Genomic DNA, 57,092 nt, shown 5'->3' with positions numbered 1-57,092 from the left:
TAAAGGGAGTTATGGTCATGTATTGGTGATTGGTGGTCATGCGGATATGGGCGGCGCTGTGATTATGGCAGCCGAGGCAGCTTTTGCAGTCGGAGCGGGAAAGGTGAGTGTGGTCTGCCATGAACGACATCATGCTGCAATACTGGCACGCTCGCCCAATGTCATGGTGCGAAATATTGAAACTTTTACGCCAGAGTTGATAGGTGAAACTTTGCAGGCAGTTGATGCCGTATGTTTTGGGATGGGGCTTGGACGGGATGATTGGTCAAAACAAGCATTTGATACATGGTTATCACCCATCTTGCAGCATTCACATTTAGAAGTTGTGCTCGATGCAGATGCTTTATGGTTTCTTGCAGAACAAGCTGTGCAATTTTCTGAAAATGTTTATTTGACTCCGCATTCGGGAGAAGCCGCTCGATTATTGGGATGCACCAGTCATGAGATTGAGCAAGATCGGGTTGCGGCAATTCATGCGCTTGCTGCCAAATTTTCAGGGCAATGGGTGCTCAAAGGCTCAGGCAGTCTGATTCTGGAAAATCAGCAACTTTGGGTATGTACCGCAGGTAATGCAGGTATGGGAACAGGTGGAATGGGCGATACTTTAGCAGGGATGGTTGCAGGATTAAAAGCACAACTGCATCAAGAGATCGCCTTGCATCAAGTTGTGACCTTACATGCTCAAGCGGGAGACCTCTTGGCTGAGCAGGGCATGCGAGGGATTCAAGCATCTCACATGCCACAGGCTGTTTATCAGATTGTGAATGCAAATTGATTTTAAATCTTTAGCGGCGGCGCGAGCTATAACGGCTACGTCCGCGCGCCATACCACCTAATGCGTTTAATACCGCAAGTTTACTCATACTGCCTGATGCGTGTGCATGACAGATTGCAGCAGCAAGGGCATCAGCTGCATCGGCTTGAGGTTGGATTTCCAGTTTTAATAGTTTCATGACCATCATTTGAACTTGTTCTTTGTCGGCAGCCCCATAACCGACCACAGACTGTTTGATTTGTCGCGCAGTATATTCAGCAACTTTCAGATCAAGATTCACTAGCGCAGCAATGGCTGCACCGCGTGCCTGTCCAAGTTTAAGTGCTGAATCAGGATTTTGTGCCATAAAAACTTGTTCAACCGCAGCTTCGGTTGGGCCATGAAATTTTACGATTCGTTCAATCCCTGCAAAAATCCGTTTAAGGCGCTCAGGCATTTCTTGGGTTTCTGTACGAATCGTCCCTGCATCGATAAATTTAAGCTGACTGCCTTGATGCTCAATAATGCCATAACCTGTCAGGCGAGAGCCGGGATCGATCCCAATAATTAATGCCATTGTCTTTACTGTGTTATATCAACATTTCTTATTATAGATGTTTTCATCTGCAACTTGTGTGGTCAGATCGGTTTGAAATAGTCTGAATCTGCTAAAGGTATAGAAAACTCACAAAATAATACGAATGATGATCAATAAATATTAGATTATATGTGGATAGAATATAAAAGGATATTTGTATGAAACGTATATTTTTAGCAGTTGGTGTTGTCTTGAGTATGTCATTGTCAGCGTGCGCCGTGTATACCCCAGCGGGAAGTGTGGTGCTTGATCCTGATCATTCACATCATGGTGACGAGGGTGGTTTTTGCCCGCCAGGACAAGCCAAGAAAGGTCGCTGCTAAATGATTTGAGATCAGTTGAGTGTTTGATCAAAGCAAAAAACTCGTATTAAGAAACGAATTTTTTATAAAAATGAACGATTATCAGTGTGTAGCACTTTAAAAATAAAAGAGTGCCCATATCTTTTAAAGTAGATTTAAATGCAAGAAACCTGATTGACTTTGAAAGGATGAATTAAAATTTCATGAACTTAATACTGGCTGTGCTAATAGGTGCAATACTTGAAGTTGCGGTATGGATTGGTGTGGCACATTTCATTAGCGGATGGTATGTGTTTTTTTGGTTTATTATCGCCTTTGTGATTGGTTTTAAGCTGTTACGTTCAAGTGCTGCAACAATTATGCCGCAATTACAGCAATTACAAATGACAGGTCAGTTGGGTCATGATCCTGTGGTGATGCGTAAAATTGCTTTATTGATTGCAGGTATTTTGTTGATGATTCCTGGTCTGATTAGCGATGTAATTGCTGTGCTTTTGGTCTTACCACCTATACAAAAACTGTTGGTGAATGCACTGATGTCTGCTATGGCAAAACGTCAGCAGGCGATGATGAATAAAATGATGGGTGGTATGATGGGCGCAGAGCAAGGCGGTGCTCAAAATCCATTTGCTGATTTGATGCGTCAAATGCAGGATATGCAGAATTATCAAGGTGGTTCACGAGATTCAAGTGTGATTGATGGTGAAGCACGCGAGGTGAATCCTGATCGTCAAAAGATTGAAATGAAAGATGTGAAAAAAAATTAAGTAGGTCGAGTACCTGATAACAAGAACCGAATCATAAGATTCAGTTTTTTATTGCTCAGATTTTTTATGCTCTGTAGGTATTTCTACTGAAGGTTGACTTGTGATCGTTGTACCTTGCGTGCTGTAACGATGTGGTTGCAGTGTAGTTTGTTGATTTTCGGAGTTTTGGTATTTGCGCTGGCGATTCGCACGTTCACGAAATCCACCCTTCATGATGAGTTTTTCCATATAAAAAAGCGACTTGGTATTTATTTGGGGAGGTTATTTTAAAACAGGCAATAGCTTAAACACTAGGGTTAATTCGATCTCTTGTATGTTGTTAGAGAAAAATACAGCGTGTAAATAATGCCAAATATTTTACTCGGAAAAGTCATTGAAATGTCTTGATGCAAGTTTATTCTGTGATTAAGATCAAAAAATAGTCTGTCATCGTGACTTCATGTAAGACAAAGGAGGTGGGTATGATGTACCAATATCGTTGTGCTTGTTGTAATCAGGTTGTGTTGGCTTCTGATATAACCTGCCCAAAGTGTGGCTCACATCATATTCGTAGCCCATTTGGCTTTTGGTTTTTTTGTTGCGTTGCATGCCTTGTGATTGCAATTGGGGTAACTTTTGGAAAGCTGTATTTAAAGCATCATCCAACAGATGAGGGGGCACCAAAACTATTACAGACTTACTCAGCTCAGGGAAAAGTCAGTCATTAAATTAAAAAAATAGCCCGCATGAAGCGAGCTATTTTGAGGAAATCTAAATGATTTGAGCTTATAAACCAGCAGCTTGACGAAGTGCTTCAGCTTTGTCCGTTTTTTCCCATGTAAATGCAGTGTCAGAACCTTGGCGACCAAAGTGACCATAAGCAGCTGTTTGCTTGTACATCGGTTGAATCAAGTTCAACATGTTGGTAATACCGTATGGACGTAAGTCAAAGTGCTCACGAACCAAAGCAATGATCAATTCATCATCTACTTTTGCGGTATTGAATGTATTGATTGAAATTGAAGTTGGTTCTGCAACACCAATGGCATAACTCACTTGAATTTCACATTTTTCAGCTAAGCCTGCCGCAACAATATTTTTTGCCACATAACGACCCGCATATGCCGCAGAACGGTCAACTTTAGATGGATCTTTACCAGAGAAGGCACCACCACCGTGACGTGCCATACCGCCGTAAGTATCGACAATAATTTTACGACCCGTCAAACCACAGTCACCGACAGGGCCACCGATCACAAACATGCCTGTTGGGTTGATATGGAATTTGGTGCCCGCATGGAACATTTCAGCAGGAATGATTTTTTTCACGATTTCTTCGATCACAGCTTCTTTTAAGTTGGCTTGTGAAATCTCAGGATCATGTTGAGTTGAAAGAACCACTGCATCTAGACGAACAGGTTTGCCATTTTCATAAGCAAAAGTCACTTGGCTTTTCGCATCTGGACGTAACCAAGGCAGTGTGCCGTCACGACGTAATTCTGCCTGACGTTCCATTAAACGGTGAGCATAAGAAATCGGTGCAGGCATAAGCACATCAGTTTCGCGGCTAGCATAACCGAACATTAAGCCTTGGTCACCTGCACCTTGATCTTCAGGTTTTTGGCGGTCAACACCTTGTGCAATTTCAGGAGACTGTTTACCAATCATGTTGATCACGGCACACGTTGAACCATCAAAACCAAGGTCTGAATGGTGATAACCGATACCGTTTACAGTTTTACGTACAATTGCTTCAACATCGACATTGGCAGTGGTTGTGATTTCACCCGCAAGAACAACTGCACCCGTTTTTACTAATGTTTCACAAGCAACCCGTGCGTATGGGTCTTCTCTTAAAATTGCATCCAAAATAGCATCACTGATTTGGTCAGCCATTTTATCTGGATGACCTTCGCTTACAGATTCCGAAGTAAAAACAGCGTACTCGCGCATGAAAGTCCTATCACAGTAAATTTAACGACGCGATATGTTACCTCGCCTAGCACGATACGACTAGAGAAACCTGATTAAATTGAATAAATTTCTTGCAAAATAGCTTTCTTTTTACTGATATTCAGCATTTAGAAAACTGATAAGTTATTTGAAAATATTTAGGAAATTATGATTTTAGAATAAATACAGCAATCTAGAGCTGCTGAATGAATAAACAGGGTTTTTAAGCGATTGTATGTAATCTGAGTGAATCACTAAAGAATTTTACAGGATTTGTTTAAATCATCGGCAATAGGCTTTACCCATCTTCATTTTTTTAAGACAATAGTCGAGTCTTGAATATAGTATTCACCTATTTTTCTTTAAACATTCGATTTTGAGATTTTGACCTATGACAACCCCTTTAAATGAACGTCGAATTGCAAATGCAATCCGTGTACTTGCAATGGATGCAGTGCAACAAGCCAATTCAGGGCATCCTGGTGCGCCAATGGGGATGGCAGATATCGCTGATGTCGTTTGGCGTGAATTTTTAAGTCACAATCCAACAAACCCACAATGGGCGAACCGCGACCGTTTTGTATTGTCAAATGGTCATGGTTCTATGTTGCATTATGCATTGCTACATTTAACAGGTTACGATCTTTCAATTGAAGATTTAAAACAATTTCGTCAGTTGCATTCACGCACACCGGGTCACCCTGAATTTGGTTATGCACCAGGTGTTGAAACGACAACAGGTCCTTTGGGTCAAGGGATTGCCAATGCGGTTGGTTTCGCGCTAGCAGAAAAAACTTTAGCTGCTCAATTCAACAAAGATGATTTAACCGTTGTTGATCACTTCACTTACTGTTTCTTGGGCGATGGCTGCTTAATGGAAGGTATTTCGCATGAAGTATGTTCTTTGGCAGGTACCTTGCAACTGGGTAAATTGATTGCATATTACGATGACAACGGCATTTCAATTGATGGTGAAGTTGAAGGCTGGTTCTCTGACGATACAGAACAACGTTTCAAAGCTTACGGTTGGCAAGTTCTACGTGTCGACGGTCACGACGCTGCTGCAATCCGTCAAGCAACTGTTGAGGCGAAAGCTGAAACCAATAAACCAACGCTGATTATCTGTAAAACCATTATTGGTTTAGGTTCACCAAACAAACAAGGTAAAGAAGATTGCCACGGTGCGCCACTCGGTAATGATGAAATTGCATTGACTCGTCAAGCTTTAGGCTGGACAGAAGCTGCATTTGAAATTCCTGCTGATGTCTATGCCGCTTGGGATGCAAAAGCCAAAGGTTCTGAAGCTGAAGCCGCTTGGAATACTGTATTTGCAGCGTATCAAGCAAAATATCCAACAGAAGCAGCAGAATTGCTTCGTCGTATTGAAGGTGATTTACCTGCTGAATTTATTGCACAAGCGGATGCATTCATTGCTCAAACCAATGAAAAAGCAGAAACGATTGCAACACGTAAAGCAAGCCAAAACACATTACAAGCTTTTGGTCCATTGCTGCCAGAACTTCTAGGTGGTTCTGCTGACTTGGCAGGTTCTAACTTGACACTTTGGAAAGGTTGCCAAGGCGTACAAGACAATCCAGCGGGTAACTACGTGCATTATGGTGTACGTGAGTTCGGTATGACTGCAATTGCCAACGGTGTTGCGTTGCATGGTGGTTTCATTCCTTACGTTGCAACATTCTTGATGTTTATGGAATATGCGCGTAATGCCGTGCGTATGTCTGCACTGATGAAACAACGTGTAATTCATGTTTATACGCATGACTCTATCGGTTTGGGTGAAGATGGTCCAACACATCAACCAATCGAACAAATCGCATCTTTACGTGGTACACCAAACCTCAATACATGGCGCCCTGCTGACACGGTTGAAACAGCAATTGCTTGGAAATCTGCATTGGTTCGTAAAGACGGCCCAACAGCATTGATTCTTTCACGTCAAAACTTGCCATTCCAAACACGTACTGCTGCACAAATTGCAAATGCAGAGAAAGGTGGTTATGTGCTTGCTGAAGAAAAAGGCGAGTTGAAAGCCATTATTATTGCAACAGGTTCAGAAGTTGCTTTAGCAATGGATGCATATGCACAACTTGAAGGCGTGCGCGTCGTGTCTATGCCATGTGCTGAAGAATTCATGAAGCAAGACGCTGCTTACCGTGAAGCGGTACTTCCTGCGGCAATTCGTGCACGTGTTGCGGTTGAAGCTGCACATGTTGACTACTGGTGGAAGTTTGTTGGCTTGGACGGCAAAGTGATCGGTATGACAACTTACGGTGAATCAGCGCCAGCAAAAGACTTGTTCAAACACTTTGGTATCACTACCGATGCAGTTGTTGCTGCGGTAAATGAATTAACAGCATAATTATTTGCGTGTTTTTAAAAAGCCCTGAGTCACTCAGGGCTTTTTTGTTTGGTGAAAAAGGTTAATTCAAATTTAATCCACTCATGTTAAAATAATCGCCCCATATTCCGCCCATCTTGGTAAATCGCTGTTTTACAGCATCTGACCACAATGAAAATTTTCCCTTCTTCTGAATATAAACAAATTATTCGATATTCACTGTATTGGTTGGTCGCATCGACTGTGATCGGGCTGATTTCGGGTTTGGCATCTACGCTCATTTTTACCTGTTTTGATTTGGCAACCCGTGTTCGGATAGCGTATCCCTGGTTGATTTTTTTCTTACCTTTTGTTGGTTTGGGAATTGGTTTTTTATTTTATCGCTATGGCACGCCCATTGAACGGGGTACGCATTTACTGATTGATGAAATTCATGAGCCTCGTTCATTTATTCCCAAACGTATGAGCCCACTGATTTTCTTCACTGCAATTTTAACCCAGTTTTTTGGTGGTTCAGCAGGGCGGGAAGCACCTGCGGTTCAGCTTTCAGGGGCATTGACTGATCATATTGCTCAGCTCTTAAAAGTTTCAAAAGATAACCGTAAAATTTTTCTGATTTCCAGTATCGGTTCAGGTTTCTCGGCGATTTTTGGTTTGCCATTGGCGGGCGCGATTTATGGTTTAGAAATTACTGCATTAGGAAGCTTGCGCTACTCAGCAGTATTTCCATGTTTTCTTTCTTCGATTGTTGCTGCAAGTGTGCCTGAATTTTTCGAGATTTTACATCCGCATCGTTTTTATAAGATTGTCAGTTTTCCCGAATTCAATTTCTCTGTCATTTTAAGTTTAATTGTTGCAGGTTTAATCTTCGGTTTGGTGGCACGTTTCTTTATTGTGGCGATTCATACCATAGGTAATCTGTTTGCCAAGTATGTCACTTTTGTGCCATTTCGCCCAATGCTTGGTGGAATTATGATTATGTTGCTCACTTTATTGGTTGGGCATCATCACTTTAATGGTCTAGGTGTTCCAACCATTATTGCCTCTTTTCAGGTTCCTTTACCCATTACAGATTTCTTGAATAAAACATTATTTACTGCAATTACACTTGGTTCAGGCTTTAAAGGTGGGGAAATTACCCCGCTATTTTTTGTAGGTACAACTTTAGGCAATGCATTGGGGCAATTCTTACCTTTGCCGCTGTCTTTATTGGCAGGCTTGGGGTTGGTGAGTTTGTTTTCGGGTGCAAGTAAAGCACCATTAACCTCGATTATTCTGGCAATTGAGCTGTTTGGAACTTCGGTGTCAGTTTATGCTGTGATTACCTGTTTATTGGCTTACTTATTTTCAGGAAATTGTGGGCTGTATCGTATTCAAAAGCCTGATTATTCTGCATATAAATAGCGCAGTTTATAAAATCATGGTTAAGTGACTCATGTAAAAATATGCTTGTAAAGTAATCTCGGTGCTTAAAGAAAGATATGATTAGAATTCATGTTATTGATTGATCATAAAAAACTACTCATGTTGAAGTTGGCTAAGTAACTTTATGTTATATTGAATTAAATTCAATAAAAGACTGCTGTATGTTAGAGATTAGACATTTAAAAACTTTAATTGCATTAAGAGAACATGGTTCACTGGTTGCTGCTGCCAATGATTTGTGCCTGACACCTTCTGCAATTTCGCATCAATTAAAAGAATTAGATTTGTGGTATGGTGTAGAAGTCGTCAATCGCCGTAGTCGCCCTGTGCAATTTTCCAATGTTGGTCAGCGTTTACTGAAACTTGCTGATGATATTTTGCCACAAATTCAGATTACTCAAAGTGATATTACCCGTATCGTGCATGGGCAAACGGGACGAATTATTTTCTCCTCAGAATGTCATAGCTGTTTTGACTGGTTAATGCCACTTCTTAATCAATATCGTCAGCAATATCCAGACGTAGATTTGGACTTCGCTTCAGCATTTGAGTCGAATCCACACGAGTTGCTACAAAGTGGAGAGTTTGATTTGTTGATTACCGCAGATCCAATTGCCTTAAAAGGCATTGAATATTTTCCAATTTTTGAATATGAATCACGTTTGGTGCTTTCCAACACTCATCCTTTAGTTCGAGCAGATCGGGTAACGGTACAGGAATTGGCAGAAGAAACTTTGATTACTTACCCTGTCGATAAGCACCGCCTAGATATTATGTCGCATTTGTTTATTCCAGCGAATATTCAGCCAAAAAACATTCGTACCACGGATTTAACCCAAATGTTAATTCAGTTGGTCGCAAGTGGGCGTGGTATTGCGGCATTGCCTGATTGGGTGGTCAATGAATACGAACAAAAAGGTTGGGTGACCAGTCGCCGTTTAGACTGCGTGTCATCACAAGGTTTACGCCGTACTTTGTATGCAGGTTTTCGTACGGAGGAGAAAGAGAAGAATTATTTTGAAGGCTTCTTAAAGCAGCTCGATAAATTCTCTCAAAAAAGAACGAGTTATTACACGAGTTAAATCAGGAGGTATTTCTTCTTTCTCAAGGAGAAATACCAAATTTTTAGAGTGTGGGTAGATACTGCTTTATAATGAATTTATGAATTTATGAATTTATGAATTTATGAATTTCCAATCAATAAAGACAGTAAACCTGCTGCAATCAATGGGCCAACAGGGACTCCACGGAGTACGGCAACACCCGCTACAGTTCCGATAAGTAAACCTGCGACAACATCAGGTTGATTGCTCATGAGTTTCACGCCACGTCCACCAAGCCAAGCGACCAATAAACCAATGACAATTGCTAAAATGGATTTATAGCTCATAAAAGATTTTAGAATCATTTCTCCTTGAATTTTACCACTGGCAATCGGTGTTAAAACGCCAATGGTTAAAATGGTAATCCCGATATTTAAAGCATGTGTTTGCAAAAATGGAAAATACTGATCGAGTGGGGAAATACGCACTACGATGAGCACAGCACTGGCAATGGTTACCGATGAGTTATGACTTAGAATACCGCAAGCAAGAAGCACAATTAACGCAATTAAATTTAAATCCAAAGATGAAGTCATGTGCGGTTCTCAGTCGGGTGAATTGTGCAGTATTCTAACTGAAATAGTCGGGATTTTGCATAAATTGAGATTATTCCCTGAAAACTGCGTAAAATATGCCAAATTTAAATATTGAGAAAATATAGTGCTGTTGGAAAAAATTTTGCAATCTCAGGGCTTTGGTTCAAGAAAGCAATGTCAGAGCTTGATTCAGCGTGGACTGGTCAAAGTTAATGGTGAGATTTGTGATCAACTTAAAACTCAGTTTCAACCACAAGATTTAGAATTTCAGGTTGGGGAGCATCGTTGTCGCTATCGTGAACACGTCTATATTGCCTTAAATAAACCGCAAGGTTACGAGTGTTCACACCAAGCACAATTTCATTTTAGTGTCTTTCAGCTTTTCCCTGAGTATTTGCGTGAGCGAGGACTTCAAACCGTTGGGCGACTGGATCAGGATACAACAGGTTTAATTCTGCTGAGTGATGATGGACGTTTTATCCAAGCTTCAACACATCCGAAAAAACATGTGGATAAAGAATATTGGTTAAAAACTGCTGATCCGATGACTGAATCGCAAATCCAACAGTTACAACAAGGTGTTGAACTTCGTAATGAAAAAGGGATTTTTCAGGCATCGAGTATTCAGCAAATGAATGACTATGAATTACGTATGACCATTCACCAAGGTGTTTATCATCAAGTCAAACGTATGTTGGCTGCGGTAGGGAATAAAGTGACAGAGTTGCATCGACATCGTGTTGGGGAATTAGAGTTGCCAACAGACTTGGCGCAAGGGGAGTGGATTTACCTGACCGCTGAGCAAGTTCAGTTGGCAATTTCTCGCCGTGAAAGCTAAATTATTTTAAAAAGCTGTGAAAGGTCTGAAATTCCTGATCTTTCACAAAGCCCATTTTTTCATAGAGTTTATGTGAGATCAGATTGGATTTTTGGGTTTCGAGGGTAATACGTAAAGCATTTTCATAACGTGCAAAATGAATAGCAGTATCAATCAGTTGCTGTGCTGAGCCTTGGCGACGATACATAGGTGTGACATAAACATCATCTAAAATATAATAAGTTGAGCAAGTTACAGAAGAAAAACCTAGATACAAGAGCACAAAGCCTGTAAAAGCGTCATCTTTAATATGAATAAAAATGACACTTTCTTTATTTTCAAATCGTTGTTTTAAAAAATCTAGGGATTGATCAATATTGGAAGAAGCACCATAAAACTGTCGATATTCATCAAATAGTACCGCAAGTTGTGGCAGATCTTCTGCTGTTGCTCGTCTCACAATCATTGCATACTCCATTGTTGTTTTTTGAGTTATTGTCATTTTGAGCATAACAAAAAAAACTTCAAAGGATTATGCAGATTGTATAAAAATGTAATGCTTAGCTTGGTGGATTTTCTTCAAACAGGGCACTGATTTCTTTGAGTAGCTCATCTGTCTCATGATCTAGTTCAGATGAAGCCAATTGATATTTTTTTAGTTTGAGTAATTGATCTAAATCAATATTCTGATTTTCTATACTAGGGTCTGTTGAGAATTACCGAGAGTTAATTAAACTCGCGCACAATTGAATCATGGCTTCAAAACTCGTATCTGTTTTACAACTACGCATCGCTATACGTTTAAATTCTTTTAACTTACAGAAATAGTTTTCAATGAGATGACGCCATTTATACATAATCGTATCAAAGGCTCTCATTACTTTTCGATTAGATTTGGGTGGGATCACCACTTTCACTTTACGTTCATTGAGTTCTTGGATGAGCCAATCTGCATCAAATGCTTTATCCGCTAGTAATGCTTGAAAATCAACATCTTCAATTAAAGGTTTGGTTTCTACTAAATCGTGATATTGACCAGGCATTAATCGAAACTTAATGAGGTTGCCTAGACTATCCACTAAGGCAAGAATTTTACAGGTCATTCCACCTCGAGATTTACCTATAGACTGTTTGAAAGTCCCCCTTTTGCACCTTGCCCATGTCGATGAACTTTAACAATCGTTCCATCAATCATGGCGTATTCCAAATCAACATCTTCATTTACAGATGCAAAAATAGTTTCAAATACACCAGCTTTCACCCAATCACGGTATCTTTTAAAGACGGTATTCCATTTACCAAAATGAGCAGGTAGATCACGCCATGGACTGCCTGTACGGGCAATCCATAGGACTGCTTCTAAAAATAATCGATTATCTTTTCCACTACGACCTCGATCGGTCACTTTACCTAGGCAAAAAGGTTCCATTTTTGCCCATTGGGCATCAGTAAGTATGTATCTATCCATAGTACTATTATAAATTAATCAGTAGCCTTTATTAATTCTCAACAAGCCCTAAAAGGAATAGATTTGGTCAGAACGACCTGTTTAAAAAAAAGTCGAACTGCTTGGGCTGGTGTTATTCCGAATTGTTTAAACACAGCAAAAGCCTGTTTTTTTCTTGAGAGTCTAAACGCACTTGATAGACTTCTGTTTTTCTCATGGCTGAACCAAAACAAAAATGAATATCTCAGCATTTTAACGGAACATTAATGAAATACAATCTAACTGTCATTTCATTGTCATTACAAAAGTAAATCTTTTTGTGAAATAAATCGCATTTTTTTCTTGGTGACAGGATCTTCAAAGCTTAATGCTTTGGCGAGTAATTGTAAGGGTTGGGAAAAATCATCATCTGCTTTATGCGCAACCGTTGGATAAAATGGATCATGGCGAATCGGCAGACCCAATGCATTGAGGTGTACGCGTAACTGATGCTGTTTTCCTGTTTTTGGATATAAACAATATTTTGCCCAAATATTATTGTGTTCTAAAAGCTCGATTCTCGTTTCACTATTCATTTGACCATCAATAATTTGCATGGTGTAAAAGGGTTCTCCTTTTTCCATACGGTATTGGGTGGTTGTTGGAAAGGTGAGTTTAGCATCGTATGGAGCAATTGCGTGATAGATCTTTTCAATTTGTCGTGTTGCAAATAACTGCTGATAGAGACCACGCGTTTCAGGGCGTTTGGAAAATAGTACGATGCCTGCTGTTTCGCGATCGAGTCGATGAATCGGGGTAAGTTCGGCATTTCCTGTTTGTTGTTTTAGACGAACTAGAAGTGTTTGTTGAACATATTGACCTGTAGGGGTCATGGTTAAAAAATGCGGTTTATCGACCACCAGTAAATCATCATTTTCAAAAATGATTTCATGTTCAAATGGCACAGTAATCTCATGAGCCAGAAAGCGATAATAATAAATATGCTGATTATTTTGATATGGGCTATATCGAGTTAGTTTCTCGCCAGATAAATCAAAAACCAAGCCATCATCAAAGCGTTGTTGCCATTCAATTGCTTGAATATGTGGAAAATGTGCACAGAGAAAACCATAGATAGTGTCATGTTCATTTTGCGCAGTCAAAAAGACTTTACTGGCAGTGACGCCATGAAGCATCGGTGGAGTGAAATCAGGTTTATTCATAACGCAACGAACGCAACAGATGGTAGGTTTTCATGGGGGGCAATGCTATCATAAGCCCAGCATTTTTGACTATTTTCAGTGTTATGAATCATACCTTGCAACTTTCTTTAGCCTCTGAACAAGATACGCAGCGCCTTGCACATGCCTTGGCTGCCCATTTTTCACAAGGTATCATCTATTTAATTGGTGATTTAGGTGCAGGAAAGACCACACTGACGCGTTACTTATTACAAAAAATTGGACATCAAGGGGCAGTAAAAAGCCCAACGTATACCTTGGTTGAACCCTATCAAATTGGCGAGCGCGCAGTTTTCCATTTTGATTTATATCGCTTAAATGACCCGTATGAATTGGAATTGATGGGCATCCGAGATTATCTGGAAACACCCAATGCGCTGTTTATTTTTGAATGGCCGAGCAAAGGTGGAAATGAAATTCCAGATGCGGATTTAACTATTGAAATTTTAAAAAGCGAAGATGATGAAGCTGAGCGTACGGTTGTATTGACCATGTCTGATCAGCAAACGCTAAATCAAATTCAGGGTACATTTAATGTCGGTTGATGCTGCAATTCGGCGTATTCATACGCTTAATCCTGCACTTGCCAACCAAATTGCTGCGGGTGAGGTCATTGAACGTCCTGCATCTGTGGTGAAAGAGCTGCTTGAAAATGCGATTGATGCTCAAGCCACTGAACTGATTATTCGTATTGCACAGGGCGGAAGTACCCTGATTGAAATCATTGATAATGGTTCAGGGATTCATCCTGAAGATTTACCATTGGCGGTGATGCGCCATGCGACCAGTAAAATTCAGACTTCTGAAGATTTGCAGGCGATTGTCAGTTTAGGCTTTCGTGGTGAAGCACTCGCCTCTATTGCTGCGGTATCGCGTTTAAGCCTGACCAGTAGCCAAGATCAGTCAGGGATTGGGTATCAAGTTGAAGTGAATGGTACGGCATTTGATTCTCAGGAGATCAAACCTGTTGCCAGCAATCAAGGTACGCAGATCCGAGTGCAGGATTTATTTTTTAATGTGCCTGCTCGCCGTAAATTCTTAAAAAAACCAAGTACTGAATTTGGTCATATCGAAGAAGTCGTGCGCCGTTTGGCGTTGACACATTTCGATATTCGTTTTGTGCTTGAACATAATGATCAGATTCGTCTCAACTTACCTGTTGCCGATAGTGGAGAACTCCGTTTTCAGCGTGTTCAGCAGCTTTTAGGTCGTTCATTTACTGAAAATGCCTACTGGATTGATGCTGAAAGTATTTCCATGCGTTTGAGTGGCTGGTTGGGGCATCCGTCAGATGCACGTGCTCAAGCAGATTTGCAATACGTTTATGTGAATGGACGTATTGTGAAGGATAAAACCATTTCGCATGCACTACGTATGGCTTACGATGGGATTTTGCATGGGCATCAACATGCGGGCTATTTACTATTTCTAGAAGTTGAGCCTGAAAATGTTGATGTGAATGTGCATCCGACCAAGCATGAGATTCGTTTTCTAAATCAGCGTGAAGTACATGAATTTGTACGTCATTATGCCAAAGACACCTTAGCTCAGTTTCAAACCACCAGTGCCGATTTAGCGCAAGCAATGAGTCCGTCTGTGGCGTTGGCGCAGCCGAAAGTTCAGGAACAGTTTGTCCTGCATCAATATGCTGAATATGCAGCGAATCAAGCACAAGCAGCAGAACCAACGCAGTCCTCTACTACGGAGCTAATGACTGAGTTTCATCAGGCTAAAGTTGAACCTGTGCAATATCAGCGTGCAACGACAGCGGGTTATCAGGCAACTCCGCAAGTCAATAATGCATTAAAAACGTATTTAACGCCATTACGCCAAGAAGCGTCTGAACAAAATGTAGCTGCTTCATCCAATCTTCAAGATGAATATCCTTTGGGAATTGCGATTGCGCAGTTACATGGGATTTATATCTTGGCGCAAAATACCCAAGGTCTGATTATTGTGGATATGCACGCAGCCCATGAACGGATTTTGTTGCAGCAAATGAAGCAAGCTTGGGATAAACCAGAATTCTGGACATCACAGCAGCTTTTGATTCCTAAAGTGATTTCGATTAGTCGCATGCAAGCCATGCGGATTGATGAGCTTAAACCGCAATTACAGCGTTTGGGTTTAGAATTGGATCAGTATGGCGATGAGCAAACGATTGTACGTGGTGTTCCCGCCATTTTACAGAAAGCTGATTTCACCCAATTGATTCCTGAATTACTCAATGATTTAGATCCAAATGACGAAGTGCAGGGACTACTGCAAAAACGTGATCAACTGCTTGCAGGTATGGCATGTCACGGTGCGGTACGTGCACATCGCCAACTCAGCCTGTCTGAAATGAATGCATTATTGCGTCAGATGGAACAAACCGAATTTGCCAGTCAATGTAATCATGGACGTCCAACATGGCGTGCATTTCCATTGGCTCAACTAGATAAATTATTTGCTCGAGGAGAGTAGCGTTACATGCCAAATACATTGCCCGTCATCAATTTAATGGGTCCAACTGCGAGTGGGAAAACTGCTTTGGCATGTGAGCTGTATGAGCAAGGGAATTTTGAGCTCATTTCTGTCGATTCCGCTTTGGTCTTTCAAGATATGGACATTGGTACTGCCAAGCCAAACAAGGAAGAACAGGCGAAATACCCACATCATCTTATTGATATTATTACGCCTTTACAGGTGTATTCGGCTGCTGAATTTGTTGAAGATGCAACACGCTTGATTGATGAAATTCATGCCAAAGGCAAGATTCCCATTTTGGTTGGTGGTACGATGCTATACTTCAAAGCATTACTTGAAGGATTATCTGATCAGCTTCCAAGTGCAGATCAGCAAGTACGTGACCAAATTGTTGCGCAAGCTGAGGCTTTAGGCTGGGAAAATGTCTATCAAGAATTGTGCCGTGTTGACCCTGAAGCAGGTGCTAAGTTCAAAGTCAGCGATAAACAGCGGATTATTCGTGCTTTAGAGGTTTTTCGTCTAACTGGAACAGCGATTACACAACTCCAAGCACAGCAGCCCAAGAATGTAGCATACCGTTACACATTTCATAATTACGCTTTATTCCCAGATCGGTTAGAATTACATCAAAGAATTGAGCAAAGACTCAATCAAATGTGGGAAATTGGATTTTTAAATGAGGTCGAATCATTAATTGATAAATACGATTTGACCGAAAATATTCCCTCAATGCGTTGTGTTGGATACAGACAGGCGCTCAATTTTTTATTAAATAGTGACAAAAATCACGATAATCAGCGTATAATGCGCGAGCAAGCTCTATTTGCTACAAGACAATTGGCTAAGCGTCAATATACTTGGTTACGTTCATTAAGAGAAAATCACAAATTCACCACTTTTTTGACGTTAAAGCAGGCTCAAGAAGACTTGCGTATCTGTTACAGATAAAGCAAAATTTGCAAACTATCTTTTTTATAAATTTAAAAAATTAAAGATAGTTTTTGTGCTGATTACATTTTTATTTTTTTGGAGTAACGACATGTCTAAAGGTCAAACTTTACAAGATCCTTTTTTGAATTCGCTTCGTAAAGAGCGTATTCCTGTTTCTATCTTTTTAGTAAACGGTATTAAATTGCAAGGTCATATCGAATCTTTTGACCAATATGTGGTTTTATTAAAAAATACAGTAAGCCAAATGGTTTACAAACATGCAATTTCAACAGTTGTTCCAGCACGTAACCCTCGTCCAGCAGGTGCACCTGTGAGCGGTGCTCAAGGTGGCTTTGGCGGTGGTGCTCAAGGTGGCTTTGGCGGTGGTGCTCAAGGTGGCTTCGGCGGTCAACAAGGTGGCTTTGGTGGTCAAGGCGGCTTCGGTGGTCAAGGTGGCTTTGGTGGTCAAGGTGGCTTCGGTGGTCAAGGTAGCTTCGGTGGTCAAGGCGGCTTCGGTGGTCAAGGTGGCTTCGGTGGTAACCAAGGTGGCTTTGGTGGTGGTCAAACATCAGGTTTTGAGAATGATGCAAAATTTGACGATTCACAAGATGATGAAAACAATCGTTAATTTTTGATTTAAAAAAACCCAGCAATTATCGCTGGGTTTTTTTATTTTCAGATAAAAATAACCCGAAATTATTCGGGTTATTTTTTACTTATTGACTATTTTTCTTCTTATCTAGGCTTGGGTCTTTAATATCGACATAAGCATTGGCACGTGTTTCACGTAACCAGCCATCAAGTTCGGTATTAAATTGTTGCTCGCCTAAATATTGGCGAGCCAGACGTTCCTGATATTCTTTCATCATATCTTGTTGACGAGTATCAAGGACTTGTAGGATATGCCAGCCATATTGTGTTTTAAAGGGTTCGCTGAGTTGTCCTACTGGCGTTGCCTTCATTTTTTCTTCAAATTCGGGAACCATCATTCCAAGGTTGACCCAACCCAAATCACCGCCATTCGCTGCTGATCCAGGATCGTTTGAGTAAACTGATGCAAGCGTTTTAAAGTCTTGACCTGCTTTTAAACGAGTATAAATACTGTCAATTTTTTGTTTGGCTTGTTCTTGACTTAACACTTCAGATGGTTGAATCAGAATGTGGCGCACGTGGTACTGCGTCACAATCGCTTTTTGATCACCCGCTTTACGATCAAGAAGTTTAAGAATATGAACACCATCTTGAGCAGGAATAAGTTCACTTGTCTGACCAATGTCAAGACTTGTTACACGTGCAGCAAGCTCTGCAGGAATATCAGACAGATTGCGATAACCCATATCTACACCAACCACTTTAATTTCGGCTGTAGAATCTTTTTGACTAATTGCTTTGATATCATTGCTTTGAGAAAGATCTTGTTTTACTTGATCTGCCGCGGCGCGTAAGCTTAGCATGTCATTTTGATTGTTAGTCGCTGAAACACGAAGATGCAAGATATGTGCTTGACTACCAATTGCAGCTTGTCCTTGAGGTGTTTTTAAGAAGTTTTCAACATCTTGATCACTGATTTTAATACGTGACATGACTTGTTGTTGGTGAAGCTGATTGATAGCAAGCTCTTGACCAATACGGCTACGAACCATCTCGTAAGTGCCAGGTGCTTGGGCATCTAGGCGCTTTTGAAAGTCAGCAAGATTATTCACACCATTTTGTTGTGCATATTTTAAAACAGCATCGTTGAGGGCTGCATCACTTGGTTTTACGCCATAACGTTTTACCAATTCAAGCTGTGCTTGACGTAAGATGATTTGTTCTAAAGCCTGTTGCTGTAAAATTTTTTGTGGTGGAAGAGCTTGTTTTTGTGTCTGTAATTGACGAGCAAGTTCACTTGTCATCTGGTCTAAGTCACTACGTAAAATCGCGCTATTATCAACAACAGCTACAACTTCATCGCTTGTTGAGGCAAACGCTGGAACTGAGCTAGAAATCAGAAGTGCAAGCGCTGTTGCTTTAAAGAAACGGGTCAGTTGTTGGTTCTTCATTCAGATTGTGTCCAAGATTGGTTAGATTTGTTAAAGCCGACAATACGCTGTTCAAGTAAGGAAGCCAGTCTGTTGTTGAAGGCTCCAAGTCCTTTTAATGTAAATTCTGCCATAATCGCATTTTTACGTTTTACATCAGGTTGGGTCACGTCATCAAGATCGTTGTAGTAAGAACGACCATACACAGAAACAGCCCAACAGCATGATTCATAATTGACCCCAAGGAGAATTTCACGAGCTAAGCTGTGATCAAGGTCATACTGAACGTGACCTATAATACGCCAGTTGTCTTTTACAGGTTGTATCAAAGATGCAACAACTTGATCATAAGTGAGCTGGGTGTTATTGACTTCTTTGCGTTTGTAATAGCCTAAGTTATAAATCGTACCTTGTTTGGATGTGTAGTAAGTCTGGAAATTGGCTTGTGAAATCGAGCTATCATCCCATGCCACATTTGAGGCAATGGTAAAGTTGTTGGTGATTTGGCTTGATAATGACAAGACAGGATCTGACTGTTTATTCGTTTGAATTGTGTCATCATCATCCAAAGTGACTTTTCGATCAGAGAAATAAAAACTTTTCCCGACAGCAGCTTTTAAGCGCTCTAAACCTTCTTGGTCAAATAAACTATAGCTTACTCCAAGTGACATAAAATTATTGTCATCTAGGCGGTCATGTCCATAAAAACGATATGGGCTAAACAATTGATCATAACTGACTGAAGCTGTAGTCGTATCAAAGTTTGGATAACCTGTCTGATTTTTATAAGGCGCGTAAGCATAGAATAAACGAGGTGTTAAGGTTTGTAGATATTTACCTTCTTTTTCAAAATTTAAGCCTGTATCCAATGTAAATTGTGGTACGACAACGGTTTTATTTTCAGAGCTACTTCCATTTGGATTGTAAAAATAATTCAGACTGCGCACTGATGCTTCAGGAATTACAAATGCCCAAGGTGTACGATAGTTATAGCGGACAGCAGCTGAGTTATATAGACGTGTTCCACTTTCTGCTAAAGCACTACCATCATTAATGTCTTTTTGGAAATAAGCACTATCATTATGATACTCAAATTGCCAGCCTTGAGGATTTTGTGTGGTGTAGTTCAATAAGAACTGTGGCAGACGGGCATATGGTCTCTTTGCATCAGAAAGAGTTTTATCAAGAGTCTGGTAAGTTTCGACTTTCAGGCTTGCATCTAAACCAGGAACTGCATTGGCAAAGTTAAGCTGAGCTAAGCGTCTTTGGTTCAAATCTGTCGAAATATTGGGATCGTTTTTAATGTCATCAATATAGTCAATATCAGATAAATAGTTATATTCAAAATTTGCAGTTAGATAGGGATTAATCGTCCAATCATGTTTAAATTGTAGTGACTTACGATCTTGATCACCATATTCTGGATCATTGGGTAAATAGCCACCAGAAATTGTTCCTTCACCAAAATTTGCAGTTTTGTAATTAAACTCACCTTCAAGCATTGCACCATGCGTACCTAAGTAACGAGGTGTTAGGGTCATGTCATAGTTTGGCGCAAGATTGAGATAGACAGGCAATGAAATTTGGAAGCCTTCACTACTTGACCAACCAAAGGTTGGTGTTAATAAGCCTGTGGTACGACGGTCATCAATTGGGAAGTTATAGTAGGGTAGATAAGCAACGGGAACATTTTTAACATATAGTGTTGCATCACGTGTTGTTCCACGACCTGACTCTTGATCTAGTTCAATTTTTTTGGCTTGAATATGCCAGTCGGGTGTTTTACCTGGAGCGCAGGCTGTATAGCTGGCATTTTCTAAAATGGTTTTAGAACTGGATGCTCGCTGAATGTTTTGGGCATGACCATGTGCATGAGTTTGTTCAGCAATAAAGAAACTATCACTTAAATTACCTGTTTGTTCTTTAAGGTTATAATCCACTTTTTGGCTTTGAGAGACCAAGCCATTTTGAGCGAGTTGCACATTACCTTGAGCATGTGCGATGGTTTGAGTTTTATCAATCGTGACATTTTCTGCACGAACTTGGCGACCTTCTTGATCAATGATCACATTGCCTTTTAGTTCAGAGTCACCATTTGGATCATAAAGTCCATAGTCAGCCGTGATGTTTGTTGTTGTGTTATTGGGATCGGGTGCTTTGGTGTTTGGCTGAATGGGTGTGACCCAAACGCCTTGGCAATAAGGTGAAAACTGAGCACTTGGCGCTCGTTCTTTTGCTTCAGGACTGTCTTTGCTGACATAGTATTGTTGGAAAAAATCCTGCCCAGGATAGCTTTCATTGAGCTGTTGCTTGAGCTGTTGATTGTCCACAGAAGATACGGCATCCGAAGATGCAGCATAGCTTGATTGTATCGAACTGCCACACAAGAGTGTCAAAATTGCAGTTGCTAAGGGATTAAATCTAAACTGTTGCTTCATGTGTCTCTTTAACCAAGTATGCTTTTTTGCAATTAATTATTGTCGCATCATAGAGAAAAAGTCTATAAGTGGCTACACTTAGGACTTCAAAAATTCAGCCTGTATTAGATTATTTTGCAAATGAATACACAACGTGAACAATTGATAGAAACATGGTTAACGACTGTCCTTCGTTCGGATCGATTTGAAATCAGCTATTTAGCAGGCGATGCAAGTTTCCGTCGTTATGCACGCGTTACCTTAGATCATAAATCATTTATGCTCATGGATGCACCACCTGAAAAAGAAGATTGTGCTCCATTTGTTCGTATTGATGAGTTTTTAGATCAGCATCAGGTACGTGTTCCACATATCGTTGCAAAAGATTTAGACACAGGCTTTTTGTTGCTTGAAGACTTTGGTGATGTGCTGTTATCAACTTTATTAAATGCAGATACGGTTGATCATTATTATTTACAAAGCTTTAAACAGTTGATTCAACTACAAGCGATAGATGGTACGCAGCAATTACCTGCATATTCTTACGATAAGTTAATGATGGAAATGCGCTTATTGACCGACTGGATGTTTCCAGCGCTCAATATTCACTTATCTGAAGCTGAACAGACATTGGTTGAACAGACATTTGATCTGTTGGCAAAAGCTGCATTAAACCAACCGCAAGTGATTGTGCATCGTGATTTTCATAGTCGTAACTTGATGCAATTAGACAATGAAACCGATCTTGGTGTGATTGATTTTCAGGATGCCGTGATTGGTGCGGATACTTACGATCTGATCTCAATCACCCGTGATGCCTATGTACAGTGGTCACCTGAGCGTGTTTATCAGTGGTTTGAACAATTCTATAATTTACTTCCTGAAGTCGCTAAACAAAATCGTAGCTTTGAACAGTTCAAACGCGATGCTGATTTTATGGCATTACAACGTCACATTAAAATTTTAGGTATCTTTGTGCGTTTGTTTGAGCGTGATGGTAAGTCAGGTTATTTGAAAGATTTGCCACGTGTGATGTGGTATGTACTCACTGAAAGCCAAGCCTATCCAGAATTGGCTGAGTTCATTGCATTTATGCAACAACGTGTAATGCCAAGTTTTACTGAGAAATATGGTCAGTATCAGGAAGTCTCTGCATGAAAGCTATGATTTTAGCGGCAGGTTTAGGGAATCGGATGCGTCCCTTGACTTTACACACGCCGAAGCCATTACTTGAAGTTGCCGACAAACCTTTAATCGTGTGGCACATTGAAAAATTGCAAAAAATTGGTGTGACTGAAATTGTCATCAATACCGCATGGTTGGCAGAGAAGCTGATTGCTGCGTTAGGCACAGGCGAACAGTTTGGGGTCACGATTCACTGGTCAAATGAAGGTGAGGGCTTGGAGACAGCGGGTGGCATTATTCGCGCTTTGCCATTGTTAGGTGACAAACCATTTATTTTGGTGAATGGTGATGTGTGGACGAATTATGATTTTGCACCGTTGCTCAATGTTGAGTTAGGACAAAATCTTGCACACTTAATGTTGGTCGATAATCCAATTCAGCATCCTCAGGGAGATTTTGTTCTATATGCGCAAAAGGCGTATACTTTTGAGCAAAATCAGCAGGGTGAAGCCTTAACTTATAGTGGTATTGCCGTGATTTCGCCTGAAATGTTCCAAAATTTACCTGATGGCAAACGTCCTTTAGCGCCTTTATTGAAGGATGCGATGTTACAAGGGCGTGTTGCAGCTGGAAAATTATCTGCTGCGTGGGTTGATGTCGGAACACCTGAACGTTTAGCCGATCTTGATCGACAAATTCGTCAAGGGTAATCTGCTTAAATGAGTATTCACTAAGCATTTTACCCTATGCTTTGGCAGATAAATCAGTATACTTCACCTAATTTTAATGGACGAGTTTTGACATGCATCTTTTTTTTCAGGAATTAAAACAAGGCAGTAAGGCATTAGGGCTTGACCTGAATGAAAATGCCTTGAATCTATTGTTGAAATATCAAGATGCACTGGTGTTATGGAATAAAGCCTACAACCTGACTGCAATTCGTGATCCAAAAGAGATGCTAGTGAAGCATCTGCTTGATAGTTTAAGTATTTTAACTTCTTTGCCAGAAGGTCGGTTATTGGATATTGGCACAGGTGGTGGCATGCCGGGCATGATCATTGCGTTATGTCAACCTGAGCGTGAGTGTGTATTACTCGATTCAAATGGCAAAAAAATTCGTTTCTTGAAGCAATTTATTGCCGATTTAAAACTGCCAAATGTCACTGCTGTGCAAACGCGTGTGGAAAATGAAGACAGCATTCGTGAACTTGGAACATTTGATGTGATTACCAGTCGTGCATTTGCCTCATTGACTGACTTTATTGAAGCATCAAAACCATATATGCATACAGGTAGTTATATTTGTGCCATGAAAGGCTTAATTCCAAATGAAGAAGTTACTGAATATTCAAAAGGATTTAAAACACAAATTATTGAGCTAAAAGTGCCGCGTTTAGACGAACAACGTCATTTGATTATTTTGCAGAAAAATTAATAGGATTGGGGTTTTAACATGGCTCAGATTATTGCGATTGCAAACCAAAAAGGTGGGGTCGGTAAAACAACAACCGCAGTCAATTTGGCAGCATCTTTGGCAGTCCTGAAAAAGCGCGTCTTGCTGGTGGATATGGACCCTCAGGGCAATGCCACCATGGGGTCTGGGGTACAAAAAAATGACTTACTTTACTCAGTCACTGATGTATTGCTTGGCGAAGTTCCAATTGAAACGGCGATCAGTAAAACAGAAGTCGGTTATAAACTGTTAGGCGCAAACCGAGATTTGTCAGGGGTTGAGCTGGCGATTGCAGAACAGAAGCAGCGTGAATTTATTTTACGTGATGCTTTGCAAAGTATTGAAGCTTCTTTTGACTTTATTATTGTGGATTGTGCGCCAAGTCTGAGCTTAATTACAGTCAATGCTTTGGCAGCGGTACAAGGTGTGATTATTCCAATGCAATGCGAATATTATGCACTGGAAGGTCTGGCTGATTTGACTCAAACGATTGATCGTATTCAGCAGGCGCTTAATCCGCAATTACAAATCATTGGCGTGTTGCGTACCATGTACGATGCCCGTAACGCATTAACTCGTGATGTTTCTTCAGAGCTTGAGCAGTATTTTGGTTCAAAACTCTATGAAACTGTGATTCCTCGTAATATCCGTTTAGCTGAAGCGCCAGCACATGGATTACCTGTGATTTTCTTTGAAAAGAATTCTAAAGGTGCAGTTGCTTACTTGAAAATGGCAACTGAATTAATGAAAAAGACCAAAGTCAAAAAAGGACAGTCAGCATGAGCGTAAGAAAACGCGGTTTAGCAAAAGGGCGCGGTTTAGACGCTTTGCTTGGTTCGATTCAAAAAGAAAAACTCAAAATCGAACAGCAATCTCATGATCATGGTCAATTTAAAAATATTGATGTCAATCTATTAAAACGTGGGGAATATCAGCCTCGCCGTTTTATGAATGAAGAAGCACTACAAGAGTTAGCCGCTTCAATTGAAAAACATGGTGTCATGCAGCCAATTGTGATTCGTCCTGTCGATGATGAACGCTATCCGTATGAAATTATTGCAGGTGAACGTCGTTGGCGTGCAGCACAACTTGCAGGATTGACCGAAATTCCTGCAATTGTACGTGACCTGAATGATCAGGTTGCGATTGCTTTGGCATTGATTGAAAATATTCAGCGCCAAGATTTAAATCCGATTGATCAAGCAATGGCATTGCAGCGTTTCCATGATGAGTTTGGTCTAAGTCATCAGGAAATTGCCGATACAGTGGGTAAAGCACGCACAACGATTAGTAATTTGTTGCGTTTGTTGACGTTGGCTGAGCCTGTCAAAGAATTAATGCAAAATGGTATTTTAGACATGGGGCATGCCCGTGCAATTTTGACATTAAAAGCAAAAGATCAAGAACGTATCGCTGATGTTGTGATTGAGAAAAGCTTGTCAGTTCGACAAACTGAACAGTTGGTGCGTGATTTTAATGCACCAAAAACCGAAAAATCCAAAGCTGAGCCATCTCCCGATTTAGAGCAATTAACGCAAAGACTTTCTGAGCGTTTCAATGCCAATGTACAGATTGATTATAATCAACAGGGTAAAGGTAAGTTAGTCATTCATTATCATTCACTTGATGAACTAGATGGCATTTTAAATATTTGTTTGGCAAATAATGAATAATATTTGGGGTTAGAATAATGTGGGAACTCTTTAAAGCAGGTGGTTGGCTTATGCTGCCACTTTTGCTGTGTTCGGTATTTACCGTTGCCATTAGCATTGAGCGTTTTGTTCGCTTGCGCCGTGCATCAGTTCTCCCAAAAGATTTGACAGTAACTGCACAAACTGAAGTACAACAGATTGCTCAACTCTTGCAGCAAGATTCAAAAATGACCCGGTCTGCTTTGGGTCAGGTCTTATTTGCAGGCTTAAGTGTTAAGCAAGAAAATGACCAGTTTGCTCGCGCACAAATGGAAGCAGCAGCATCACAAGAAATCCATTATTTAGAAAAAAATATTAATTTTCTTGGAACAATCAGTGCAATTTCTCCATTACTTGGCTTACTGGGTACAGTGATTGGGATTATCGAATCATTTCTAGTGATCGATGTTAGTTCAAATGTAAGCCCAACCCTGATGATTCCGGGAATCTCAAAAGCCTTAATTACCACAGCAATGGGGATGGTGGTTGCCATTCCCGCTTTAATTGCCTATCGCTATTTTCAGCGTGTGGTTCAAGAATATGTGGCTGAGTTGGAACAGCAGGCAACGCTTTTTCATGCCAAGCTTTTTTATCAACGTCAAAAAAAGCATGATGATGACCGAGCCAAGGATGTCGCATGAAATTCAGAAGAGCTTCGCGCGTTGAGGAAATTCACATCAATTTAACCCCAATGATTGACTGTTTGTTATTCATTTTGGTGTTTTTACTGTTGTCAACGACGTTTTATCAGCAAAGCCGTATTAATCTGACTTTACCCGACGCACAGGGCGTTCCACCAAAACAGTACGATCATAAAATTGAAGTCATGGTAGACTCAAGCGGCCATTATTCTGTGAATGGGCAGGCGCTTGCGAGTCAAGATACTGCTGACTTATCAATGGCAGTAAAACAGGCTGCCGATGGGCGACGTGATTTGATGTTTGTGATTGCTGCGGATGCCAAAGCAACCCATCAAGATGTTGTACGCGTGATGGATGTTGCAGGACAGCTTGGTTTTGTCAACATGAATATTAGTACCAAAGCACCAACTCGAGGTTATGAGTGAACCAAGACCTGAAAGTTTATCTTCGCCTACTGACTTATTTAAAACCCTATGGGGGATATGCATTACTGGTCTTGATTGGTTTTGCATTAAGTGCCAGTACGGAAGTTTCGATTGCTAAGCTTCTTGAGTTTGTGATTAATGCAATCCAAACTCAAAATACCCAGCAAACAGCACTATTTCCATTTTTGGTTGTTTTATTGATTTTTGTTCGTGGCGTAGGGTCTTTTCTTGGTGATTACTATTCAGCTGTGATTTCACGCCATTTGGTTTTTCGGATGCGTCAGCAGGTATTTGCAAAGTTATTGCGCTTACCCTCAAATTACTACCTGAAAAATTCAAGTGGTCATATTACCTCTAAAATTTTATATAACATTGAACAAGTGACTGCTGCTTCTTCTGAATCTGTACAGATTTTGTTGAAAGAAGGACTGACAGTGATTGGTCTATTGGGCTATCTGTTTTATCAAAACTGGAAGCTCTCGATTATTATTTTGGTATTTGCACCGATCATTGGTTTTGTTGTGCGTAAAGCTGCTAAGCGTATGCGTAAGTTGTCAACGCAAGTGCAAGACACCATGGGTGATGTCAACCACGTGGTTCAAGAGTCAATCTTGGGGCAGGCTGTTGTAAAAGGTTTTTGTGCACAAGAGTTAGAGCAGCAACGTTTATATGATCGCTCTAGTGATAACTTAAAACGTGGTTTAAAGCTACATATTGTAAATGTGCTAAACACCCCTATCGTGCAGTTAATCATGTCGATTGCGATGGCAATTATCATGTGGATTGCGCTACGTCCTGAAATTTTGGGGGATACATCTTCAGCTCAGTTTGTTGCATTTATTACAGCTGCGGGGATGCTCAGTAAGCCGATTAAAAATCTCACGACAGTCAATGAAAAATTGCAGCGTGGTTTGGCTGCGGCTCATTCGGTATTTGAATTGCTTGATATGCAGGAAGAAGAAAATACAGGCACTCAAAAACCACAGTTGAAAGGCAACATTTGCTTTGAGCATGTAAACTTAGTTTATCCAGATGGTTCACATGCAATTCATGATTTAAATTTGCAAGTGAAATCAGGTCAAACAGTCGCATTGGTTGGGCGTTCTGGTGCAGGAAAGACCTCATTGGTGAATCTATTGGTGCGTTTTCAATCTATCCAGTCAGGAAAAATCTTACTGGATGATCTTCCAATCGAACAGATCGAACTGGATTGTCTGCGCAGTCAGATTTCAATGGTGAATCAGCAAGTTGTATTGTTTGATCGAAGTGTGCGTGACAATATTGCCTATGGTCAGTTACAAGATGCCACAGATGAGCAGGTTATTGCGGCAGCAAAAGCTGCATATGCACATGACTTTATTATGCAATTGCCACAGGGTTATAACACGGTATTGGGTGCTCAGGGTTTAACTTTGTCAGGTGGTCAACGTCAACGTATCGCAATTGCCCGTGCAATTTTGAAAAATGCGCCGATTTTAATTTTAGATGAAGCCACCAGTGCACTTGATAACGAATCTGAGCATTTTATTCAAAAAGCCTTTGAAAAAGCCATGCAACAGCGAACAACTATTGTGATTGCGCATCGTTTATCCACCATTGAAAATGCAGATATGATTGTTGTCATGGATAAAGGTCGCATTTTAGAACAAGGCTCGCATACTGAGTTGTTAGCAAAACGAGGTGCATATTTCCAGTTGCATCAACGTAATTTTGAGGAATGATCAATGGGCGTGGCACAACAAATCCAAGAGGCTTGGAATAAGCAATCTCGCTGGTTGATGCTATTACGCCCATTGTCTTGTTTATATCGTTGTGGATTTCAACTCAACAAACAGCTATACCGCACGGGTCTCAAAAAGACCTATCATGCAACTGTTCCTGTGATGGTGATTGGAAATATTACAGTCGGCGGTAGTGGAAAAACGCCTTTACTCATTCAGTTGGTTAAATTTTTACAGCAACATAACATTCGTGTAGGTGTTATTAGTCGTGGTTATGGGGGAACAGGTCCTTTTCCTGCACTGGTTTTGCCTGACTCTTCGGCTAATTGTGTCGGCGATGAACCTTGTCTGATTGTACAAAATACACATGTACCTATGGCTGTAGGACCCAATCGTCAACAGGCGATTGAATTGCTGCTTCAACATCAGGCTTTAGATCTGATTATTAGTGATGATGGTTTACAGCACTGGGCATTGGCACGGCAACTGGAGTGGATTGTACTCGACAATAACCGTGGCTTAGGCAATCAGAAACTTCTGCCAGAAGGTTATTTGCGTGAACCTGTGAGTCGTTTACAGGGCGCAACGGTGATAGAGCACTCTGCAAAACCAACAGCGAAAACACATATGCATTTGCAGGTGGGGCAGCCGTATTTACTCAATCAGGCGACTGAACAGACCAAGCCTTTTGATTCAACGCTGCATTACCATGCTGTTGTAGGGATTGGTTATCCTCAGCGTTTTTATGACAGCCTAAAGAGTATTGGATTAGATCATTTCAGGAAGCATGAATTTGCTGATCATCATGCTTATGCGTGGTCAGATTTACAGTTTGATGATACTGCACCAATAATTACCACGGAAAAGGATGCAGTCAAAATCAAAATGCTACTGCAACAGCAGACCATCGCGATTGATCGTGATATTTGGGTGTTGCCTGTAGAAGCAGTTTTATCTGCTGTATGTTACAGTTTATTAGAAGATCAATTACGACAATTGAACATCAATATTACAAAGGTCTGATTATGAAGCATATTGTTATTCCTGCACGTTATGCAAGTTCACGTTTACCTGGTAAGCCTCTTTTGGAAATTCATGGTCGTGCTATGATTTTACGCGTGGTTGATCAGGCAAAAAAAGTACATGGTTTTGACGATTTATGTGTGGCAACAGATGATCAACGCATTGCTGAAATTTGTCGTGCAGAAGGGATTGATGTTGTGATTACTTCACCTGATCATCCATCGGGAACAGATCGTTTGAGTGAAGTTGCAAAAATCAAAGGCTGGGATGCTCAAGATATTATTGTTAATGTACAAGGAGATGAGCCACTATTACCAGCACAACTGGTGCAGCAAGTTGCTCAACTTTTAGAAGATCAGCCACAGTGTTCAATGTCAACTTTGTGCGAACCGATTCATGCACTAGAAGAGTTTCGCCGTGACAGTATTGTCAAGGTTGTCATGTCTAAATACAACGAAGCGTTGTATTTTAGCCGAGCAACGATTCCGTATGATCGTGATGCGGCTAAACATAAATCTGAGCATTTACATGATAGTGCATATCGTCATTTAGGGTTGTACGCCTACCGAGTTGCGTTACTACAAGAGTATGTTACATGGGATATGGGGCAACTTGAGCGTTTAGAAAGCTTGGAGCAACTTCGCGTTTTGGAAAATGGTCGCCGTATTGCGATGGCAGTTGCTGAGGCTAATCTTCCTCCTGGTGTCGATACTCAAGAAGATTTAGATCGTTTAAATGCATTAGATATTTCAGTATTTCAATGATGTCAGATACTTATTCACAACCTGAGCTTGCCAACAGTACAATTTATCCATGGCAGCAGCCAATTTGGAGCATGCTTACACAGCGTTTCCCTGATTTAGGTCATGGATTATTGTTTTATGGTAAGCAAGGTTGTGGTAAGCATGCTTTTGTTGAGCATTTCGTGGCATGGTTATTGTGTCTGAACAAACAGTCACAAGGTGCTTGTGGGCAGTGTGGGAGTTGTCAGTGGTTGAAGTCAGATACTCATCCCAATTATGTGCTGATTAGTACGGATGAGGACAATAAAAAAGCCAATGCACAGATCAAGATTGAAAAAATTCGTGAGCTATTGCCATTTGTACAGCAAACCGTAGATGGTTGGCGTGTTGTCGTCATTCAACCTGCTGAAGCATTGAATACAGCTTCAGCAAATGCTCTGCTTAAAACACTTGAAGAACCCGGTGAGCGAGTGATGATCATTTTGGTTGCGGAGCATTTTCTTAAATTGCCTGCCACTATTCGTAGCCGTTTACAGCGTTATGCTTTAGACCGAATTGAATTTGATCAGGCGGCTCAATATCTTCAGCAGCATGTAGCTGATTTGAATCCAACTCAAATTCAATTATATTTAAATTTAGCCAATGGTATGCCGTTGCAAGCACAGGCATTGATTGAGCAAGCATGGATTCAGCGGCGTCAAGAGTTTTTAAATGACTGGCTGAGTTTAGTACAACATAAAAATTCACCCATCCGTTATGCAACAAAATGGGCAAAAGAGCTTAATTTTATTGATTTACAGCAATTGTTTGAATATTTGTTGTCAGATCTAATTTGTGTCAAACTGAAACAACCTGTAAAAAATATAGATTTAGATTTCACTGTATTCAGTGATTTTTATGATCTAGAAACACTCTTTGATATTTATGCAGTACTACAACAGAGTAAAATAAAGATAGAACAGAATGTACAAACCAATTTGCTGGTTGATCAAATGTTTGTTCTATTAATGAATGTCGGTCACACTCAATAAAGGGGAAGAATAATGTTACAACCTCGTATGGGCGGGATTATCCAAGCCAATATTACTGATCGCAATATGTTACAGGCGAGTTATATGCCTTTTGTAAGTGGTGGCGGCTTATTTATCCCATCACAACAAGCCGTTAGATTAGGGCAAGAAGTCTTTGTCTTGGCAACCTTACCTGAGCAGAGTCAAAAGATTCCTTTGACAGGTAAAGTGATCTGGGTGAATTACAAACAATCTACAGCCAAACCACAAGGTTTTGCCATTCAGCTCACAGGTGAAAAAGGCGCTTATTATAAGTCTGAGGCTGAAAAGTTACTGGCGGGTAGTTTGTCGCTCAATCATCCAAGTTATACCATTTAATAGGAGTTCATGTGTTTACCGATACGCACTGCCACCTGACCATGTTGAATTTAGCACCATATGCAGGTGATTTGGATCAAGCATTACAAGAAGCACGTGATGCAGGGGTCACCAAATTTATGGGAATATCGGTGACACTTGATGATCATGTGGCTTTAGCAGAAATTGCTCATCGACATGCCGATGTTGGATATACTGTGGGCGTACATCCTTGTGAAGACAGGGAAATTATGCAACAAGCGACGGTTGAGCATCTTGTTGAACTGGCTCAAGATAGTAAAGTTTGGGCTTTTGGCGAAACAGGCTTGGATTATTATCACAGCGTGGACTATATTCCAGATCAAAAAGCATGTTTTGCAAGACATATTGAAGCATCTAAAATCGCGGGTAAACCTGTTGTTGTGCATACTCGTTCGGCGAAGCAAGATACGATTGATATCATTCGAGCTGAGCAATCAAGACATGGAATTTTGCATTGTTTTACTGAAGACCTTGCAACAGCAAAAGCGGTGCTTGATTGTGGTTATTACATTTCATTTTCTGGGATTGTTTCATTTAAAAATGCCCAAGATCTGCGGGATGTTGCCCGTTATGTACCATTAGACCGCTTATTGATTGAAACGGATAGCCCTTATCTTGCACCTGTGCCGTATCGAGGTAAAACCAATGAACCTAAATACGTCCCCTTTGTTGCACGTGCGTTGGCAGATATTTATGGTTTAACTGCGGAAGAAATTGGATTTATTACAAGTCATAATTTTGAAAATCTTCTCAATATCAGATATTAAGTGGAATAAAACAAGACAATGAAGATGGATCGACAAGCACAGTTTCGTGCACGAGAAGCATTGGTATTTCAAGTTGCTGAACAATTATTATTAGAAAATGGTGAGGCGGGTATGACTCTAGATGCATTAGCATCTGAATTAGATCTTGCCAAAGGGACACTATATAAGCATTTTCAAAGTAAAGATGAGCTTTACATGCTGTTATTGATGCGTAATGAACAGATGTTATTGGTCATGTTGCAAGACGCAAGTAAAAATTTTGCAGAGCTTGTCGCATTTTTTATGTTACATCATTTACATCATGCTGAACGGACAGTGCTATTTCATAGCATTGAAGAAAAACTTTCGATGACTGGTACGGGTGTACATGCTTTATTTAGCCAGTTGTATCAAATCCGTCGTCAGCGTTTACGTATTATTATTCAAATGACTGAAGATTATTTGACATCTATCCAAAGCAAAATGACAGTGCGTGATTATTTGGCAGGCATTTGGGCGCTGACCTATGGTGCAGCAGTATTACTCAATTCAAGCTTCTACCAACGTTATTTGGGATCACGCGATAGTTTAAAAGTTGCATATATTGAGCAAGCTTTGGCATTGCCTTTGCAGCACCCTCATACACAAAGCTGATCTGTGGGTAAAATGCAACTTGAGATGAAAATTATTCCGCAGTATTTAACTTTTGTTCTATAATCGACTGTCCTAGTCAAGATTCATTGTTATTTATAACTCCCATGATAATTCGTAAGTTATTTAAGTTTGAGAATGCTCATATTGTAAGAAATTGTACCTCGGATCGTTGCAAACGCTCCATTCATGGCCACAGTTACAAAGTTGAGTTATTGCTTAAAGCCTCGAAGCTAGATCATGGACAAATGGTCTATGATTTTGGCTTGCTCAAAGGTGTGATTAAAGAATTATTTGATAGTTTTGATCATGCTATTTGTTTTTGGAATCAAGATAGCGCTGAATACATTCAGGCATGTAAAACCTTCAGTGCGCGTTGGATTAGCTTGCCTGTATCACCATCGGCAGAGCAATTTTCCCGAATTTTCTTTTATTTAGCTCAAGAAGTCCTAAAATCAACCCAGACCCAAAATGGTGAGGGTGATGTCGAGGTTTATTCAGTGATTGTACATGAAACCGATACAGGTTATGCACAGAGCTTTTTAGATGATATCGAAAATACGCAAATGGGCATTTTGGCATTAGAGCAGATTGAGTTTTCAGAGCAAGTTCAGGCTGAATGGTCAGATCCGAAAATGTATGAAAACTTAAAGCAAGGGTTAAAATTTTTAAATCCAGCCGTTGAATTACAAGTAAAAATTTCTTAAGTCTGAATTGAGTCGTATTTTGATATGGAATTAACCGCAGAGCAACAGCAAAAATTAAGTAAAGTTCAGCTTGATCATTCGTGGAAGCAGTCATTACAGGATTTTTTGCTAGGCTCCAAAATGGATCATTTACGAACTTTTTTACGTGAACAGAAACTTGCAGAGAAAACGATTTACCCACCAAGCACATTGATTTTTAATGCTTTAAATACAACACCATTAGAGCAAGTGAAAGTTGTCATTTTAGGGCAAGACCCTTATCATGGCCCCAATCAGGCACATGGTTTAAGCTTTTCTGTACAAAAAGGGGTTGCATTACCTCCATCTTTACGTAATATTTTCCATGAGTTGCACACAGATCTCGGTTTAAATATGCCTAAACATGGCGATTTGACACAATGGGCAGAACAGGGGGTACTGTTGCTCAATAGTGTATTAACTGTAGAAGCTGGTCAGCCTACATCACATCAGAAACAAGGTTGGGAAGATTTTACCGACCATGTTATTGATGTGTTAAATGAACAACGTGAACATATTGTCTTTATTCTGTGGGGTGCGTATGCACAGCGTAAAGGGCAACGAATTAATCGAGAGAAACATTTGGTATTAACAGCCGCTCATCCATCACCACTTGCCGCAAATCGTGGTGGATTTTTTGGCTGTAAAGTGTTCTCTAAGACCAATAATTATCTGAAACTACATGGCATTGAGCCAATAAACTGGCAGCTGGACGCATGACACAACCTCTAAATACTCAGCAGTATCATTCGGACCTTATTGTTGAACACGCAGAAAATGGTTGGCGTATTGTACGCTTAAATCGACCAAAATCTTTACATGCGCTTGATCTTTCCATTGTGAAAGCATTAAGAGAAGTCTTTGAAGATTTACATCATGATGACACAGTCAAAGCGATTTGGTTAGATTCAACCACACCTAAAGCTTTTTGTGCTGGTGGTGATGTGCGTAAATTACGCCAACTTGTGCTTGAAAATGAAGCCGATACAGCTGCTGAATTTTTTAAACAAGAATATGCATTAGACCTTTTATTACATAATTATGCGAAGCCGATTGTAGTTTGGGGTGAAGGTTATGTCATGGGGGGTGGTCTTGGTTTGTTCATGGCAGCACCATTTCGTTTGGTAACACCTTATTCACGTTTAGCAATGCCAGAAATCAATATTGGTTTATATCCAGATGTGGGTGGTACGCGTTTCCTAGCAGATCGAGGGGCTGTTGGTCTGTTTACGGGGCTAACGGGTTCGATTATGACCTCAGCAGGTGCATATGCGATTGGTTGGGCGACTCATATTTGTGATGCTCAACGTGATGTTGTCTTAAAAAAAGTGATGAGTATCGATTGGGAACATTATCCTGCTGGGGATTTTAGAGCAATTGATGATACTTTAAATAGTCTACACCGTCCTGTTGGTGCTGGGCCTTTGCAAAACTCTCTTGATGTGTTGCACAGTGTCTGTCGTGGTGTGCATTTTGAGTATGACTATGAAGCGATTATTGGTTTAAGTGATGCTCGAAGTGACTGGTTGCGTCAAGCCAGTGAAAATTTGCAAAAAGGCTCGCCTGTGACAGCTGCACTGACTTGGTTGTTGTGGCAATGGGGGCGGCATGTTCATTCTTGGAATGAAGTTTTTGATCTGGAGCAACAGATCTCGGACTGGAAAATTCGCCATCCTGATTTTGTAGAAGGTGTTCGTGCTCGTTTGGTGGATAAGGATTTATCACCAGAATGGCAAAAATATGATGAGTTGAGCTTAAAAGGAATTTTAGGTGCATGCCCACCAATCACAACCATTGAAAGCTGGAACGCGATTTTAAAACAATATCATGTCATTTGAAGTTATACCTGAGCGCTATCCGTTTACAACTGATGATGAAAAATGGATGCATCTCGCTTTGGAACAAGCGAGTTTTGCAGAAATGCATGGTGAAATTCCTGTTGGTGCTATTATTGTGAGCCAAAATAGGGTGATTGGAGTGGGATACAATGCTCCAATCACCTTACATGACCCAACAGCACATGCTGAAATTGTTGCATTGCGTGATGCGTGCGCACGTATTCAAAACTATCGCCTGCCTGACGATGCTGTACTTTATGTCACTTTAGAGCCTTGTACTATGTGTGTGGGGGCACTAGTGCATGCACGTATTCAAAAAGTTATCTTTGCTGCATCTGAGCCAAAAGCAGGATCACTGCTTAGCGCTCGACAACTATTAAGCAATAATGGCTATTATAATCATGTATTTGAATACCAACATGGTTGCCTGGAGCAACAGGCCAGTGCATTGCTGAGTGCATTTTTCAAAAAGCGCAGAGCGCAAAAAAAACAATAAAGCATCGTTTTGGTTCGTTAAAAATCTTATGCTCTATTTTTGTTCATACAATTTATGATTATACTGTTAATTTATTGGAAATGACCTATATTTGTGCGTTCATAAATTATATTTAAATGTGAGTGTCAGTATTAAGGACATTATAAATATTGATATGAGCATAAAAGGGAAAATATGAAATCGGGTCTTAGAAAAATTTGTACATCAGTTGTACTTTGTGGTTTATCTCTGTCAGCGACATCGGCTTTTGCAACAGATACATTAGCTAAAATTCAAAAAACAGGAACTATTGTGATTGGTCATCGCGTATCATCACAGCCTATTTCCTATGTGGTGAATGGACGCCCAATGGGATATGCAATTGATATCTGTAATGATGTTGCTGCAGAGATCAAGAAAGATCTACATATGCCAAATTTGCGCGTTGTGTACAAGGCAGTTAATCCAACAGAACGTATTCCGATGTTGCGATCTGGTCAGATTGATATGGAGTGTGGAACATCTACACATTCAGTCATTCGTGATCGTGAAGTAGATTTCTCAACCAACTATTATATGGCTGAGATTCGTATGGCGGTCAAAAGCAATTCTCCTGTACAAGAATTGGATGATCTAGATAAAAAAACTGTAGTAACGACAGCAGGCGTGATTGCAGACAAATATTTGAAGCGTAGCGTGCGTGGTCAAGATTTAACAATCCATAAAATTTATGGACAAGATCATGCACAATCATTTGCTTTACTTGCAGCAGGAAAAGCAGAGGCATTTGTGGGGGCAGATTCAACTTTAGCAGGCTTAATTGCAACTTCAGGGCACCCACATGATTATAAAATCGTGGGAACTGCATTGTCTGTAGATCCATATGCGATTATGTTGCCAAACAATGATCCAAAAATGAAAGCAATTGCAGATAAAGTTGTTACAGGTTTGTGGCATTCTGGGAAAATGGATCAATTGTATAAAAAATGGTTCTTATCTCCAATTCCACCACGTAATATTGCTGTAAATATGCCGTTAAATAAAGCAAATAAAGTATTGCGTGCTCGTCCTACTGATGCAGGTAATTAATTTAAAAATTTTGATGTTTAGCTGATTTTATTGGCTAAACATCACATTAAATTATAAAAGTGTAATTAAATCTAGATGAATAAATAAAATTCTTGAAATAAGTTTAAATAAAAACAATCATCACAATTTTTCTTAAAATATTGTGAATTTTCTCACTAAAAATAATAAAAGAGGATTGAATTTGCCTCATGCAGAATGCAGACTATTTATTATAGATTAACCTAGATATTAAAATTTGCATTTGGAACCCTTATGAATATTCATGTAATTACGATTGATGGGCCAAGTGGCTCAGGTAAGGGGACATTGGCTACAAAAATTGCTCAACATTATCGTTATCATCTGTTGGACTCTGGAGCGCTCTATCGTTTACTGGGTTTGTCCTTACAAAGACAAAACCTTATCACCAAGATTCATGAAAATCTAATTGATTGTGTGAATATTGCTCGTAATTTGCACATCGAATTTTTACCTACATCACAAGGCATTCAGGTTGTGCTTGATGGTGAAGATGTATCCCAAGTGATTCGAACAGAAGAAGTGGGTGCATTTGCATCTAAAGTTGCAGTTGTTCCAGAGTTGAGAGCTGCTTTATTGCAACGCCAACGAGATTTTGCACAAACACCAGGTCTTGTGGCAGATGGGCGGGACATGGGGACAGTGGTTTTTCCACATTCTCAAGCAAAATTGTATCTCACGGCGACCGCACAATCTCGGGCCGAACGTCGTGCAAAACAGTTGCAGAGCATGGGTGAGGATGCTAAAATAGCTGACATTTTAGCTAACATACAAGCACGAGATAAACGAGATATGGAGCGCGAAGTTGCTCCACTCAAGCCAGCAGTAGATGCCTTAGTGATTGATAGTTCATACTTAACAATCGACGAAGTTTTTATGCAAATGGTCAATTATATCGATGTGCAATTAGCAAAAACACTTTAGCTGATACATCGCTTGATCAGATTTATGGATGATGTGTCAGTGTAACTAAACCAGCCTTGACTGATCCAAGACTGTTGACTTTATCAGGTATAACATGACCGAATCTTTTGCAGCCCTCTTTGAAGAAAGCGAATTAAATTTAAACGTTGAAAAGGGTGCAGTCATCTCTGGTGTTGTAGTAAGCATCGATGACGACTGGGTAACTGTTGACACTGGCCTTAAATCTGAAGGCGTTGTTGACCGTGCAGAATTCTTAAACGACCAACGTGAACTTGAAGTTCAAGTTGGCGATACTGTTGATGTTGTTGTTGAGGCACTTGACAACGGCATGGGTCAAACAGTTTTATCACGTGAAAAAGCAAAACGTGCTGAAACTTGGACTAAACTTGAAAAAATCTTTGAAGATGGCGAAATCGTTACTGGTATTATTTCTGGTAAAGTTAAAGGCGGCTTCACTGTTGACATCGGTCCAGTTCGTGCGTTCTTGCCAGGTTCTTTAGTTGATACACGTCCTATTCGTGATACAACTCACCTTGAAGGTAAAGAGTTAGAGTTCAAAGTAATCAAACTTGATGCTAAACGTAACAACGTTGTTGTATCTCGTCGTGCTGTTATGGAAGCTGAATCTTCAGCTGACCGTGAAGCTCTTCTTGCTCAGCTTGAAGAAGGTCAAACAGTTACAGGTACTATTAAGAACCTTACTGATTACGGCGCATTCGTTGACCTTGGCGGTATTGATGGTCTTCTTCACATCACTGACATGGCTTGGAAACGTATCAAGCACCCATCAGAAGTTGTTGAAGTTGGTCAAGAAGTTACTGTTAAAGTACTTAAATTTGACAAAGAGCGTAATCGTGTTTCACTAGGTCTTAAACAACTTGGTGAAGATCCATGGTTAGCGATCATGAGCCGTTATCCTAAAGGTTCTATCGTTAAAGCTCGCGTTACCAACTTAACTGACTACGGTTGCTTTGCTGAAATCGCTGAAGGCGTTGAAGGTTTAGTACACGTTTCAGAAATGGACCACACAAACAAAAACATCCACCCATCTAAAGTTGTTCAGATTGGTGATGAAGTTGATGTTATGGTTCTTGAAGTTGATGAAGAACGTCGTCGTATTTCTCTTGGTATCAAACAAACTCGTGCTAACCCATGGGAAGAGTTTGCTAAAAACCATGACAAAGGTGAAAAAGTTTCAGGTACGATCAAGTCTATCACTGACTTTGGTATCTTCATCGGTTTACCAGGTGGTATCGATGGTCTAGTTCACTTGTCTGATATTTCTTGGAACGAACAAGGCGAAGATGCTATCCGTCGTTACAAGAAAGGTGACACTGTTGAAGCTGTTATCTTGTCTGTAGACGCTGAAGGTAACCGTATCAGCCTTGGTATCAAGCAATTAAACAGCGATCCATTCAATGACTTCTTAGCTGCTAACGAACGTGGTGCTTTGGTTAAAGGTACTGTAACTGCAGTTGATGCTAAAGGCGCTACTGTTAAGTTGGCTGACGAAGTTGAAGCTCAATTAAAAGCTTCTGAAATCAACCGTGATCGCGTTGAAGATGCAACTAAATTCTTAGAAGTTGGTCAAGACATTGAAGCGAAGATCATTAATGTTGATCGTAAATCTCGTTCTATCAACTTGTCTATCAAAGCGAAAGACGAAGCTGAAGAGAAAGAAGCTGTTGCTAACTTACGTCAAGCAGCTGCTGGTCAAGACAATGGTCCTAAGACTATTGGTGATTTGATCAAAGCTCAAATGAAGTAATAAATAAAAAAAGTAGCAATTTAGTGTAACTAATTGATACTTTGTATTTAATTACTGTAAACGGTAGCGTAGTATTGGTATACTGCGCTACCGTTTTGTATTTAAACGGGTTATTATCAATTGACTGATAAATCGATATAAACCAATGAGGTCATAGATGACTACAGAAGCACTTAATAAATCTGATTTAATACAACGTATTGCTTTGAAAAATCCACATTTGGCTGAGCCTCTTGTTGAAGAAGCGGTAAAAATCATGCTAGATCAAATGATTGAAGCGTTGTCATCGGACAATCGTATTGAAATTCGTGGTTTTGGAAGTTTTGCATTGCATCATCGTGAACCACGCGTAGGTCGTAATCCGAAAACAGGTAAGTCTGTTGAGGTTGCGGCAAAAGCAGTTCCTCATTTTAAACCTGGTAAAGCACTGCGTGATGCAGTTAACGAATCTGCGGATGAATAATTAAATGCTCATGTAGGAGGGCTTATGCGCTTTATCCTCATTGTTGTATTAATTATATTATTTATTTATTCGTTAGCATTAGTTTTGCTAAATGGGACTCCTGTTTCTGTGGATTTATGGTTTAGCCATGTTCCTGAAATGAGAGTGGGTTTATTGGTGTTAATTACGCTTGCTTTAGGTGTAATTTTAGGTTTGCTATTAGGTGTACAAGTTTTTCGTGTATTCCAAAGTCGTTGGGAAATCCAGCGTTTGCATAAAGAGATTGACCAACTTCGTAAAGAGCAAATTCAGCATGCTCAATTGGCTGCTACGGAAGCAATTGCACATCAGCGATCTGAAAAAACTAGTTTGGATATTAGCCCCGAAGATAAAAGCCCATTATAATGGGCTTTATTTTTTGGTTGGAATGAGTCCTTGAGTATTATTGTTGCTTTAGATGCAAAAAGCCAAGCCCAAGCTTTAACAATTGCTGAACAGCTTGATCCTGAATTGTGTCGTTTAAAAGTGGGTAAAGAGCTATTTACGCATGAAGGTCCACAAGTTGTAAAAGAATTGCACCATTTGGGGTTTGAGGTCTTTTTAGACCTGAAGTTTCATGATATTCCGAATACAACTGCCCAAGCGGTTTGTGCTGCAGCAGATCTTGGGGTTTGGATGGTCAATGTACATGCATCTGGCGGTCGCAAGATGATGGAAACCTGCGTTGAACGTCTAAAAGCTGGAAACTACTCTACTCAATTGATTGCCGTGACAGTTTTAACATCAATGGGACGTGAAGATCTTCGCGATATTGGTTTGGATATTGAGCCAGTAGATCAGGTTCGTCGCTTGGCTAAATTAACTTATGATTGCGGGCTAGATGGTGTGGTATGTTCTGCACAAGAAGCTAAAATTTTGCGTCAGGACTTGGGAAGTGAATTTGCATTAGTTACACCAGGTATTCGTCCTGTAGGTGCAAATGCGGATGATCAAAAACGCATTGTGACGCCTGCACAGGCAATGCAAGATGGCTCTACGCATTTGGTTATTGGTCGCCCAATTACACAAGCTGAAAATCCTCAGCAAGTTGTACATGATATTTTAGCGACATTGTAAAAGAGAAGTGCTTGCAAAAGATCCGTATCTAAAAGCATCTTTTGCAAGTTCATAACTAAAAAGCTTGAAATTAAGCATAGCTTTATCAAATAATACATGCGAATTGTGCTGAGAAAAACATGGATGAATAGGTGATTTATTCAGCGTTTATAGTACAAGGGAATGAGTTTTTTAAATCACAGCATTTATGTATTCCAACTTTATTGGGAACATAAACCTAACGACTTAGTTATTACAAAGTTGTTCAATTTATCGAATATTGAAGCTTATGTTTAATCCTAAATCTGAAAATAGTACAGTCGCATTATCTCCTGCGGAACGCTATGCACAAGCCTTATCTTCAGGGCAATTTATGTCTGATGATGCGCAAGCACAAGCTGTAAATGAATTAGAACGTGTTTGGCAAGAGCTCATTAGCCGTTATAAAGCCTCTAAAAAAGCCTTTCGTCGGTTTCGCCGCCAAACAACACCACAGGGTGTGTATATGTGGGGTGGTGTTGGTCGTGGGAAAACATGGTTAATGGATCAATTTTTTGACTCTATTCCATTTCGACGTAAAACACGGATGCATTTTCACCACTTTATGCAATATGTCCATAAAGAGTTGAATAAGCTTTCTGGTCAACGAAATCCATTAGATACTGTTGCAGACCAAATCTATAAAGATGCGGTGATTATTTGTTTTGATGAATTTTTCGTTTCAAATGTCACAGATGCCATGATCTTGAGCGATTTATTTCAAAAGCTCTTTCAACGTGGTATTACGCTTGTTGCAACATCAAATATTGCACCAGATGGTTTATATAAAAATGGCATTCACCGTGATCGCTTTTTACCGACCATTGAAATGGTGAAGGAAAACTGTGCGGTTTTAAATGTTGATGCAGGTGTGGATTATCGTTTGCGTGTTTTAAAGCAAGCGCAGTTATTTAAAAATCCATTAACACCTGAAGCAGATCAATGGTTAGATGAGCGTTTCCATGCTTTAACACAATCACAGCATATTGAAAAAAGTAGCATTGAGATTAATCATCGTCAGATTGAAACTTTAGGGCATAGTCAAGATGTGCTGTGGTGTGAGTTTAGAGAACTGTGTTTAAAACCACGTAGCCCCGCAGATTTTATTGAAATTGCTAATATTTATAATACAGTTTTAGTGAGTCATATCCCACATTTGACTGACCAAATCAGTGATGCAACACGTCGTTTTATCTATTTGGTTGATGAATTTTATGACCGTGGCGTCAAATTGTTGCTAACTTCTCAAGACAGTATTATTGAGATTTATTCGGGTGAGAAACTTGCATTTGAAATTGAGCGTACCCGATCACGGTTACTTGAAATGCAATCGGATGATTATTTGAATTCTGAGCATCGACAGATACAACAAACAGCTGATAAACAAAAAGAAATTTAACAATAAAAGCGCCTTTAAGGCGCTTTTATTTTCTTACATATGTTCAAAATAAAAGCATAGACGCTGTTGTTTAAAATTTGTTAGAGTCGTTAAAGTTGTATTGATAACAACTGGCACTTTAGTCTAAGTATAGATATGTTGAAAATAATTTACATGGTTTTATTTTGTATTTTATTTTTATATAACAAATAGATAGTGGTATTTTGTTGTTTTTGAAATATTCGCTATTTCGCAAGGTAATAAAGCTATTCAGACCAGTATAAATGTTTATACTGAATATCTCGGTAATAAAAAGTAGCAAAATCAGGAAAGACAATGACTACACGTATTCAAAAAGGCAAACTTGCAATTGCTAAGGAATTGTATGATTTTATTGAAAATGAAGCTCTACCTGGTTCAGGTTTAGACAGCGATAGCTATTGGAAGGGATTTGAACAAATTGTTGTCGATCTTGCACCAAAAAATAAAGCATTGTTGGCTAAGCGTGATGATCTACAAGCAAAAATTGATGAATGGCATCGTAACAACAGATTTGAACTTGAAGCTTACAAAGCTTTCTTGACTGAAATTGGCTACTTATTACCAGAAGTAGAAGATTTCCAAATTAGCACTGAAAATGTGGACGAAGAAATTGCACTAATTGCAGGTCCTCAGTTGGTTGTGCCTGTGCGAAATGCACGTTATAGCTTAAATGCGGCTAATGCACGTTGGGGCTCTTTATATGATGCATTGTATGGTTTCGATGTCATCCCTGAAACTGATGGCGCAGAAAAAACCAAGGCTTATAACCCTGTTCGTGGTGCTAAAGTTGTTGCGTTTGCTAAAAATTTCTTAAATGAGATTTTCCCATTAGCACAAGGTTCACATGCAGATGTGACTTCATATGTTGTAGAGAATAATCAACTTGTTGTGACACTGAAAGATGGTACAACAACGACACTTGCAAATACTGCATTATTTGTAGGTTATAACGGTGAACCTGCTCAGCCAACTGAAATCGTGCTGAAAGAAAATGGTTTGCATGCGATTGTGCAAATTGATGCCAATAGCCCAATTGGTCAAACAGACAGTGCAAGTGTAAAAGACATCGTGCTTGAAGCTGCTGTAACCACCATTCAAGATTTGGAAGACTCTGTTGCAGCAGTTGATGCTGAAGAAAAAGTTGAAGGTTACCGTAACTGGTTAGGCTTGATGCAAGGTACTTTAGAAGATGCCTTTGAGAAAGCTGGAAAAACTGTAAAACGCAAACTAAATCAAGATCGTAGTTATCATAATTTGGTGGGAAGCACGACAACTGTACATGGTCGTTCATTGATGCTACTACGTAATGTAGGTCATTTAATGACAAACCCTGCGATTTTGGTCGATGGCGAAGAAATTTACGAAGGCATCATGGATGCTTTAGTCACTCCATTATTGTCTAAGGTCGATATCTTGGGACAAAATGAAGTGAAAAACTCGCGTCAAGGTTCCATGTATATTGTTAAACCGAAAATGCATGGCCCTGAAGAAGTTGCATTTGCAGTTGAGCTATTTGAACGTGCAGAGCAGTTGATTGGCTTACCAGCGAAAAGCTTGAAAGTCGGGATTATGGATGAAGAACGTCGTACATCTGTCAACTTGAAAAACTGTATTGCGGCTGCCAAAGAACGTACCATTTTCATTAATACGGGCTTTATGGATCGTACGGGTGATGAAATCCATACCTTTATGGAAGCAGGCCCGATGGTACGCAAAGCTGAAGTGAAAAACCAAAAATGGTTTGCTGCTTATGAAAACCGTAACGTAATGATTGGCTTACAATGTGGTTTGCGTGGTAAAGCACAAATTGGTAAAGGCATGTGGCCAAAACCAGACATGTTACTTGACATGTATAAAACTAAAATTGAGCATCCTCAAGCCGGTGCATCTTGTGCATGGGTTCCATCTCCATCAGGCGCAGTAATTCATGCGATCCATTATCATAAATGTAATGTTTCACAACGTCAGCAAGAATTGCTATCAGAAACAGCATTACCTTTGAATGATTTGTTGACACCACCATTGGCAGCAGAAACAAATTGGACTGCTGAAGAGATTAATAACGAACTTGAAAATAACTGTCAGGGTATTCTAGGTTATGTTGTTCGCTGGGTAGACTTGGGTGTAGGTTGTTCTAAAGTTCCAGATATTAATGATGTGGGCTTAATGGAAGACCGTGCAACACTTCGTATTTCTTCGCAGCACGTTGCAAACTGGTTGCGTCACGGTATTGTGACTCAAGCACAAGTTCAGGAAGTTCTAGAGCGCATGGCGCGTATTGTTGATGAACAAAATGCCAATGACCCTGAATACACTGCGATGTCGACTGACTTTGCAAATAATATTGCATTCAAAGCTGCATCTGATTTGATTTTTAAAGGTGCAGAACAACCCGCAGGTTATACCGAACCTTTACTTCATGCTGCACGTTTGAAATTGAAAGGTTATACAGGCGATTAATTGATTGCCTGAATTAAAAAGCCTCTTTGGAGTAATGCCAGTCAGTTAAGCTGATTGGCATTTTTTCTTTGGATATTTTGCAGGTTTTGCTTTAACTACTCTCGGACACAGCCTATGCCTTTTTTCAGGTAATACATACATTTTTGAATCATACTGAGTTTGTCGGAGACTTTTTACTTAAGTTAGGTCAAAATATAGAATTTCTAACACCAAATACTCAAAAATTCCATCATGGGGTAGAGGCTCTCAAGCATAAAAAAAGACATGAAAACTTATGCGGATGATTTGATTGCCAATCATCCAAATATATCATAGGCGGATAAAGTGAAAATAGAGTTAAAATTGCGAAATATCCGTATCAGTATGGATGGTAAACTTGCGCAGTATACTGCTCATAGATGGATAATGTGATGATTGAGCGTTTATGGCGCAGCGTGAAGCATGAGGAAGTCTATTTGAAGGCTTACGATACAGTTAAACAAGCGAAACAATCCATTGCTGAGTATTTGGATTTTTATAACATGATACGTCCTCATTCAAGTTTGAATAAGGCCACACCGAATGAATTTTATGATCAACATTTACTAAAAGTAATGGCAGCATAATTTAAATATTTAGAGCGGATTTATCACTTATAAAACTGAATTGAGTGGTCTAATTAACGGAACCACATTAGTAAATGCTGCTCTATTCGGCAGTGTATTACCCGATGTCGAATCGTGCTGAATTGTGGTGGCCTCAAGAAAGCTGGGCACAATCTTTAGATAATTTTAGTGAGGGTCAAAAACAGATCTATTTAAAATCCTATTGATCTTGGATAATGCCTGATTTTAACTTTATTGAACACAGCTCACCTTGTGTGAGCTGTTGACTATAGAATTTTCTAATCTGAAATTTTAAGCAATTTCTGTTAATCCAACATGGTGATAAGCGCGGTTAAAATAAACTAAACTTTGCTCTTGCTGACCTTGTTGAATCGCAACAATGCGACACATAAATACAGTATGCGTACCCACTTCCTGAATTTGATCAATTTCACAATCAAAATTGACTAATGCATCTTCTAATACAGGTGCGCCTGTTTCTAGTTCTGTCCAGACACCCTGCTGAAAGCGTTCTTCCGTAGTCATTTTAGATGAAAATGCTTTGGAAAGATGTTCCTGCTGTGCGCTTAACACATTGACTGTTAAGATCTTATTTTTAACAAAATGTGAATGTGAACTAGAAGCTTTATTCATGCAAACCAATAATGTCGGTGGCGTATCTGTCACACTACACACCGCAGACGCTGTAAATCCATAACGATCAGACATGTCTGCTGTGGTGACGACACTGACTGCACTGGTTAAAAACGACATTGCATTTCGAAAGTCTGCTGCTTCAATCATCATTTTGTTCCTAAATTTGAACCGTAACTTTTTGTTGAGATTAGCTATACCACGCGATTCAGTCACATAGGCACATCATCTGAAAGTGCTCTCAAGAGAACACTACTCATTTTGAATTAAGGTCGGGTGACCTTCTGAATGACAATTTTAAATCTTATTTCATTCAAGAGGTCAGCCCGAAGTGATCACACGCGCAATTATTGGCCTACAAGCTCTTTACGAATAATTTCAGCACCTGCACTGAGCGCCTGTAACTTGCCGCGTGCCACTTCACGTGCCAAAGGTGCCATACCACAGTTGGTTGAAGGATAAAGCTTATCTGCATCCACAAACTGAAGTGCTTTACGTAACGTATTCGCGACTTCTTCAGCCGTTTCAATGGTATTGGTTGCAACATCAATCGCACCAACCATGACTTTTTTACCACGAATCAATTCAATCAAATCCATCGGTACACGAGAGTTTTGACATTCAAGTGAAACGATGTCGATTTTAGATTGTTGCAGTTTAGGGAAGGCTTCTTCGTACTGACGCCATTCTGAACCTAAAGTCTTTTTCCAATCGGTATTGGCTTTAATGCCATAACCATAGCAAATATGAACTGCAGTTTCACACTTTAAACCTTCAAGTGCGCGTTCTAAAGTTGCCACGCCCCAGTCATTCACTTCATCAAAGAACACATTAAACGCAGGTTCATCAAACTGGATAATGTCTACGCCAGCCGCTTCTAACTCTAAAGCTTCTTGGTTAAGAATCTTGGCAAATTCCCAAGCCAGTTTTTCACGGCTTTTGTAATGACCATCATACAAAGTGTCGATCATGGTCATTGGGCCAGGAAGCGCCCATTTGATGGGTTGTGTGGTTTGGCTGCGTAAAAACTTGGCATCTTCCACAAACACAGGTTTTTGACGAGACACTGCACCCACAACAGAGGGAACGCTTGCATCATAACGATTACGGATACGTACCGTTTCACGTTTTTCAAAATCAACACCGTCAAGATGCTCAATAAAAGTCGTCACAAAATGTTGGCGGGTTTGTTCGCCATCACTGACAATATCAATGCCAGCATGTTGCTGTTCTTGCAATGACAGACGTAAAGCATCTTGTTTGGCTTCAATCAGTTGCTCACCTTCAAGTTTCCAAGGTGACCAAAGTTTTTCAGGCTCTGCCAGCCAAGACGGTTTCGGTAAGCTGCCAGCCGTTGATGTTGGTAATAAAATTGCCATTTTAAATCTTCTATCTCTAAATTCTGTTTCGGTTCAATTAAGCAACGTTACGCTCTACGTTGTAATTTGCAGCCCATTGTTCAAGAATGTCTTGATATGGCTTGATAAAGTTTTCTTCCGTCCATTTACCTTGTTTGACTGCAAGCTGACCACGTTCAACTCGGTCATAGACAATGCGCGTCAATGAATAATCGGGGTACTCTAAACTTGCCTGATATACTTGCGCTGCTGATGAGTTGGCATTGTAAATTTCAGGACGATAAATCTTTTGGAATGTTTCCATGGTGCTAATCGCGCTGATCAATTCAAAATCGGTGTAATCACGCAGTAAATCACCTGCAAAATAGAATGCTAAAGGTGCAACACTGCCTTTTGGCATAAAGAAGCGAACCTGTAAGCCCATTTTGTGGAAATACTCATCGGTACGTGAGTACTGATCTTGCTTGTACTCAACACCCAAAATCGGATGTTCATTGGTGGTACGGTAATATTTACGTGCGGTTGAAACACTCAAGCAAATCACAGGTTGTTGATTAAACTCAGCTTTAAAAGTATCTGAGTTCACAAGGTACTGATACAGTTTACCGTGTAAATCACCAAAACCTTCTGGCGCGTAAGAGGTCGAGTTCTCTTTATTATGTTCTTTTAATAACACGCTAAAATCGTAGTCACGTACATAAGATGAGAAGCTGTTGCCGATCATGCCTTCAATACGCTGATTGGTATGATGATCGATAATCGTGCTTTTCAGCATTTCAATGATTGGGAAAGTCTTACCATTGCCTTCAATATCTAAATCCGCAGAAATGATATCAATTTCAAGTGAATAACGATCACCGTTTGGATTGTCAGTTTGTGCCAAAGCATTAAAACGATTGTTAATCATGCGAAGCGTATTACGTAGATTCTGCTCACGGCTCTCACCACGCGCTAAGTTAGCAAAGTTAGTGGTTAAACGTGTGCTATCTGCTGGTTGATAGTTTTCATCAAAACGAATGCGTTTGATTGAACATGCAAACTCTTTAGTCATGGTGATTGTCATCCTAATTTTTGAGATTAAATCTAAATTTCTTCAATGAAGTCATTTATACTCGATTCATGACATGAATAAAAATGATATTAATTCAATAAAAAGTGAGTGAAATTCATTATTGGAAATTGGAGGGGATTTTATAGAAATGCGATGATATGGTGTTTTGATGATAAATCAACCGATGCAGATCAAGAATACAGCAAATCAAAAGATGATCCAATAGCATTGGTATCAAATAAAAATGAATATTTCTCAGTTTGTCTTCCAGTCTGATATATCGAAAATTCGCTATAAAAATAATTTTCAGGGTATAGTCAAAATAACAGTCGAGATGAATCTTTAGGGTTCAGTATTGATCTATTTTGGCTAAAATTAAAGTATAAAATAATGTTTTATAAGGATAATTTAAATGATTGATTGTGATATTTGTTTTAATCAGGCTGCTGAAAAACTGGGGTTTGATTTCTCTGAAATTAAAATTGGCGGTAAATATACTTCGCTCATCGAACATCAGGGTTTGGCTTATATAAGTGGGCAAATTCCTCGAGTAGGTGATGTTGTTCAGGTTACAGGGAAAGTTGGGCAAGAGGTGAATCTTATTCAAGCACAACTTGCTGCACGTATTAGCACTATGCGTGCTTTGGCGATATTAAAACAGCATTATGGTTGCTTGAAAATTATTCAAAAGATTTTGCAGGTGAATATTTTTGTTCATTCTGCCGCTGACTTTACTCAACAAAGTGAAGTTGCAGATGGCGCTTCTGAGATTCTATATGAAGTTTTTGGTTTAAATGTAGGCAAACATACACGGACATCGGTTGGGGTCAGTCAATTACCCAAAAATGCTGCGGTAGAAATAAGTTTTGTCGTGGCGATTTCCAATTCTTCGATAACATAGGTTTACTGTCAGCATTGTACTTAGCCGCTCATATCGAATTGATTTGGATGATAGTTAGTTAGAAAAATACACATTTTTAGTTGATAATCAGAAGTGAGCATAAATTTTTTTGACATAAAGATGTGTGCTAATTTTAAGCCTTTAACTTTATTGCAGTTACAGCAATTACATCTACCCAATATCGGTTTTTCTTATGCGGATGAAGTTTATCCTATGGGAATGTGTCCTTTACTGTTCCAAGCTGAGCAGCAAATGGAGTGGCGTGAAGTGATGTTTGGTTTAGTTCCTAAATGGGCAACAGATTTGGGTATTGCAAAGCGTACCTATAATGCTCGACATGAAACTATTCTACAAAAACCCAGTTTTCAGGCTTCAGCGCTTAAATATAAATTTGGTGTGATTCCTGTCACCGAATTTTATGAAAGCAAATATATTGAAAATAAGCCACAGCGCTGGGGTGTACGACGTCAAGATGGTCGTGCTTTTTTTATTGCTGCTTTATATGAAATCGCAAAAATAGATCAACAGATTATTCGTTCTGCTTCAATGTTGACTATGGACGCGATAGATCATCCAATGATGAGGGATTTTCATGAACCTGGCGATGTAAAACGTTCAGTGATCGTCATTCCTCAGCAACATTTACAAGCGTGGTTGAATTGGAAAAATCCAAATATTCAACCTTTTGTGGAAGGCTTTCCTGTAGAGGAGTTTGTCTGTCAGCATGTCCCGAAAGAAAAAATGATCAAGTTATCTCCACAATTGAACATGTTTGAATAAAGAAAGCACCTTATGAAAGGTGCTTTCTTTTTTAGAACTTAGTGACCGCCAAGTAAGATTTGTGCGATGACACCTGTTGCAACAGCAACAAGAACATAGTCACCATTTACGCGAACCCAACGGTGTCCACGTGGTGGAGCAGGAAGGTCACGAGAACGCCAGTCATTCACTTGGTAGCTTGCGCCACGGAATTTTGCTGGGACACGACCGCCTTTACGCCATTCTTGACCTGGACGAGGCATATCATGGCGATATGCTTGCGGACTTTGCTGATAACGTGGAGCATGATTGTCTTGACCACGTTGTTGAGGTTCATCATGACGATTATTGTTTTGAGGGCCTTGTTGACCACCACGATGATTATTCGGTTGCTGTTGCTGTGGACCGCCACGATGATCATCATTTGGGTTTGCAAAAGCAGCGCCTGCAGATAATGCTGTAGTAATTGTCAGTGTGATTGCCATCAATTGGGTTTTCACAAGAGTTCTCCTCATTTCATTTTGTTTGTGTATTTATCATGAATAAAAATAATGCGCCTAAGCGATATTCATCTTTATTTTGAAAATATCATCTTAATCATGCACTTTATATCTCAATCCAAATCTTCTATTCAGATATAAAAGTGTATCCGATACTTTATATGTGGCTAATTTATCAAGATATTAAGTGTAAATAATGAAGATCTGGCAACATTATATTAAAGTTCAATATATTTGCTGTAAGCCTATATTGCTCAGAAGTGTTCAAGATCATCATTTGATTTGAGATGTTCAACAAGGTAGTCGATAAAGACTCTTACGGCAGGCAAGATTCCACGACGAGAAGGATAAACAGCATGCAAGATACCATGTGGTGCTTTCCACTCAGGTAAAACACGCACCAATTCGCCTGTTTGAATATAGTCCGCAGTAATAGAATCTGGGAGTAGTGCAATTCCACAATTTTGGCGAGCCAATTGGCAGAGTAACATTAAGTCAGAACCCATGACTGTTGGATTGATTTTAATCTTACTGGGTTGATTTTGTTGATTATGTAAAATCATAAATTGATCGGCATGTTCATCCACCATACTGAGGACTTTATGATGTGCCAAATCATCGGGTGTTTTCAGGTCGCCATATTGATTCAGGTAAGCTTGACTGGCAAATAAATGCTGTTCATGTCGGTCAAATTTTCGAACGATCAGACCGGGGTCATCATCAATTTTAGATCGCACGCGTAAGGCAACATCGACACCTTCATTAATCACATCTACCCGACGATTACTAACGATTAACTGTAGACGAATCTCTGGATAGAGTTTGAGAAAATTAGGCAGTATTTTTGAAAATTCATTTTGTGCAACAGAAACAGGTACACTGACTTTGACAATTCCTCGTGGTTCAACGCTTAAATGATCAATCAGATCATGAGCAGCCTGCGCAGCATTCATCATCACTTGAGCATGGCGGTAAATGTTCATGCCAATATCAGTGACAGCAAAATGTCGTGAACTACGCTGAATCAGTCGAACACCTAAACGCTCTTCGAGGTTGTATACACGGCGACTTAATTTGGATTTTGGAATATCGGTTGCACGTTCTGCGGCACTAAAACCACCGTGTTCAACAACTAAAGCAAAACAATAAAAATCGTCTAAATCGCTGAGCATTACAGAGCTGACCTGAGAGATAAATTCTCTAAAAAATATACGTTCTTATAAACAGATACAAGTTTTAAATACCGTGTTTCAGGATTTCCTGAACTTGTTGATATTCTTTTAAACGTAAAAAGTCGCGTTCAGTCGGATGGGTAATACGGCTAATGTCCATATTGTCAGCAACATCGGCAAGTTTGACTTCGCGTGCAATTGGGTTTTTAACGGCACGCCATGCCGCTTCAATTCGGCTTTCACCTTCTTTTTTGGTGAGGGCACAGACAGCATCTATGACATCTTGAGAAAACCCTAAAGAGATTAGATCCACAATGGTTGCATCGGTATCTTCAAGGACATCATGTAATACGGCGACAATTTGCTGAGTTTCATGTTTCATTTTCAACATGAGACGCAGAGGGTGTAAAATGTAAGGTTGCCCAGCTTTGTCAACTTGTCCTGTATGTTTGCGTGTTGCAAATGTGATGGCTTTGTCTAAAGTTGCCATGTTGATTCCTTAAAAGATATTCCATTCTTTTGATAAAATTATAACCAATTTCAAAGCATTCAATGCTATTTATCTTAAAATATTTTAAACTATGCTACCGCAAAAAATTGATATTTTATGAATTACCAACTCATTCAAATTCGGGGTGAGCAAACCAATATGATTTGCCCCTATTGTCAACATGCCGTATTAAACTGGGATGAAGAGCAGTATTTACAACCCTGTCAGCATACCGCTTTTATTGCGATGGACTTGGGTTTTGAATATATTGCAGATGAATTTGAAGGGCGCTTGGCACATTCTGTCGATGAAATTCATGCTCAAGAATTGAATATTTTTAATGAAATTACACAGGCTCAGGCTGAGCATTTTATCATTTACCAAATGGAACTCGGTGTTGCTGATTTATATCGCTATGTAGGAATTGCTCAGTTCTAGTCATGTTTTTACAGCCCAATAGCCACACATTTGCAAGCTTGGATGCAGATTATTCAGATTGGCATAAAGGACGCGATCAATTTTCCCTTTGGTATTTAGAGATAGAGGATAGTGCTTGTGGTCAGTATCTAAAAGATTTACAGCAGCAGTTTGAACCTTATCTTTATATGCCAAATCATCGCCAATGGCATATTACGTTATTTGTGTGTGGTTTTTGGCAAGCGCCATTTCATTTACAGCATTTGTCAGATCATTTTCATGAACGGCAACTCCAGCAACAAATGCAGCTATTAGAACAATTAAAATTATCCAGTTTTGAATTAAAATTGGGTAAAGTTCGCAGCTTCCAAAGTGCTTTATTTGTGGAAGTGATTGATGAAAATAATATTTTATTGCAGTTAAGGCGCTGTTTTTGGCCTGTTGCCAAAGAAATTGATGCTATGATTTATTGTCCACATGTGACTTTGGGCTTATATCGTGATGAATTTGCTGCTGATACTATTTTAGAACAAATTCATCAAACAACAACTCAAGTATGGACAGTTAAATTTCAACATTTAACGTTTGGTTCGTATCAGGCACGTCAGTTGCAAGGGCAGTTGAGTGTCCATCATCGGTTTTATTTAGGTTAGTCTGACATGATATCGCATTTGGTTTTGGGTGGGGCACGTTCTGGAAAGAGCCGCTATGCAGAACAACTTGCATTAAACACACAAAAACCACGTATTTATATTGCAACAGCGCAGGCAGTTGATGACGAAATGGCACAGCGAATTGCTCATCATCAACAGCAGCGTTGTCAAAATGTCTGGCAATTGGTTGAAGAGCCGATTTATTTGGCAGACCGCCTTGCAGCACTGGATCAGGAACATCAGGTTATCTTAGTTGATTGTTTAACCATTTGGATGAGTAATTTACTATTGGCCAGTGATCCTGATTTACAGGGGCGTGAATGTTTGAAATTATTAGAATTATTACCAAAATTAAAATCGGAAATCATCATGGTAAGTAATGAAACGGGGCTTGGGGTGATCCCATTGGGTGAAATTACGCGCCGTTTTGTGGATGAGTCGGGACGTTTACATCAGGCTTTGGGGCAAGTGTGCCAGCATGTGGTGTTTTGCATTGCTGGATTTCCGATGCAACTAAAAGGAGTAGAATAATGAGTTGGTGGTTATTGCCTTGTCGCCATTTAGATCATGTATCACAAGAAAAAGCAACAGAACGACAAGCTCAACTCACAAAACCAACAGGTGCTTTGGGTGACTTAGAAGAAATCGCAATTACACTCGCAGGCTTACAACGTACTGAGCAGCCCAATGTAGATCATCTTTGGATCAGTTTGTTTGCAGGTGATCATGGTGTGATGCAGGAAAATATTTCAGCGTATCCGCAAGCTGTGACTCGTCAAATGCTACATAATTTTACTACAGGTGGTGCATCCATTAGTGTGATTGCAAAGCAATATCATGCACACCTGCAAGTAATTGACTGTGGCACAGTGGGGGAAGCTTATGATTATCAAGGGGTACAGCAACATCCAATCGCTTCAGGAACACAAAATTTTGTAGAAACGGTGGCAATGACTGAGCCGCAGTGTATTGCTGCGATGACGATTGGTAAAAATAGTGTAGATCAGGCTGCCGAACACAAGAGCAATTTATTTATTGCAGGGGAAATGGGCATTGGCAATACCTGTTCAGCATCAGCTTTGGCATGTTTAATTTTGAATGAATCGGCTGATGTGCTGACAGGCGTTGGTACGGGAATTGATCATGCCAAGTTACAGCATAAGAAACAGGTGATCCAACGTGCTATAGAATTACACCGTCCTCATGTAGATGGTGATCCGATCAAAATTTTAGCAGCAGTGGGTGGTTTTGAAATTGCTGCAATGGTTGGTGCATATTTACATTGTGCGCAAGTTGGGATTCCAATGCTGATAGATGGTTTTATTAGTTCTGTGGCGGCATTAATTGCCGTACAAATTCAGCCCAAAGTACGCGCATGGATGTTATTTGGACACCAATCTGCCGAATATGGGCATCGTCGTATTTTAAAAGAACTTCATGCACAACCGCTCTTACAGCTCAACCTGCGTTTAGGTGAAGGGAGTGGTGCAGGTGTTGCCGTGGGAATTTTGAAAATGGCATGTGCATTACATAATGAAATGGCAACTTTTCAGCAAGCTGACGTGATAGGTGAAAAGCAATAGATGTTGCAACTGGATGTGTTAAGGCATGGTCAAACTGAGCAAGGACATACCTTGCGAGGGCATTTGGATGATGCGCTTACCTTGCAGGGTTGGCAGCAGATGCAAAATACCATAGATCAACATCTTAAAGAGCATTCTGTTTGGGATGTTATTGTCAGCTCACCATTACAGCGTTGTTCTTTATTTGCACAGAAAATTCAGCAACAGTTGGGCTGTCCTTTGATCGAGATGCCTGAATTTAAAGAACTTTATTTTGGTCGCTGGGAAGGAAAAACCGTGCAGCATATCCATGAAACTGAACCAGAATTATTGGGTCAGTTTTGGCAAGATCCCTCCCAATATGCCGCACCACAAGGTGAAAATTTATTACAGTTTCAACAGCGCTTAGAGTTGGGACTACATCAGTTGATCACACAGGCTGAGCAGCAAAAATGGCATAGCGTTCTGTTGATTAGTCATGGCGGTGTGATTAAGTGGTTACGCTGTATTGCTCGTCAACACGCGCTCAATCAGCTGCTCAGCATGCCAGCAGAGTTAGCCCATATGATCAGATTTAGTGTTTCAAGCAAGCTACAGCTTCAAGAGATTCAAGAATGATGCCATTCTGGATTGCCTTACAGTTTTTAACGATCTTTCCTATTCAGTTAAAATCCTTGCCGACGCCTCAGCAAAATGCCTATTCACTCATTTTTTATCCTGTGATTGGAGGCTTGTTGGGGGGCTTATTGTATTTTTTGGCTTGGGGATTATTGAGTTTACATAGTTCAACTTTGTTGATAAGTGGTTTGGTGGTGAGTATTTGGGTAGGGTTGACGGGTGGTTTGCACCTTGATGGTCTAGCCGATACTGCCGATGCTTGGGTTGGAGGGTATGGTGATCGTGAGCGAACACTGACCATTATGAAAGATCCACAATGTGGGCCAATTGGTGTTCTGAGTTTGGTTTTAGTCTTATTGCTCAAATGTGTTGCATTAGAAACGCTATTACAGACCCGACAATTATATTGGTTGATTGTATTGCCTGTGTTGGGGCGTTTTGCAGTTTTATTTTTATTTTTAACTTGCCAATATGTTCGACAAAAAGGTCTGGGATCTGGGCTACTTGAATATTTACCACGTAAAATATTATGGTCAATTTTAGTTGTGGGTCTTGCTTCCGCTGCTATGTTTAATGATCGTATCGCCGTGGTCGTACTCATTTTTTGTTGTACTTTATTTTACTTACGTCATCTATTTGTACGCCGTTTAGGTGGTATCACTGGAGATACAATAGGCGCGAGTATTGAAATTTCTGAATGTATTTGCTTAGTTAGTGCTGCCATTTTATCTTCCGTATATTTTGTATAACGCTCGTATGCTGAAGATACTTACAAAATCAGCACAATGCGAAAAATTTTAACAATTAAAAAAAATTCTCATTTGTAAAAAATATGGTATAAAAAATCATCAATCAGGATGAGGGATTGAACAATGAGAACGATTCATATTCATGTCAAGGATCAATTTGATGTGCATCACATGGCGAAAGCAGTGTTAAAAGAATTGGCCGATGGTGAACATGGTGATGATTATTCCTTAGAGCAAAAAGTTGATTTTATTGAAATCTACGGTGAACGGATTTTACCAACCATTGAACTTTTATTTCAAAGTGAAGCAAGTCGTAAAATTTACAAAGTGATCGAAAGTTAGTTTTTAGATTTTTATTCTCAAAACATTCGGGTAAATTCTTTGTACACGACAAAAAAAGATAACTCATTGAAATAATGGCATAATACTTGTTTTCTTACGACGAATATGATGACACATTTCAATGAGTTACATCTCAGCTTAAACAAATATCTAAAGTGGAACAAGTCACATGCAAAATGTTTTACACTGATTATGCTGGCATTAATTGTAAAACAGACATGTAATCTTTCTTCTGCATCTAAAGCCTTACCCATCAAGTGCTTA

At 39.8% G+C, this 57,092-nt stretch carries 61 protein-coding genes and 4 pseudogenes (1 of these 65 running past the window's edge); 49 read left to right on the top strand and 16 right to left on the bottom strand.

Going from position 1 to position 57,092, the window contains the following annotated elements; genetic code table 11:
- Positions 1 to 775, top strand: partial view of an NAD(P)H-hydrate dehydratase gene (locus GBN19_RS04805; protein WP_151777369.1) — the 3' portion only. Its footprint begins 698 nt before the window's first position; only the last 775 of its 1,473 coding nucleotides appear in the window; its start codon lies beyond the left edge, outside the window; its stop codon occupies positions 773 to 775.
- 10 nt (positions 776 to 785) lie between these two features.
- On the opposite strand, the gene ruvC is transcribed toward GBN19_RS04805, so the two are convergent.
- Positions 786 to 1,331, bottom strand: a complete 546-nt coding sequence (gene ruvC, locus GBN19_RS04800; RefSeq protein ID WP_151709933.1) for a crossover junction endodeoxyribonuclease RuvC — start codon at positions 1,329 to 1,331, stop codon at positions 786 to 788.
- A gap of 179 nt (positions 1,332 to 1,510) precedes the next feature.
- On the opposite strand from ruvC, the gene GBN19_RS15735 reads away from it, so the two are divergent.
- Both GBN19_RS15735 and GBN19_RS04795 read left to right on the top strand, forming a co-directional pair.
- Positions 1,511 to 1,675, top strand: coding sequence for a hypothetical protein (locus GBN19_RS15735; RefSeq protein ID WP_171494436.1), 165 nt, complete (start codon positions 1,511 to 1,513; stop codon positions 1,673 to 1,675).
- Positions 1,676 to 1,857: 182 nt separating this feature from the next.
- Positions 1,858 to 2,421 (top strand): FxsA family protein, encoded by a 564-nt coding sequence (locus GBN19_RS04795; RefSeq protein WP_151777368.1) that lies wholly within the window; start codon positions 1,858 to 1,860, stop codon positions 2,419 to 2,421.
- A gap of 48 nt (positions 2,422 to 2,469) precedes the next feature.
- Here the strand turns inward: GBN19_RS04795 and GBN19_RS04790 are convergent, their stop codons facing one another.
- Entirely contained in the window at positions 2,470 to 2,649 is a 180-nt protein-coding gene (locus GBN19_RS04790; protein ID WP_151709931.1) for a hypothetical protein, read from the bottom strand.
- A gap of 233 nt (positions 2,650 to 2,882) precedes the next feature.
- On the opposite strand from GBN19_RS04790, the gene GBN19_RS04785 reads away from it, so the two are divergent.
- Positions 2,883 to 3,128 carry a hypothetical protein gene (locus GBN19_RS04785; protein ID WP_151777367.1) on the top strand — a complete coding sequence of 82 codons (246 nt, stop codon included), beginning with the start codon at positions 2,883 to 2,885 and terminating at the stop codon, positions 3,126 to 3,128.
- A 58-nt stretch (positions 3,129 to 3,186) separates the two neighbouring features.
- On the opposite strand, the gene metK is transcribed toward GBN19_RS04785, so the two are convergent.
- Complete coding sequence (metK, locus tag GBN19_RS04780) at positions 3,187 to 4,353, bottom strand: methionine adenosyltransferase (protein WP_151777366.1); 1,167 nt, start codon at positions 4,351 to 4,353, stop codon at positions 3,187 to 3,189.
- Positions 4,354 to 4,744: 391 nt separating this feature from the next.
- Here metK and tkt point away from each other — a divergent pair, with 391 nt between their 5' ends.
- The 3 genes from tkt to GBN19_RS04765 all read left to right on the top strand — a co-directional run bounded on the left by tkt (position 4,745) and on the right by GBN19_RS04765 (position 9,219).
- Complete coding sequence (gene tkt, locus GBN19_RS04775; RefSeq protein ID WP_151777365.1) at positions 4,745 to 6,733, top strand: transketolase; 1,989 nt, start codon at positions 4,745 to 4,747, stop codon at positions 6,731 to 6,733.
- A 150-nt stretch (positions 6,734 to 6,883) separates the two neighbouring features.
- The gene (locus GBN19_RS04770; protein WP_151777364.1) at positions 6,884 to 8,116 is read left to right on the top strand and encodes a chloride channel protein; all 1,233 of its coding nucleotides are present in this window, start codon (positions 6,884 to 6,886) and stop codon (positions 8,114 to 8,116) included.
- Between the two features lie 182 nt (positions 8,117 to 8,298).
- Positions 8,299 to 9,219, top strand: coding sequence for a LysR family transcriptional regulator (locus tag GBN19_RS04765; RefSeq protein WP_151777363.1), 921 nt, complete (start codon positions 8,299 to 8,301; stop codon positions 9,217 to 9,219).
- Between the two features lie 101 nt (positions 9,220 to 9,320).
- Here GBN19_RS04765 and GBN19_RS04760 read toward each other — a convergent pair whose 3' ends face one another.
- Positions 9,321 to 9,776: a DUF441 domain-containing protein gene (locus tag GBN19_RS04760; RefSeq protein WP_151777362.1), complete on the bottom strand. Its 456-nt coding sequence runs from the start codon at positions 9,774 to 9,776 to the stop codon at positions 9,321 to 9,323.
- A gap of 124 nt (positions 9,777 to 9,900) precedes the next feature.
- On the opposite strand from GBN19_RS04760, the gene GBN19_RS04755 reads away from it, so the two are divergent.
- Complete coding sequence (locus tag GBN19_RS04755) at positions 9,901 to 10,614, top strand: pseudouridine synthase (RefSeq protein WP_151777361.1); 714 nt, start codon at positions 9,901 to 9,903, stop codon at positions 10,612 to 10,614.
- 1 nt (position 10,615) lies between these two features.
- Here GBN19_RS04755 and GBN19_RS04750 read toward each other — a convergent pair whose 3' ends face one another.
- The 4 genes and pseudogenes from GBN19_RS04750 to GBN19_RS04735 form a co-directional block, all read right to left on the bottom strand.
- A complete protein-coding gene (locus tag GBN19_RS04750; RefSeq protein ID WP_151777360.1) occupies positions 10,616 to 11,059 on the bottom strand; it encodes a GNAT family N-acetyltransferase in 444 nt (147 codons plus the stop codon).
- Positions 11,060 to 11,309: 250 nt separating this feature from the next.
- Positions 11,310 to 12,061: pseudogene (locus tag GBN19_RS04745) on the bottom strand (IS5 family transposase).
- A gap of 50 nt (positions 12,062 to 12,111) precedes the next feature.
- Positions 12,112 to 12,257: pseudogene (locus GBN19_RS04740) on the bottom strand (type II toxin-antitoxin system RelB/DinJ family antitoxin); the annotation flags it as partial.
- 82 nt (positions 12,258 to 12,339) lie between these two features.
- Complete coding sequence (locus GBN19_RS04735) at positions 12,340 to 13,242, bottom strand: RluA family pseudouridine synthase (protein ID WP_151777359.1); 903 nt, start codon at positions 13,240 to 13,242, stop codon at positions 12,340 to 12,342.
- Between the two features lie 83 nt (positions 13,243 to 13,325).
- On the opposite strand from GBN19_RS04735, the gene tsaE reads away from it, so the two are divergent.
- The 4 genes from tsaE (at position 13,326) to hfq (ending at position 17,287) form a co-directional block, all read left to right on the top strand.
- Positions 13,326 to 13,805 (top strand): tRNA (adenosine(37)-N6)-threonylcarbamoyltransferase complex ATPase subunit type 1 TsaE, encoded by a 480-nt coding sequence (gene tsaE / locus GBN19_RS04730; protein ID WP_151777358.1) that lies wholly within the window; start codon positions 13,326 to 13,328, stop codon positions 13,803 to 13,805.
- The gene (mutL, locus tag GBN19_RS04725; RefSeq protein WP_151777357.1) at positions 13,795 to 15,726 is read left to right on the top strand and encodes a DNA mismatch repair endonuclease MutL; all 1,932 of its coding nucleotides are present in this window, start codon (positions 13,795 to 13,797) and stop codon (positions 15,724 to 15,726) included. Before tsaE ends, mutL begins: the two co-directional genes overlap by 11 nt.
- Positions 15,727 to 15,732: 6 nt before the next feature.
- Complete coding sequence (gene miaA / locus GBN19_RS04720) at positions 15,733 to 16,677, top strand: tRNA (adenosine(37)-N6)-dimethylallyltransferase MiaA (protein WP_151709920.1); 945 nt, start codon at positions 15,733 to 15,735, stop codon at positions 16,675 to 16,677.
- Positions 16,678 to 16,768: 91 nt separating this feature from the next.
- Entirely contained in the window at positions 16,769 to 17,287 is a 519-nt protein-coding gene (hfq, locus tag GBN19_RS04715; RefSeq protein ID WP_151777356.1) for an RNA chaperone Hfq, read from the top strand.
- Between the two features lie 88 nt (positions 17,288 to 17,375).
- Here hfq and GBN19_RS04710 read toward each other — a convergent pair whose 3' ends face one another.
- Together GBN19_RS04710 and lptD are read right to left on the bottom strand one after the other, a co-directional pair.
- Entirely contained in the window at positions 17,376 to 18,701 is a 1,326-nt protein-coding gene (locus GBN19_RS04710; protein ID WP_151777355.1) for a peptidylprolyl isomerase, read from the bottom strand.
- Positions 18,698 to 21,118 carry an LPS-assembly protein LptD gene (lptD, locus tag GBN19_RS04705; RefSeq protein WP_151777354.1) on the bottom strand — a complete coding sequence of 807 codons (2,421 nt, stop codon included), beginning with the start codon at positions 21,116 to 21,118 and terminating at the stop codon, positions 18,698 to 18,700. Before lptD ends, GBN19_RS04710 begins: the two co-directional genes overlap by 4 nt.
- A gap of 120 nt (positions 21,119 to 21,238) precedes the next feature.
- On the opposite strand from lptD, the gene GBN19_RS04700 reads away from it, so the two are divergent.
- From GBN19_RS04700 to GBN19_RS04570, 27 genes and pseudogenes are all read left to right on the top strand, one after another.
- Complete coding sequence (locus GBN19_RS04700; protein WP_151777353.1) at positions 21,239 to 22,255, top strand: aminoglycoside phosphotransferase family protein; 1,017 nt, start codon at positions 21,239 to 21,241, stop codon at positions 22,253 to 22,255.
- On the top strand, positions 22,252 to 22,932 hold the full coding sequence (gene murU, locus GBN19_RS04695; RefSeq protein ID WP_151777352.1) for an N-acetylmuramate alpha-1-phosphate uridylyltransferase MurU: 681 nt from the start codon (positions 22,252 to 22,254) through the stop codon (positions 22,930 to 22,932). The genes GBN19_RS04700 and murU overlap by 4 nt, the downstream gene beginning before the upstream one ends.
- Before the next feature lie 92 nt (positions 22,933 to 23,024).
- Positions 23,025 to 23,657 carry a 16S rRNA (guanine(527)-N(7))-methyltransferase RsmG gene (gene rsmG / locus GBN19_RS04690; protein ID WP_151777351.1) on the top strand — a complete coding sequence of 211 codons (633 nt, stop codon included), beginning with the start codon at positions 23,025 to 23,027 and terminating at the stop codon, positions 23,655 to 23,657.
- 18 nt (positions 23,658 to 23,675) lie between these two features.
- Positions 23,676 to 24,458: a ParA family protein gene (locus tag GBN19_RS04685; RefSeq protein ID WP_151710386.1), complete on the top strand. Its 783-nt coding sequence runs from the start codon at positions 23,676 to 23,678 to the stop codon at positions 24,456 to 24,458.
- A complete protein-coding gene (locus tag GBN19_RS04680; RefSeq protein ID WP_151710385.1) occupies positions 24,455 to 25,348 on the top strand; it encodes a ParB/RepB/Spo0J family partition protein in 894 nt (297 codons plus the stop codon). The genes GBN19_RS04685 and GBN19_RS04680 overlap by 4 nt, the downstream gene beginning before the upstream one ends.
- Before the next feature lie 17 nt (positions 25,349 to 25,365).
- Entirely contained in the window at positions 25,366 to 26,007 is a 642-nt protein-coding gene (locus tag GBN19_RS04675; RefSeq protein ID WP_151777350.1) for a MotA/TolQ/ExbB proton channel family protein, read from the top strand.
- Entirely contained in the window at positions 26,004 to 26,432 is a 429-nt protein-coding gene (locus GBN19_RS04670; RefSeq protein ID WP_151710383.1) for an ExbD/TolR family protein, read from the top strand. The genes GBN19_RS04675 and GBN19_RS04670 overlap by 4 nt, the downstream gene beginning before the upstream one ends.
- A complete protein-coding gene (msbA, locus tag GBN19_RS04665) occupies positions 26,429 to 28,153 on the top strand; it encodes a lipid A export permease/ATP-binding protein MsbA (RefSeq protein ID WP_151777349.1) in 1,725 nt (574 codons plus the stop codon). The genes GBN19_RS04670 and msbA overlap by 4 nt, the downstream gene beginning before the upstream one ends.
- 3 nt (positions 28,154 to 28,156) lie before the next feature.
- Positions 28,157 to 29,176 carry a tetraacyldisaccharide 4'-kinase gene (gene lpxK / locus GBN19_RS04660; protein ID WP_151777348.1) on the top strand — a complete coding sequence of 340 codons (1,020 nt, stop codon included), beginning with the start codon at positions 28,157 to 28,159 and terminating at the stop codon, positions 29,174 to 29,176.
- A 2-nt stretch (positions 29,177 to 29,178) separates the two neighbouring features.
- Entirely contained in the window at positions 29,179 to 29,940 is a 762-nt protein-coding gene (gene kdsB, locus GBN19_RS04655) for a 3-deoxy-manno-octulosonate cytidylyltransferase (RefSeq protein WP_151777347.1), read from the top strand.
- On the top strand, positions 29,940 to 30,950 hold the full coding sequence (locus GBN19_RS04650; RefSeq protein ID WP_375707852.1) for a DNA polymerase III subunit delta': 1,011 nt from the start codon (positions 29,940 to 29,942) through the stop codon (positions 30,948 to 30,950). Before kdsB ends, GBN19_RS04650 begins: the two co-directional genes overlap by 1 nt.
- A 12-nt stretch (positions 30,951 to 30,962) precedes the next feature.
- Positions 30,963 to 31,307, top strand: a complete 345-nt coding sequence (locus GBN19_RS04645) for a PilZ domain-containing protein (protein WP_151710378.1) — start codon at positions 30,963 to 30,965, stop codon at positions 31,305 to 31,307.
- An 11-nt stretch (positions 31,308 to 31,318) separates the two neighbouring features.
- Positions 31,319 to 32,095, top strand: a complete 777-nt coding sequence (locus GBN19_RS04640) for a TatD family hydrolase (protein WP_151777345.1) — start codon at positions 31,319 to 31,321, stop codon at positions 32,093 to 32,095.
- Between the two features lie 24 nt (positions 32,096 to 32,119).
- Entirely contained in the window at positions 32,120 to 32,728 is a 609-nt protein-coding gene (locus tag GBN19_RS04635) for a TetR/AcrR family transcriptional regulator (protein WP_171494435.1), read from the top strand.
- Between the two features lie 104 nt (positions 32,729 to 32,832).
- Entirely contained in the window at positions 32,833 to 33,432 is a 600-nt protein-coding gene (locus tag GBN19_RS04630; RefSeq protein WP_151710375.1) for a 6-pyruvoyl trahydropterin synthase family protein, read from the top strand.
- A 24-nt stretch (positions 33,433 to 33,456) separates the two neighbouring features.
- Positions 33,457 to 34,170, top strand: a complete 714-nt coding sequence (ung, locus tag GBN19_RS04625; protein WP_151777343.1) for a uracil-DNA glycosylase — start codon at positions 33,457 to 33,459, stop codon at positions 34,168 to 34,170.
- On the top strand, positions 34,167 to 35,288 hold the full coding sequence (locus GBN19_RS04620; protein ID WP_151710373.1) for an enoyl-CoA hydratase/isomerase family protein: 1,122 nt from the start codon (positions 34,167 to 34,169) through the stop codon (positions 35,286 to 35,288). Before ung ends, GBN19_RS04620 begins: the two co-directional genes overlap by 4 nt.
- Entirely contained in the window at positions 35,278 to 35,784 is a 507-nt protein-coding gene (gene tadA / locus GBN19_RS04615; protein WP_151710372.1) for a tRNA adenosine(34) deaminase TadA, read from the top strand. The genes GBN19_RS04620 and tadA overlap by 11 nt, the downstream gene beginning before the upstream one ends.
- A 174-nt stretch (positions 35,785 to 35,958) precedes the next feature.
- Complete coding sequence (locus tag GBN19_RS04610) at positions 35,959 to 36,852, top strand: amino acid ABC transporter substrate-binding protein (protein WP_151777342.1); 894 nt, start codon at positions 35,959 to 35,961, stop codon at positions 36,850 to 36,852.
- A gap of 252 nt (positions 36,853 to 37,104) precedes the next feature.
- On the top strand, positions 37,105 to 37,794 hold the full coding sequence (gene cmk / locus GBN19_RS04605) for a (d)CMP kinase (RefSeq protein WP_151777341.1): 690 nt from the start codon (positions 37,105 to 37,107) through the stop codon (positions 37,792 to 37,794).
- Between the two features lie 94 nt (positions 37,795 to 37,888).
- Positions 37,889 to 39,562: a 30S ribosomal protein S1 gene (gene rpsA, locus GBN19_RS04600; protein ID WP_151710368.1), complete on the top strand. Its 1,674-nt coding sequence runs from the start codon at positions 37,889 to 37,891 to the stop codon at positions 39,560 to 39,562.
- A 157-nt stretch (positions 39,563 to 39,719) separates the two neighbouring features.
- Entirely contained in the window at positions 39,720 to 40,025 is a 306-nt protein-coding gene (locus tag GBN19_RS04595; RefSeq protein WP_151710367.1) for an integration host factor subunit beta, read from the top strand.
- Positions 40,026 to 40,049: 24 nt separating this feature from the next.
- Entirely contained in the window at positions 40,050 to 40,409 is a 360-nt protein-coding gene (locus tag GBN19_RS04590; protein WP_151710366.1) for a lipopolysaccharide assembly protein LapA domain-containing protein, read from the top strand.
- A gap of 30 nt (positions 40,410 to 40,439) precedes the next feature.
- Complete coding sequence (gene pyrF, locus GBN19_RS04585; RefSeq protein WP_151777340.1) at positions 40,440 to 41,120, top strand: orotidine-5'-phosphate decarboxylase; 681 nt, start codon at positions 40,440 to 40,442, stop codon at positions 41,118 to 41,120.
- A 268-nt stretch (positions 41,121 to 41,388) separates the two neighbouring features.
- Entirely contained in the window at positions 41,389 to 42,537 is a 1,149-nt protein-coding gene (gene zapE / locus GBN19_RS04580) for a cell division protein ZapE (protein ID WP_151710364.1), read from the top strand.
- A gap of 315 nt (positions 42,538 to 42,852) precedes the next feature.
- A complete protein-coding gene (locus tag GBN19_RS04575) occupies positions 42,853 to 45,018 on the top strand; it encodes a malate synthase G (protein ID WP_151777339.1) in 2,166 nt (721 codons plus the stop codon).
- A 333-nt stretch (positions 45,019 to 45,351) separates the two neighbouring features.
- Positions 45,352 to 45,623: pseudogene (locus GBN19_RS04570) on the top strand (integrase core domain-containing protein); the annotation flags it as partial.
- Between the two features lie 291 nt (positions 45,624 to 45,914).
- Here the strand turns inward: GBN19_RS04570 and GBN19_RS04565 are convergent.
- The 3 genes from GBN19_RS04565 to GBN19_RS04555 all read right to left on the bottom strand — a co-directional run bounded on the left by GBN19_RS04565 (position 45,915) and on the right by GBN19_RS04555 (position 48,665).
- On the bottom strand, positions 45,915 to 46,406 hold the full coding sequence (locus GBN19_RS04565; RefSeq protein ID WP_151777372.1) for a flavin reductase: 492 nt from the start codon (positions 46,404 to 46,406) through the stop codon (positions 45,915 to 45,917).
- A 197-nt stretch (positions 46,407 to 46,603) separates the two neighbouring features.
- Positions 46,604 to 47,635 (bottom strand): methionine synthase, encoded by a 1,032-nt coding sequence (locus GBN19_RS04560; RefSeq protein ID WP_151777338.1) that lies wholly within the window; start codon positions 47,633 to 47,635, stop codon positions 46,604 to 46,606.
- Positions 47,636 to 47,672: 37 nt separating this feature from the next.
- Positions 47,673 to 48,665: a DUF1852 domain-containing protein gene (locus tag GBN19_RS04555; protein ID WP_151777337.1), complete on the bottom strand. Its 993-nt coding sequence runs from the start codon at positions 48,663 to 48,665 to the stop codon at positions 47,673 to 47,675.
- Positions 48,666 to 49,077: 412 nt separating this feature from the next.
- Here GBN19_RS04555 and GBN19_RS04550 point away from each other — a divergent pair, with 412 nt between their 5' ends.
- Together GBN19_RS04550 and GBN19_RS04545 are read left to right on the top strand one after the other, a co-directional pair.
- On the top strand, positions 49,078 to 49,566 hold the full coding sequence (locus tag GBN19_RS04550) for a RidA family protein (protein WP_151777336.1): 489 nt from the start codon (positions 49,078 to 49,080) through the stop codon (positions 49,564 to 49,566).
- A gap of 120 nt (positions 49,567 to 49,686) precedes the next feature.
- Positions 49,687 to 50,346 carry an SOS response-associated peptidase family protein gene (locus GBN19_RS04545; protein WP_151777335.1) on the top strand — a complete coding sequence of 220 codons (660 nt, stop codon included), beginning with the start codon at positions 49,687 to 49,689 and terminating at the stop codon, positions 50,344 to 50,346.
- 38 nt (positions 50,347 to 50,384) lie between these two features.
- On the opposite strand, the gene GBN19_RS04540 is transcribed toward GBN19_RS04545, so the two are convergent.
- From GBN19_RS04540 to GBN19_RS04530, 3 genes are all read right to left on the bottom strand, one after another.
- Positions 50,385 to 50,825 carry an RcnB family protein gene (locus GBN19_RS04540; RefSeq protein ID WP_151777334.1) on the bottom strand — a complete coding sequence of 147 codons (441 nt, stop codon included), beginning with the start codon at positions 50,823 to 50,825 and terminating at the stop codon, positions 50,385 to 50,387.
- Between the two features lie 254 nt (positions 50,826 to 51,079).
- Positions 51,080 to 51,997, bottom strand: coding sequence for a LysR family transcriptional regulator (locus tag GBN19_RS04535; RefSeq protein ID WP_151710836.1), 918 nt, complete (start codon positions 51,995 to 51,997; stop codon positions 51,080 to 51,082).
- Positions 51,998 to 52,061: 64 nt separating this feature from the next.
- Entirely contained in the window at positions 52,062 to 52,487 is a 426-nt protein-coding gene (locus GBN19_RS04530) for an HD domain-containing protein (RefSeq protein WP_151710837.1), read from the bottom strand.
- 117 nt (positions 52,488 to 52,604) lie between these two features.
- Here GBN19_RS04530 and GBN19_RS04525 point away from each other — a divergent pair, with 117 nt between their 5' ends.
- The 8 genes and pseudogenes from GBN19_RS04525 to GBN19_RS04490 form a co-directional block, all read left to right on the top strand.
- Positions 52,605 to 52,925, top strand: a complete 321-nt coding sequence (locus tag GBN19_RS04525) for a hypothetical protein (protein WP_151777333.1) — start codon at positions 52,605 to 52,607, stop codon at positions 52,923 to 52,925.
- Positions 52,926 to 52,927: 2 nt separating this feature from the next.
- Entirely contained in the window at positions 52,928 to 53,557 is a 630-nt protein-coding gene (locus GBN19_RS04520) for a 2'-5' RNA ligase family protein (RefSeq protein ID WP_151777332.1), read from the top strand.
- 9 nt (positions 53,558 to 53,566) lie between these two features.
- On the top strand, positions 53,567 to 54,088 hold the full coding sequence (gene cobU / locus GBN19_RS04515; RefSeq protein ID WP_151777371.1) for a bifunctional adenosylcobinamide kinase/adenosylcobinamide-phosphate guanylyltransferase: 522 nt from the start codon (positions 53,567 to 53,569) through the stop codon (positions 54,086 to 54,088).
- On the top strand, positions 54,088 to 55,140 hold the full coding sequence (gene cobT / locus GBN19_RS04510) for a nicotinate-nucleotide--dimethylbenzimidazole phosphoribosyltransferase (protein WP_151777331.1): 1,053 nt from the start codon (positions 54,088 to 54,090) through the stop codon (positions 55,138 to 55,140). The genes cobU and cobT overlap by 1 nt, the downstream gene beginning before the upstream one ends.
- Positions 55,141 to 55,737, top strand: a complete 597-nt coding sequence (locus GBN19_RS04505; RefSeq protein ID WP_151777330.1) for a histidine phosphatase family protein — start codon at positions 55,141 to 55,143, stop codon at positions 55,735 to 55,737. It abuts the gene before it with no gap.
- Positions 55,734 to 56,486, top strand: coding sequence for an adenosylcobinamide-GDP ribazoletransferase (locus tag GBN19_RS04500; RefSeq protein ID WP_151777329.1), 753 nt, complete (start codon positions 55,734 to 55,736; stop codon positions 56,484 to 56,486). Before GBN19_RS04505 ends, GBN19_RS04500 begins: the two co-directional genes overlap by 4 nt.
- A 123-nt stretch (positions 56,487 to 56,609) precedes the next feature.
- On the top strand, positions 56,610 to 56,828 hold the full coding sequence (locus tag GBN19_RS04495; protein ID WP_151777328.1) for a hypothetical protein: 219 nt from the start codon (positions 56,610 to 56,612) through the stop codon (positions 56,826 to 56,828).
- 108 nt (positions 56,829 to 56,936) lie between these two features.
- Positions 56,937 to 57,092 (top strand): annotated as a pseudogene (locus GBN19_RS04490) (IS4-like element ISAba33 family transposase); the annotation flags it as partial.

Origin of the sequence: Acinetobacter brisouii (assembly GCF_008993995.1) — a bacterium.
Taxonomy (GTDB): Bacteria; Pseudomonadota; Gammaproteobacteria; order Pseudomonadales; family Moraxellaceae; genus Acinetobacter; species Acinetobacter brisouii_A.
This window is presented reverse-complemented; position numbering and strand designations above follow the sequence as displayed.

Excerpts from the sequence above, each read along its gene's own strand:
- ruvC (WP_151709933.1), bottom strand. The coding sequence starts at position 1,331 with ATGGCATTAATTATTGGGATCGATCCCGGCTCTCGCCTGACAGGTTAT.
- GBN19_RS15735 (WP_171494436.1), top strand. The coding sequence starts at position 1,511 with ATGAAACGTATATTTTTAGCAGTTGGTGTTGTCTTGAGTATGTCATTG.
- GBN19_RS04795 (WP_151777368.1), top strand. The coding sequence starts at position 1,858 with ATGAACTTAATACTGGCTGTGCTAATAGGTGCAATACTTGAAGTTGCG.
- GBN19_RS04790 (WP_151709931.1), bottom strand. The coding sequence starts at position 2,649 with ATGGAAAAACTCATCATGAAGGGTGGATTTCGTGAACGTGCGAATCGC.
- GBN19_RS04785 (WP_151777367.1), top strand. The coding sequence starts at position 2,883 with ATGATGTACCAATATCGTTGTGCTTGTTGTAATCAGGTTGTGTTGGCT.
- metK (WP_151777366.1), bottom strand. The coding sequence starts at position 4,353 with ATGCGCGAGTACGCTGTTTTTACTTCGGAATCTGTAAGCGAAGGTCAT.
- tkt (WP_151777365.1), top strand. The coding sequence starts at position 4,745 with ATGACAACCCCTTTAAATGAACGTCGAATTGCAAATGCAATCCGTGTA.
- GBN19_RS04770 (WP_151777364.1), top strand. The coding sequence starts at position 6,884 with ATGAAAATTTTCCCTTCTTCTGAATATAAACAAATTATTCGATATTCA.
- GBN19_RS04765 (WP_151777363.1), top strand. The coding sequence starts at position 8,299 with ATGTTAGAGATTAGACATTTAAAAACTTTAATTGCATTAAGAGAACAT.
- GBN19_RS04760 (WP_151777362.1), bottom strand. The coding sequence starts at position 9,776 with ATGACTTCATCTTTGGATTTAAATTTAATTGCGTTAATTGTGCTTCTT.
- GBN19_RS04750 (WP_151777360.1), bottom strand. The coding sequence starts at position 11,059 with ATGATTGTGAGACGAGCAACAGCAGAAGATCTGCCACAACTTGCGGTA.
- GBN19_RS04735 (WP_151777359.1), bottom strand. The coding sequence starts at position 13,242 with ATGAATAAACCTGATTTCACTCCACCGATGCTTCATGGCGTCACTGCC.
- tsaE (WP_151777358.1), top strand. The coding sequence starts at position 13,326 with ATGAATCATACCTTGCAACTTTCTTTAGCCTCTGAACAAGATACGCAG.
- mutL (WP_151777357.1), top strand. The coding sequence starts at position 13,795 with ATGTCGGTTGATGCTGCAATTCGGCGTATTCATACGCTTAATCCTGCA.
- miaA (WP_151709920.1), top strand. The coding sequence starts at position 15,733 with ATGCCAAATACATTGCCCGTCATCAATTTAATGGGTCCAACTGCGAGT.
- hfq (WP_151777356.1), top strand. The coding sequence starts at position 16,769 with ATGTCTAAAGGTCAAACTTTACAAGATCCTTTTTTGAATTCGCTTCGT.
- GBN19_RS04710 (WP_151777355.1), bottom strand. The coding sequence starts at position 18,701 with ATGAAGAACCAACAACTGACCCGTTTCTTTAAAGCAACAGCGCTTGCA.
- lptD (WP_151777354.1), bottom strand. The coding sequence starts at position 21,118 with ATGAAGCAACAGTTTAGATTTAATCCCTTAGCAACTGCAATTTTGACA.
- GBN19_RS04700 (WP_151777353.1), top strand. The coding sequence starts at position 21,239 with ATGAATACACAACGTGAACAATTGATAGAAACATGGTTAACGACTGTC.
- murU (WP_151777352.1), top strand. The coding sequence starts at position 22,252 with ATGAAAGCTATGATTTTAGCGGCAGGTTTAGGGAATCGGATGCGTCCC.
- rsmG (WP_151777351.1), top strand. The coding sequence starts at position 23,025 with ATGCATCTTTTTTTTCAGGAATTAAAACAAGGCAGTAAGGCATTAGGG.
- GBN19_RS04685 (WP_151710386.1), top strand. The coding sequence starts at position 23,676 with ATGGCTCAGATTATTGCGATTGCAAACCAAAAAGGTGGGGTCGGTAAA.
- GBN19_RS04680 (WP_151710385.1), top strand. The coding sequence starts at position 24,455 with ATGAGCGTAAGAAAACGCGGTTTAGCAAAAGGGCGCGGTTTAGACGCT.
- GBN19_RS04675 (WP_151777350.1), top strand. The coding sequence starts at position 25,366 with ATGTGGGAACTCTTTAAAGCAGGTGGTTGGCTTATGCTGCCACTTTTG.
- GBN19_RS04670 (WP_151710383.1), top strand. The coding sequence starts at position 26,004 with ATGAAATTCAGAAGAGCTTCGCGCGTTGAGGAAATTCACATCAATTTA.
- lpxK (WP_151777348.1), top strand. The coding sequence starts at position 28,157 with ATGGGCGTGGCACAACAAATCCAAGAGGCTTGGAATAAGCAATCTCGC.
- kdsB (WP_151777347.1), top strand. The coding sequence starts at position 29,179 with ATGAAGCATATTGTTATTCCTGCACGTTATGCAAGTTCACGTTTACCT.
- GBN19_RS04650 (WP_375707852.1), top strand. The coding sequence starts at position 29,940 with ATGTCAGATACTTATTCACAACCTGAGCTTGCCAACAGTACAATTTAT.
- GBN19_RS04645 (WP_151710378.1), top strand. The coding sequence starts at position 30,963 with ATGTTACAACCTCGTATGGGCGGGATTATCCAAGCCAATATTACTGAT.
- GBN19_RS04635 (WP_171494435.1), top strand. The coding sequence starts at position 32,120 with ATGGATCGACAAGCACAGTTTCGTGCACGAGAAGCATTGGTATTTCAA.
- GBN19_RS04630 (WP_151710375.1), top strand. The coding sequence starts at position 32,833 with ATGATAATTCGTAAGTTATTTAAGTTTGAGAATGCTCATATTGTAAGA.
- ung (WP_151777343.1), top strand. The coding sequence starts at position 33,457 with ATGGAATTAACCGCAGAGCAACAGCAAAAATTAAGTAAAGTTCAGCTT.
- GBN19_RS04620 (WP_151710373.1), top strand. The coding sequence starts at position 34,167 with ATGACACAACCTCTAAATACTCAGCAGTATCATTCGGACCTTATTGTT.
- tadA (WP_151710372.1), top strand. The coding sequence starts at position 35,278 with ATGTCATTTGAAGTTATACCTGAGCGCTATCCGTTTACAACTGATGAT.
- GBN19_RS04610 (WP_151777342.1), top strand. The coding sequence starts at position 35,959 with ATGAAATCGGGTCTTAGAAAAATTTGTACATCAGTTGTACTTTGTGGT.
- cmk (WP_151777341.1), top strand. The coding sequence starts at position 37,105 with ATGAATATTCATGTAATTACGATTGATGGGCCAAGTGGCTCAGGTAAG.
- rpsA (WP_151710368.1), top strand. The coding sequence starts at position 37,889 with ATGACCGAATCTTTTGCAGCCCTCTTTGAAGAAAGCGAATTAAATTTA.
- GBN19_RS04595 (WP_151710367.1), top strand. The coding sequence starts at position 39,720 with ATGACTACAGAAGCACTTAATAAATCTGATTTAATACAACGTATTGCT.
- GBN19_RS04590 (WP_151710366.1), top strand. The coding sequence starts at position 40,050 with ATGCGCTTTATCCTCATTGTTGTATTAATTATATTATTTATTTATTCG.
- zapE (WP_151710364.1), top strand. The coding sequence starts at position 41,389 with ATGTTTAATCCTAAATCTGAAAATAGTACAGTCGCATTATCTCCTGCG.
- GBN19_RS04575 (WP_151777339.1), top strand. The coding sequence starts at position 42,853 with ATGACTACACGTATTCAAAAAGGCAAACTTGCAATTGCTAAGGAATTG.
- GBN19_RS04565 (WP_151777372.1), bottom strand. The coding sequence starts at position 46,406 with ATGATTGAAGCAGCAGACTTTCGAAATGCAATGTCGTTTTTAACCAGT.
- GBN19_RS04560 (WP_151777338.1), bottom strand. The coding sequence starts at position 47,635 with ATGGCAATTTTATTACCAACATCAACGGCTGGCAGCTTACCGAAACCG.
- GBN19_RS04555 (WP_151777337.1), bottom strand. The coding sequence starts at position 48,665 with ATGACTAAAGAGTTTGCATGTTCAATCAAACGCATTCGTTTTGATGAA.
- GBN19_RS04550 (WP_151777336.1), top strand. The coding sequence starts at position 49,078 with ATGATTGATTGTGATATTTGTTTTAATCAGGCTGCTGAAAAACTGGGG.
- GBN19_RS04545 (WP_151777335.1), top strand. The coding sequence starts at position 49,687 with ATGTGTGCTAATTTTAAGCCTTTAACTTTATTGCAGTTACAGCAATTA.
- GBN19_RS04535 (WP_151710836.1), bottom strand. The coding sequence starts at position 51,997 with ATGCTCAGCGATTTAGACGATTTTTATTGTTTTGCTTTAGTTGTTGAA.
- GBN19_RS04530 (WP_151710837.1), bottom strand. The coding sequence starts at position 52,487 with ATGGCAACTTTAGACAAAGCCATCACATTTGCAACACGCAAACATACA.
- GBN19_RS04525 (WP_151777333.1), top strand. The coding sequence starts at position 52,605 with ATGAATTACCAACTCATTCAAATTCGGGGTGAGCAAACCAATATGATT.
- GBN19_RS04520 (WP_151777332.1), top strand. The coding sequence starts at position 52,928 with ATGTTTTTACAGCCCAATAGCCACACATTTGCAAGCTTGGATGCAGAT.
- cobT (WP_151777331.1), top strand. The coding sequence starts at position 54,088 with ATGAGTTGGTGGTTATTGCCTTGTCGCCATTTAGATCATGTATCACAA.
- GBN19_RS04505 (WP_151777330.1), top strand. The coding sequence starts at position 55,141 with ATGTTGCAACTGGATGTGTTAAGGCATGGTCAAACTGAGCAAGGACAT.
- GBN19_RS04500 (WP_151777329.1), top strand. The coding sequence starts at position 55,734 with ATGATGCCATTCTGGATTGCCTTACAGTTTTTAACGATCTTTCCTATT.
- GBN19_RS04495 (WP_151777328.1), top strand. The coding sequence starts at position 56,610 with ATGAGAACGATTCATATTCATGTCAAGGATCAATTTGATGTGCATCAC.